The following is a 57,671-nucleotide window of genomic DNA, read 5'->3' on the forward strand; positions in this document are numbered from 1 at the left end:
GGAAGAGTAGGTCGCCGCCTTTTTTGAAAACCCTTACTAGTTAATAGTAAGGGTTTTTTTGTTGTTTATTATTTCTTATTAACCAATACCTTTAAGTTACTCTTTAACTATTAAATGGTTATTTTTACCATCAATGAATAATAATAAAGAGTTACAATTAGCTTGGGATTTCGTAAATAAAAGTCAACGAAATATTTTTTTAACAGGTAAAGCTGGAACAGGAAAGACTACGTTTCTTCATAGATTAAAATTAAATTCACTTAAAAGAATGGTTATTGTTGCACCTACAGGTGTAGCAGCAATTAATGCTAAAGGCGTTACTATTCATTCATTCTTTCAATTACCTTTTGGACCTATACTACCTGATGATATGCTTTCTGGTAATAATGGATTTAAAAATAAGTTCAGTAAAACAAAAATTAATATCATTAAATCGTTGGACTTATTGGTGATTGATGAAATTAGTATGGTTAGAGCAGATTTATTAGATGCTATTGATAAAATTCTAAGACGCTATAAAAATAGAAATCAAGTTTTTGGTGGTGTTCAAGTTCTTATGATTGGTGATTTACAACAGTTGTCACCTGTTGTAAGAGATAATGAATGGGAACTTCTCAAACCATTCTACAATAACGCTTATTTTTTTAGTAGCCATGCGTATCAATATTGTAACCCTATAACGGTTGAATTAAAGCACATATACAGACAAGATAATCCTAAGTTTATTCATATTTTAAATGAAATAAGATCTAATAATTTATCTAAAAATTCAATAGAAGAACTTAATAAACGATTTGATTCAAATTTTTCACCTTCAGAAAACGAAGGCTATATATTTTTAACTACTCACAACCAAAAAGCCGATCAAGTTAATAAATCAGAATTAGATAAACTGTCAACAAAATTAGTTAGCTATTCAGCTAAAGTTGAAGGTAAGTTTCCTGAACATTCTTATCCGAACGAGGATAAATTAGTATTAAAAGTAGGTGCACAAGTCATGTTTATTAAAAACGATAGCTCACTAGAAAAGCGTTATTTTAATGGTAAAATAGGAAAAGTTATTCATTTAGATAAAGATGAAGTTGTTGTAAAATGTCCTGATGATGATTTTACAATTATTACAAAACCTGAAACTTGGGAAAACATTACCTACAAAGTAGATAAAGAAACAGACGCTATAACTGAGGACAAAATTGGTAGTTACAAGCAGATACCTTTACGCTTAGCTTGGTCAATTACAATCCATAAAAGTCAAGGATTAACTTTTGAAAAAGCTGTTATTGATGCGGAAGGTGCTTTCGCACATGGTCAAACTTATGTTGCCTTAAGCAGATGTAAATCTTTAGAAGGTTTAGTCTTAAAAAGTAAGATTGATTCCAGTCATATTATAAGTGATACCAATGTTTTAAACTTTACCAAACGAGCTGAAGAAAACCAACCTGATGAAAAAGAATTGGAACAATCAAAATCAATCTTTCAGCTTCAATTAATTTCAGAAGTTTTTGATTTTTTTCAATTTATATATCCCTTAAATAGAGTTTTAGATATTTATTATAAAAATAGAGGAAGTATTGAAGGTAACCTAGAGCAACCTTTAACCAGTATAAAGGATTGTGCTACAAACTTATTGAAAATAGCAAATTCATTTAAAATTCAATTAAAAGAATTAGCGCAAAATAAGTTGCCAGAAAACGATTCTGTTATCCAAGAGCGTTTTAAAAAGGCTATAAGTTATTTTACTGAAGAAACTAAAACTAAGATTATTGACGTATATAAAAACTTTAGTTTTAGTACAGATAACAAAGCTTTAGATAAAGATATTAGCAAACAATTAGATACTATTGAAGAACTTATAGCGACTAAAAAACTCTATTTTTCTGAGTTGAAAGAAGGATTTGAAGTCAATAAGTTTTTAGGTTTAAGAGCTAAATCGGTCTTTCTAACTAAAGACAAACCAAAAAAACTAAGAAAAACTGTTATTGATGGTACAACAAATATCGAGTTATTTGAACTGTTAAGAGAGTTAAGAAATACACTAGCGCAAGAACACGATTTAATTCACTATCAAATATTCACTCAAAAAGCACTTTACGAAATTTGCGAAACTTTACCAACGACAAAACAAGAACTTCTTCAAGTCAATGGTTTTGGTAAAGTGCGAGTTGAAAAGTATGGAAATGATATTTTAACCGTAATTAGAGGGTATTGTGAAGAGAATGATATTGACACTTCAGATGCTAATCAATTTGCGTTTGTAGAAGAAAAAAAGCCAAAACGTAAAAAAGGCGACACACAAAAAGAGTCTTTAGTACTTTTTAAAGAAGGAAAAACCATAGAAGAAATTGGTCACCTTAGAGAATTAAATGAAAATACAATTTTTGGTCATTTAGCTAAATTCATTAAAACAGGTGAAATTAAAATTTCCGATTTAATGCCAAAAGCGCATTATCAAGAATTAAAAGAGTTAATACCAAAACAAACGTTTGATACACTTTCAGATTTAAAACATCAACTGGATAATAAATATAGTTACGGTGAAATTAGATTGGTTTTAAATGAGTTAACTAATTAAAAAAGCTCATTAGAAATAATGAGCTTCAATGTTTAAAAAACTAACTAATTGTAATGGTTTTATTCCTTAATTATTTTACGAGAAGTATATGTGTTGTTATAATATATCTTTGAAAGATATACACCACTAGCTAAATCTTCTATGTCTATTGTCCTTGTGTTTTTTACACTTAGAACCATTTTTCCTGTTAAATCAAATAGTTCAACTAAATCAATATCTAAATCTGTGATTACATTAAAATAACTTGTTGATGGGTTAGGATGAATAGTTAATTCTTCTAAATCAACATAAGTATTATCTTCAATGCTTAATGTTGCAAAGGAAAAATTTTCTTGACCACTAACAAGGCCTAGAAAATAATCTTGTGTAACAGTATTATCAATATTACTATTATAAAAACTGTCAACAGTACCACCTAAGCCCATTGCTATACTATCTGTATTAGATAAAATTTCTAAGAAACCCGAAGTAGGGCTGTTACTAACATCAAAATTTACTAGCTCAATCTGTTCGCTAGTTGTATGTGATAAAAGTGTTTGTCCTGGAGGTAAATTAAATACAAATGCATCTCTAGTTCCATCTCCTAGCCCAAAACTACTTAATGTTGAAGCAGGAACTTCAGTAACACTCCATGTTCTTGTATTGAATTGACTAACTGTAATAATATCGTTATTGCCAGTAGGTAGCATTAAAGCAAAGCCGATATCTGATATGTCAGTATTTCCAGAGGATGTAAAATCGGGTATAGCTACAATTGAAAAGTTATAATTTGAATTGTGTACAATCCCAAATTCATAACCTTGGCTGTATCCAAAAATGGATATAATTGCAAATAAAATTAGTGTGTAAATTTTCTTCATTTTGTGTTTTTTTAAGTTTAGTTTTCTTCAGGAACTGTTTCTTGTATAGTAAATGTTGCTAGATTTAAAATATTAAGTGGGAATGATAAAACGTTATCTTTAATGATGTTACTATCATTATTGACTCCTGAAAATTTCGTGTTTCCGTCCATGTTAATATCATCATTAAAATAGCCAGGTGATGAGAATGTTAGTAAATTGAGAATATTTAGCGGATCCATTAATACTAAATCTTTAATAACATTAGCATCGTTATCACTACCAGAAAAACGAATATTATTATCTCCATTTGCATCTCCTGCCCACATAGCCATACTACCATTATTAAGTAGAACTTGGGCATTATTTCCAAAAGTTGGTGTAGTATTATTAGTGAAATTCAATGTTGTCAATGAACTAGATAAACCTATAGGATTATTAGTCATTATTCCTAAATGATTTCTATGATTTACAACAACAAAATAATTATCCGTTAATCCTTCTATTATAATGTTTGATAGCCCGTCTAAATCAACAATATCACCATCACGTTGTAATAAGGCTGAACGAGAATTTATAACATTGGTGTTATCAGTATTGCTTCGTATTTCTAACCAAACCCAATCTACAATGTCATCTTCTGGGTTTCCATTACCAGTAGCTCCACCAGTATTAAAAACGTTTGGGTTGATTGCTAATAAATCTGAATAAGGACTTATCGAAGGAATGTAAGCATTACTCCTCAAGTCATCATTCATTAAATTTGGTGTTATCGGTGATAATGAAGGACCTTGGAGTATGACTTTGATGTTAAGTAATAAATCAACTAGTTGATTAGGATCTAGATAGACAATCTCTTGGTTTAATGAAAAGCCGTCACCATTTCCGCCTGCGTATAAAATTGCTAGTGTTGTATTTTCTAAAGTTGTTGCATTTAATGCCTTTATATCAAACCCATCACCATTACCTCCTTCGTATAATACCACTAAAGAGGTATTGTCTAATGTAGTAGCCAATAGTATTTTTATATCAAAACCATCACCATTGCCACCATTGTATAAAGCCGAAAGAGATGTGTTGTCTAAAGTGGTAGCTGATAATATTCTGTTTGAAAAACCATCACCATTACTACCCTCGTATAATACAATAAGTTGAGTATTATCTAATGTAGTTGCTGATAATATTTTTTTATCAAACCCATCACTATTACCTCCTTCGTATAATATAGTTAAAGGTGTATTATTTAAAGTAATTGCAGGCAGTAGTTTACTCGAAAACCCATCGCCATTACTTCCTTCATATAAAATATCGAGAGAAAGATTTGTGAGTGTAATGGATGATATTAATCTATCGGTATATCCATCACCATTAGAGCCTTCATACAACTGTGCATCAACTTGTATACTATACATTAGGGAAATAGTAAATAATAAAAAGAGAATTCTTTTTTTCATCTTATGGTGCAGTTCTAACAGCTCTAAACCCTAAACGATTGTTTCCAGTTCCAATCACTGATGCTCCGTCAAATCTGTCAGAAACTCTAATAAAGTCAGATCCATTTAACCAACTTCCACCTCTATAACTATATCCATCACCGGTAGAGTTGTTTGGCCAGTTAACGGCAGTTCCGTTTCCGGTAGAGCTTATAATTCCATTTCCATGTACACCTGTAAAGTTTCTTCCTTGGGAAGTTCCTACAGAAACACAACGCTCATATAAGTTACCAGACATTTCCATTATTCCGTAATATGTGCCACCAGTTTCTTCACGATTGTTGTTTACAGCACTTGCAGCAAAGACTCCATTACGTAAGGGACCACTGATGGTTCCGTTTGTGTCTGAATAAATTGCATTACCTGTATTGGTTTCTGGATTTGAGACTCGTTCACTTGAAAAACCTGAGTTTACTAGTGTGTATGCATTGGAAGCAATATTGGAACTTCCCCAAGCAAACTCACCTGGTTTTGGAAGAACGGGGCCACGACATGCTTTTTCATATTCTAACTCTGTCATTGGGCGCATTCCTGTCCAATCCATATATGCGTTCATATCTCCTGGGCTAATGTAGCTACAAGCTCTGTCTGGTGCAGAAGTGGTAGCACTTGCCGAACCGCCTGTCCAAGAAATAGTATTTCGACTTATAACACCATCACTATTTTTGTGACTGGCATCGGTTAAATCTCGATTTGTTTTTTGAGTTTCGGTCAAACTATTGAAGAACCCTAGCCATTGAGACTCTGTTACTTCATATTTCATACAATAAAAGGCGCCAAATCCTTTAGGGTACTGAGCGCCTAAAGTTCCGGATTGATCTCCACCACTCGCATTGTCTCCAGTATAATACAAGTTTCCAGAAGTATTGGCAATAGTGATGGCATTTTCAGAAGTAACCTGATAGGATGAACTTGTTGAAAAACCTCCAGCATGAAACTTATTAGATTCATTACCTGTAGTTCCTCCTAAGTAAAAAGCACCTTCAGGAACATATACCATTTCTATAGCAAATACTTGAATGTCAATAATATCGTCGGTGTCTGTGGAACCAAAATTCCAACGTAATTGGATGTCTTGAAAGTTTACATCACCACTACCATTAGCGTCTCTATATATAAACGCACCCATACCATCAGATGTTACATCCATTGTAGCACCAACAGGAGCAACAGAATTTGCTTGACTTACAATACCGTGAGTCCATGCTCCGTTATTTACTCTATACTTTACAAAAACCCAAGCAGCATCCCAATTAGAAGGGCCAGAACTAATACGCCAGGAGTTTTCCCAAGCTAGATCAAACTCTACGTGTACCCAATTAGAGACTTCATTTAAATTCTCTAGAGATATATTGTTAACTTGAATATTATTAGCATTAGAAAAATAAAAACACAACAAGAAGGGGATAAGTAATAAACGTAGTTTCATGATTTAATTTATTGGTTAATTAAGGATAAATTTATAGCCTATTTAAATCACCTAACCATGTGCTTGTGTAGTTGGTTATAAAAATTGTATGAATGGTAATTTGATTAAATCTATACGAGAGTTTTAATCTCAGAATTTAACCAAAGGCACATTTTTTTATACCAGTTATAATATATCTTCCATATAACAGTCATTAAAACTGTATATTTATATTACATTTTTTAAAGTGAACAGAAATGTTAAAAACTATACTTATTGATGATGAGTCTAAAGCACTAGATAGTTTAGCTTGGGAATTAGAAAATTTTTGTGATCAGATAGAGGTTTTGGATAAATTTACAGAGCCCAATAAAGCGTTAGACTTTATAAAGCATAATCACATAGATTGTATATTTCTTGATATAGAAATGCCTACCATGGATGGTTTTCAATTTTTAAATAAGATTGAATCAAAAGATTTTGCTGTTATTATTACTACTGCATATGATGAGTATGCCATAAAAGCAATAAAAGCACAAGCTATAGATTATCTTTTAAAACCAGTTGATATAGATGACCTTACAATAGCTATAGAAAAAGTTAGAAATCAAATTGAAAATAATAATCTTATTTCAGATAAATTAGAACGCATTTTAGAGAATTATAGTAAACAAGTAAGTGATAAAAAAATTACTGTCAATACTGACGGAAAACTAATATTTCTCAATATATCTGACATAGTGTTTGCGGAGTCAGACGGAAATTATAGTACATTTTATCTTAGCAATTCTAAGAAAATATTACTTACTAAGAAGTTAAAAGAGGTTAACCAAATACTTCCCGACAACCATTTTTTTAGAATTCATAACTCTTATATTGTTAATCTTGATAAGATAAATGAGTATGTTAAGTCTGATGGATATGTTGTTTTAGAGGGCAACCATAAGATTCCCATCTCAAGAATGAAAAGAAAAGAGTTTTTAAATAAAATATGACACTTAAAAACCATCCCTCAACTTTTTTGTGTGGTTTGTTAATCACAATACTTACTTTGAGTCATGTAAAGGCGCAAGAGAAAGTTATAGATAGCTTAATAAATGCTAAAGTACAGAATTATGAAGCTGTAAATAATTTATTAAAGCCATTCTCAAATGATTCTCTTGTAATTGATTCTTTCTACAAGAAATCACAGAAGAGAAATTACACTTTCGGTCAAGCCTATGCTGCAAATTTAATGGGTATATATTGCAGAAACACCTCACAATACGATAAGGCAATTAATTACCACAACGAGTCTGTTAATTTAGCAAGAGCAAATAACTATACAGATCTAGATATTATTGGTCTTAATATGCTTGGTGTTGTATACCGTAGAACAGATGCCATACGTACAGCGTTAGACTATCATCAAGAAGCGCTTGCAATTGCAGAGAAAGTTGATCCAAGGACAGGGTCAATAAAGAAAAGTATTGCAGTTTCTTTGAACAGTATGGGTAATATTTATTTAGCTCTAGATCAATTTGAAATTGCTATTGAACGTTTTTCTAAATCTCTTAAGATTGAAAAAGAAGTAGATAACAAATTGGGCTTGGCCATAAACTATCATAATATTGGCTATGCAAAAGAAGGTCTAGGTAAGTTAGACGAAGCCTTAGAGTATTACCAAAAATCTCTAGAGTATAATACTGAGATAAATTCTAAATTAGGAAAGGTTATTTGTAATAGTAGTATAGGTGGCATTTTCATTAAAAAAAATAAGGATGAAGAAGCAATAGAGCTTATGACTTCGATTTTAAAAGAAGCCAATGATTTACGAGATAAATTTCATTTAACAGGAGTTTATTCTAGTCTGGGATGGGCTTATTTAAAAACGGAGAATTACAAAAAGGCTAAATATTATTTAAATAAAAGTGAAGAGTTAGCAACAGAATATAGCTTTAAAAGCAGTTTAGAAGAGAATTATAGATATTTAGCGTTGTTGGCAGAAAAGGAGGGAGATTACGAAAAAGCCTATGAATATGAACAATTATCTCGTGATTTTTCGGATGAATTAAGAAAAGAGAAAAACTTTCAATATGTAAATGACATTATAATAAAATATGATACTGAGAAGATAAGTGACAAGCTAAAGTCTATTGAGCAAGAAAGAGAAATTGAAAAATTACGTTATCGCAAAAATAAAAACATACTTGTGGCTAGTTGTCTAGTGCTTTTTCTTATTATAATAATATCATACATTCTATACAGACAGAGGTTTCTTCAAAACGAAAAACACATTTTAACTTTAGAGCAAGATATTTTAAGAAGTCAAATGAATCCTCATTTTGTATTTAATTCTTTAAACTCAATCAAGCAGTATATTATAACTAATGAGCAAAAGCAAGCTGTTTTCTATCTAAACAAATTCGCAAAATTAATTCGAAAGATATTAGAAGCTTCAAAAACAAAAGAAGTCTCATTAGCAGAAGAAATTGAAACTATAGAATTATATTTTAGTATAGAGAATATTCGTTTTTCTAATGAGATAGTTTTAAATACTTATATTGATGACGATATAGATTTGCACTCTATAAGATTGCCGTCATTAGTTCTGCAGCCATTTATAGAAAACTCTATTTGGCACGGACTGTCTTCTAAAAAAGGGAAGAAGCAAATTGATATAGAGGTAACAAAAGAATCTAGCGATTTTGTCTTAATTAAAATTATAGACAATGGAATTGGCAGAGAGCAATCTGCACATATAAAAGAGAATAAAGTTATTAAGCGGAAATCCCTAGGTTTAAATCTTACAAAAGAAAGATTAACCAATTTTGTAAAGGACTTTAAAAATAAATTTACGTTACGTTTTGTAGATTTAAAAGATTCTAACAATAAACCAAAAGGCACTAAGGTAATTCTAGAATTGCCAATAAAATAGTTTTTAGATTATGACAATAAAAAAGGCTTCAACATTATATGCGAAGCCTTTTCAATTTTATATAATTGAAATATTATTCTTTAATAACACCTCTAGAAATTACAATCTTTTGGATTTCAGAAGTACCTTCATAAATCTGAGTGATTTTTGCATCACGCATTAAACGCTCTACGTGGTATTCTTTTACAAAACCATTTCCACCATGTATTTGTACAGCTTCAACCGTTTGTTCCATTGCAACTTTACTAGCGTATAATTTTGCCATAGCACTAGACATATCGTAATTATTCCCTTGGTCTTTATCCCAAGCAGCTTTCATTACTAACATACGTGCGGCTTCAATTTCAGTATACATATCTGCAAGTTTAAAAGCAATAGCTTGGTGGTTACAAATTTCGGTACCAAAAGCTTTACGCTCTTTACTGTATTTTAAAGCTAACTCGTAAGCTCCAGAAGCAATACCTAAAGCTTGTGCAGCAATACCAATACGTCCACCAGAAAGTGTTTTCATTGCAAATTTAAAACCAAATCCGTCTTCACCAATTCTGTTTTCTTTTGGTACTTTAACATCGTTAAATTGAAGTGTATGTGTATCACTTCCTCTAATACCAAGCTTATCTTCTTTAGGACCAATATCAAAACCAGGAGTGCCTTTTTCAACAATAAATGCATTGATTCCTCTGTGACCTTTTTCTCTGTCTGTTTGCGCAATTACCAAGTAAACATCAGAACGACCACCATTGGTAATCCAGTTTTTTGTACCATTAATTACATAATGATCACCCATATCAATTGCAGTTGTTCTTTGCGATGTTGCGTCACTACCTGCTTCAGGTTCACTTAAACAAAAAGCGCCAATTTGCTCTCCAGTAGCTAGTTTTGTGAGGTATTTTTGTTTTTGCTCTTCAGTACCAAATGCCTCAAGACCATAACAAACCAAAGAATTATTTACAGATACCATTACCGAAGCAGAAGCATCGATTTTAGATAACTCTTCCATAATTAATACATAGGAAATAGCGTCCATACCACTACCACCATACTTTGGGTCTACCATAATTCCCATAAATCCTAATTCGCCCATTTTACGAACTAATTCGTCCGGAAAAGTTTGTGTATTATCACGTTCTATAACACCAGGAAGTAATTCTGTTTGAGCAAAATCTCTGGCAGCATCACGAATCATTAAATGTTCTTCAGTTAAGCTAAAATCCATATAGTAAATTAATTATTGATTTGTTAAAAAATTCATGCAAAGATAACGCTTTCTTGCTGTATTTTCAATAAGTAATATTATTTTTACTAATATGATAAAAACTGAATATAAAGTTGTAGCTGTAATGTCTGGTACCTCATTAGATGGTATAGATATTATTTATGCAGTTTATAATTTTCATAAGGATTGGAGCTTCAAAATTCATCATGCGGAAACTCTAAAATACTCAACCAAATGGAAAACTGATTTAAGCAATCTTGTAAACAAATCTCTTGAAGAATTAAGAGAATTAGATATCGCTTATTCCAAGTATTTGGCGAACGTAATAAAGACTTTCATAGCTAAGTACAACCTTAATGAGATAGACTTTGTGTCTTCCCATGGACATACAGCACTTCATCAACCCGAAAACAAGCTTACTTATCAAATAGGAAATAGAACGGTTTTAGCAGATAAATTACAACAAAAAGTTATTTGCGATTTTAGAGTACAAGATGTTGAATTCGGTGGACAAGGCGCTCCGTTAGTGCCAATAGGTGATAGGTTGCTTTTTTATAACTATGATTATTGTTTGAATTTAGGTGGGTTTGCCAATGTCTCATTTGAAGAAAATGAAAAACGAATAGCTTTCGATATTTGCCCAGTTAATATTGTGATTAATCATTTTGTTTCAAAAATTAACTTAGAATATGATGATCGCGGAAAAATTGCGTCGTGCGGAAAAGTACACGAAGGCTTGTTAAACCAATTAAATCAACTCGAATTTTATAAACAATCTGCGCCAAAATCGTTAGGCTTAGAATGGGTGAAAACACATGTCTTTCCTATTATTGATAGATTAGAGCTTAAGACCGAAGATATACTAAGAACTTTTACTGAACATATTTCGATACAAATAGCTTTAGTTTTAAAAGATGAAGCAAAAAGTATACTCATTACAGGCGGAGGAGCTTACAATGATTTTTTAATAGAACGACTTAAATTAAAAACGAAGTCTAAAATTATAATTCCTGATAGCCAAATAATTGAATTTAAGGAGGCTCTAGTATTTGGCCTATTGGGTATTCTTAGAGTTAGAAATGAAGTTAACTGCCTTAAAAGCGTTACAGGAGCAAAGCAAGATCATTCTTCAGGAAAAATTTTAAATCCTAAATCTTAAAATTAATATTTAATTCACTTTTTAGGGTTTTTAGTTTTTTATATTTGTTACAAATAAAAACTTACTAAAATTGATAAAAGAGTTACTTCAGAAGTACGAAGATAAATCCCCAGAAATAGTGTTCCATTGGAACGATCCAGAAACCGAGGCAGAAGGCTGGACGGTTATAAATTCATTAAGAGGAGGTGCTGCTGGAGGCGGAACCAGAATGCGTAAAGGCTTAGATATGAATGAGGTTCTATCTTTAGCTAAAACTATGGAAGTTAAATTTACAGTATCTGGTCCGGCAATTGGAGGAGCAAAATCTGGAATAAACTTTGACCCGCAAGATCCTAGAAAAAAAGGTGTTTTAGAACGTTGGTATGCAGCGGTTTCACCTTTGTTAAAAAGTTACTACGGAACAGGTGGAGATCTTAATGTAGATGAAATACACGAAGTTATTCCTATTACAGAAGAAAGTGGTGTATGGCATCCACAAGAAGGTGTTTTTGAAGGCCATTTTAAGCCAACCCAAGCAGATAAAATCAACAGAATAGGTCAGTTAAGACAAGGGGTAATAAAGGTTATTGAAAATCCTGAATATTCTCCAGATGTGTCTAGAAAATATACAGTAGCAGACATGATTACTGGATATGGTGTTGCCGTTGCTGCCAAACATTTTTATGATATAGATGGAAACTCTATAAAAGGAAAACGTGTGGTAGTTCAAGGGTTTGGTAATGTTGGTGCTGCTGCTGCATTTTATTTTGCGCAAATGGGAGCTAAAGTTGTTGGTATTATAGATAGAGTAGGTGGTCTTATTAGAGAAGAAGGTTTCTCTTTTGAAGAAATTACCAATCTTTATCTTAACAAAAATGGTAATACACTTGTGGCTGATAGCCTTATTCCATTTGATGAAATCAATCAAAAAATATGGTCATTAGAGACTGAAATATTTGCACCATGTGCTGCATCTAGATTGGTAACAAAAGAGCAGATTGACAAGATGATAGATACTGGTCTTGAAGTTATAACCTGTGGCGCAAATGTACCTTTTGCTGACAAAGAGATTTTCTTTGGTCCAATAATGGAACATACAGACCAAAAAGTAAGCTTAATTCCTGATTTTATTTCTAATTGTGGAATGGCAAGGGTATTTGCTTATTTTATGGAACGCAAGGTTTTAATGACAGACGAAGCAATTTTTAATGACACTTCAGATGTTATTAAAAAAGCCCTTAAAGAAGTTAAAGATAACAACCCTACTGGAGTCGGAATTAGTGAAACCGCATTTGAAATTGCACTAAGACAATTAATATAAACATATCCCTTAATATATGGAAACCGTAATAATTCTCGTATTTGTATTTGGTTACTTAGCCATTACGTTAGAGCATAATATTAAAATAGATAAACTAATCCCAGCCCTTGTAATGATGGCTATAAGTTGGGCATTAATATCTCTTGGAATTGATGATTTTACGCAGTGGTTTGATTCTGCCAAACATAGTCTAATGGAAAATTTTGGTCTCTTAAATCATGAAGATAAAATGCATCTTATGGAAGAGACTTTACTTCATCATTTAGGCAAAACAGCTGAGATTTTGGTGTTCCTTCTAGGAGCAATGACCATAGTTGAAATCATAGATTATTTTGATGGTTTCTCAACGATTAAGTCAGCAGTAAACTTCAACAGTAGAAAGAAGTTACTATGGATGTTTTCAATTTTAGCTTTTATCTTATCAGCTATTATAGATAACCTAACAGCTACAATTGTTTTAATTTCAATATTACAAAAAATTGTAAAAGACAGAGACGTAAGAATTTGGTTTGCAGGTTTAATTATTATTGCCGCAAATGCAGGTGGTGCATGGTCACCTATCGGAGATGTTACAACAACAATGCTTTGGATAGGAGATAAGGTATCTACAGGTAAGTTATTCTCATATTTGTTTATACCTTCTGTATTATGTATGGCAGTGCCAACTTTTATAGCGTCCTTACTTCCTGCATTTAAGGGTACAGTAGAATTACAAGAAGAGGATAATAAACCAAAGAATAAGTTTAGTTCTACTATGTTATTCTTAGGCCTAGGTGCAATTATATTTGTTCCAGTTTTTAAAGTAATTACGCATTTACCTCCATATGTAGGTATGATGCTTTCGCTTGGTGTGGTGGCTATTTTTGCAGAAGTATACAGTAATTCTAAGTTTGCAATTTCATCAGCAGAAACATCGGAACATGATTCGCACGCAAGCCATAGTCCTGTGCATTACTCACTTTCTAAAATAGAATTGCCAAGTATCTTATTCTTCTTAGGAATATTAATGGCAGTTGCAGCTTTAGAGTCGCTAGGAATTTTATTTGGTTTTGCAGATAGTTTACAGAACTCTATGCCAATGCTAGGTACAGAATATCATGGAGAGGGAGTGTCAGACTTAGTAGTATTATTACTAGGTGTTGGCTCGGCAGTAATCGACAACGTACCTTTAGTTGCAGCTAGTTTAGGAATGTTTTCTGAACCAATGGATAACGAATTATGGCACTTTATAGCATATTCTGCAGGTACTGGTGGTAGTATGTTAATTATTGGTTCTGCGGCTGGTGTTGTAGCAATGGGTATGGAAAAGATTGACTTTTTCTGGTATTTAAAGAAAATTTCTTGGTTAGCACTTATTGGATTTTTAGCAGGTGCCGCAGCCTTTATGGTAACAAGAGTAGTTTTTTAATATACTTAAGTTAAAAACTTAGCGTTATATTTAACAACAACTTAAATAACTTAAAATTTATTATATGATATTACTAAGTAATATTCAAGATGGTGTAGAAGTTTTAGCTGATGGAACCTCAGGCGAACAAGTAGAAAAAACGCTTTCTATTATAGAGCTAATTACAAGTGGAGGACCTTCAGGAATTGTAATTATCCTTGTGTTATTTATACTTCTTATTGCTGCAACATATATTTATTTTGAAAGAATTTTTGCCATCAAAGCAGCTTCAAAAGTAGATTCAAACTTTATGAATCAAATTAAAGACCATGTGAGTAATGGTAAGATAGACTCTGCTCAGATGTTGTGTGCGCAGCAAAATTCACCAGTATCTCGATTAATAGGTAAGGGTATTACCAGAATTGGTAAGCCTTTAGAAGATATAAATACAGCCATTGAGAACGCTGGTAGATTAGAGATTTATAGCCTAGAAAAGCATGTTAGTATACTAGCAACAATTTCTGGAGTGGCACCTATGATAGGGTTTTTAGGAACTGTAATAGGTATGATTTTATCAATTTTTGAAATTGCCAACTCAGGTGGTTCAATAGATATTAAATCTTTAGCAGATGGACTATATACAGCAATGACAACTACAGTAGGTGGATTAATAGTTGGTATTGTTGCTTATGTAGCGTACAATCACTTGGTGGTAAGAACCAACAAAGTTGTGTACCAAATGGAAGCTAACTCTGTAGAGTTTTTAGATCACTTAAACGAACCAATCTAATTATGAATATTAGAGGAAGAAATAAAGTAACACCAGAATTCAATATGTCGTCTATGACAGATATTGTATTCTTGTTGTTAATATTCTTTATGATAGCATCGACATTGGTTTCTGCTGAAGCAATAGATTTGTTATTACCGAGTTCAACTAGTAAAACAACTCAAACTAAAAACGTATCTGTAAGTGTAAACAAAGATCTTCAGTATTTTGTAGATATGAAGCAAGTGCCTAAAAGTCAGTTAGAGACTGAAGTGTTATCTAAATTAGGAAATTCAGATTCTAGAACTATAACAATACGTTCAGACGAAAATGTTGATCTAAAGCATGTTGTTTACATTATGGATATTGCTAATAGAAATAAGATAAAATCTACTTTAGCAGTAAAATCTAATTAGCGGCATTATTTTTGAAATGCCATAATAGAATTGAAAGTACCAGAGTAAAGTGAAATATTTAGAGACCATACATCAACGTAATGCAGCTAGGATAACAGTTCTTATTGCTCTGTTGTTGTTTTTGTTGTTGTTTTTTGTTGGTCCGCAATATTTAGATCCACCAGAAGAATATGGTGTTGCTGTTAATTTTGGAACTACAGATGTTGGTAGTGGTAGCAAACCACTAAGTCAACCCAGAGAAGCTGTTACAGAAGAAGTTGTTGAAGAGTCTCAGCCACAAGAAGCTGAAGTAACACCTACTGAGCCAGCAGAATCTACACCAAAAGCAGAAGATGTTTTAACACAAGAAGAAGCCGAAGCTATTGCCATAAAAAAACAAAAGGAAGCTGAGGCTAAAGCTAAAGCAGATGCAGAAGCAAAGGCCAAAGCCGAAGCAGAACGAATCGCAAAAGAAAAACGTGAAGCTGAAGAACGCAAAAAACGTGAAGAAGCGGAGAAAGTAAAAAATCTTGATAATCTTATTGGAGGTGTAAAAAACTCAAAAGGTAATGACGATGGAGGTGAAGGAGATGATAACGTAGGAGGAAATAAAGGACAGTTAGATGGCGACCCTTATGCACCTAGTTATTTTGGTGGTTCAGGACCAGGAAAAGGAGGAGTTGGTTATGGACTTGGTGGTCGAGGAAAACCTTCTCGTCAAATTTACAAGCAAGATTGTAACGAATATGGTTTAGTTGTCGTAAGAATAGAAGTTAACAGACAAGGAAAAGTTGTTAAAGCTACTCCAGGAATTAGAGGTACGACTAATACAGCACCATGTTTGTTAGAACCAGCTAAAAAAATCGCAATGTCTCACAAATGGCCAGCAGATTCAAACGCACCTGCTACTCAGGTAGGTTTTGTGAGTATTAACTTTGATATCGGTCAATAAATAATCAATGAAATATACTGATACAGTTAATTGGATGTTTCAACAACTGCCAATGTATCAAAACAAGGGTAACTCTGCTTTTAAAAAAGATTTATCTAATACGCTAAAACTTTCAGCACACCTAAATCATCCAGAACAACATTTTAAATCTATTCATGTTGGTGGTACTAACGGAAAAGGCTCTACAAGCCATATGTTGGCGTCCATACTTCAGGAAGCAGGTTATAACGTTGGGCTTTATACATCACCTCATTTAAAAGATTTTAGAGAACGAATTAAGATAAATGGACAAGTCGTTTCTAAGCAATTTGTTATTGGTTTTATAAAGCGAAATAAAACTTTTTTAGAATCTAATAATTTGTCTTTTTTTGAAATGACTGTTGGTATGGCTTTCGATTATTTTGCAAAGCAAAAGGTTGATGTCGCCATTATCGAAGTTGGTTTAGGCGGTCGATTAGATTCAACAAATATCATTACTCCAGAGCTCTCTGTAATTACCAACATTGGTTTTGATCATATGCAGTTTTTAGGAGATACACTCGAAAAAATTGCAGGTGAAAAAGCAGGAATTATAAAACAGAATATACCTGTTGTAATTGGCCAAACACAAGATGAAACCAAAGAGGTGTTTTCATCTAAGGCAAAGTCTACAAACTCCGAAATATATTTTGCAGATCAATTGGTTGAAGAAGTTTTAGAAAGTGATTTAAAAGGTTCTTACCAAGAACACAACAAAAAAACGGTTATACAATCTGTTACAGTGCTCAGGCAATTGGGTTACGATATTTCAAATTTAAACTTAAAAAAAGGATTGCTTAACGTCGTTAAAAATTCCGGATTACAAGGACGTTGGCAAATTCTTCAGCGACGACCTAAAATTGTTTGCGATACAGCTCATAATAAGGAAGGTTTAAGTTACACAATGCAACAATTGCAAGCTGAATCCTACAATAAGCTACATATTGTTTTTGGAGTGGTAAGCGATAAAGACTTAGACGGAATTATATCCTTATTGCCAAAACAAGCTTCATATTACTTTTGTAAACCAAATGTGCAGCGTGGACAAGATGAAGAATTCCTGAAGGAGTATTTTCTTAACAAAGGGTTTACAGGTAATTCTTATTCTTCTGTAAATGAAGCACTACATACTGCAAAGCTAAATGCAAATACGGACGATTTAATTTACGTCGGCGGAAGTACTTTTGTAGTGGCAGAAATAATTTGATTTTTTTTAAAAAAATATTTTGAGATATTAAAAACTAGTCTATCTTTGCAGTCCTAATAATTAGGGCGCGTAGCTCAGTTGGTTCAGAGCACTTGGTTTACACCCAAGGGGTCAGGGGTTCGAATCCCTTCGCGCCCACAAAAGTTCACTGAAATGTGAACTTTTTTTGTTTATATAAGGGTCATTAACTCAGTTGGTTCAGAGTGTTACCTTGACAGGGTAGAAGTCACTGGTTCGAATCCAGTATGACCCACTTAAATTGAGTAAATCCAAGATCTTGACTTGGATTTTTAAATTTTATAGGAATTCTAAGATCCGTTCTAAAGCCATTCCTCTAGACCCTTTAATTAAAATCGTAGAATTGCTTAAATCTAAACTTTTTAAAAGAGGCTTTAAATCTTCAAAACTTTTGAATTTTTTAGTTGATGATTTGGTTGTGGTTTTATAGAAATTTTCACCAACCAGAAAGATGTTTTCGTCAAAATTGTCTTCTGTAAGATTGGCGATAGCTTGATGCTCTTTTTCAGCTTCTTTACCTAGCTCAAACATATCACCAAGAAAAAGGTATTTATGTTCTGCATTGAGCTGTTTTAGATTTTTAAGAGCAGCCAACATACTTGTTGGGTTGGCATTGTATGCGTCTAAAATAATTTTTGTAGAGCCTCTATGAATAATTTCAGAGCGATTGTTATTTGGTTGGTAACTTTCTATTGCGTTTTTAATATTTTCAGATGGTACATTAAAATGTTGACCAATTGCTACTGCCACAGCAATATTACCATAATTATAATCTCCTATAAGTTGACTTTCAATTTCAATATTTTTATAGTTTAAGTTTACAAATGGATCAGCACTTTTAAACTCAACAGTACAGTCGTTTTCTTTAGCTTTCCCAAATGTTATGATATTCTGATAATTACTAATCTGCTTTACTTGTTTGGTGTCATCCGAGTTTATAAAAGCGATTTTTTTATTTACTTTTATATAATCATACAATTCAGATTTACCTTTAATAACGCCTTCTTCCCCACCAAATCCTTCAAGGTGTGCTTTTCCAAAATTTGTGATTAATCCAAAATCGGGTTCCGCAATGTTACACAAAAATTCAATTTCTTTTTGATGGTTGGCACCCATTTCAACAATGCCAAAATCTAAGTCCTTTGTAAATGATAACAAGGTAAGGGGAACACCTATGTGGTTGTTGAGGTTGCCTTTGGTGGCATTAACCTTGAATGTTGTTGAAAGTACTGCTCTAATCAATTCTTTCGTTGTTGTTTTTCCATTGCTACCTGTGAGAGATATAATAGGTGTGTTAATTGTTTTTCTGTGGTAATTGGCCAAACTTTGAAGTGTCGATAAAACGTCATCTACTAATATGCAGCTGTCATTTATTACAGCATTTTTATCATCAACCACACAGTATTTTGCACCACTTTCAAATGCTTTATTTACAAACTTATTGCCGTCAAAATTAGCGCCTTTTAAGGCGAAGTACATATCGTTTTTATTAATCTTTCTGGTATCTGTAGATACAGAAGCACAGGCTTCAAACTTTTTATAAATTGATGCTATTTCCATAAGCCTAAAAATAAAAAAGTCCTGATAAATTTATCAGGACTTTTTTAATATTATTTAATGTCTAATTTAGTTACGTTTCTTTTGAGATTTTACAGATTTTGAACCTACTCGAGAAACTGCACATCTAAACCCAATATAGTCTGTTGCCATATCTTGTGGGAAGTAACGACGTTGAGCAGGATCTATCCAATATGCTCTATCTCTCCAAGAACCACCTTTATAAACTCTTACTTCATCATTGATTAAAGATGTTCTGCTGTTAGACTTATCGTATTGTCTAATAAGTCCGCCATTTGCTGAGTCTACTTCAACAGTATGTTTAGGTGAGTTATACATTTTTCCTGTAACATCAACTCTGTCATCACCTTCATCAAAACTATTTCTGTATAAACGCGAGGAGCGCTTGTCTCCATCTCTAAAGTTTCTGTTGTCACTCTTGTCAAACTGAGTTCTTAAGTATGTATCTTCATCATCAACAGGTACTTTTGCAATTTCTCCTGGAAGATTACGAGCTATTATTTTACCGTTACTTAATGTGTCGTAAACTATTTCATCTACTTCGACAATTTTTACGGTACCATCTTCATTCAAGGCATTCTTTGTGTAAACATTACCTCTATAGTAGTTAAAGTCATTAAACTCGTCATCTACGATAGGACGATAAACATCTGCTACCCATTCTGCAACGTTACCAGCCATATCATAAAGACCATAGTCGTTAGGCTCGTAAGACTTTACTTCAGCGGTAATATCAGCACCATCATCAGACCATCCTGCAATTCCACCATAGTCACCTTTACCTTGCTTAAAGTTTGCTAACTGATCACCACGATTTACTCGCTTACCAGATCTTGTATATTGTCCATCCCAAGGATATTTTTTACGTCCTCTATAAACGTTATAGCTTCTTAATTCACTCATACCTAAAGCGGCATATTCCCACTCTGCTTCAGTTGGAAGTCTGTATTTTACAGGAATTAATCCAGTTTCTCTATTTGCGTAAACGTTAATTGGGTTACCGTCAGCATCAGTTTGTTGTCTTCTTTTACCACCTTCTAAAACTTCAGAATTACCACCATATGTTTCAGTTGGTGCGTTGATATATGTATCTACATCAAAAGTACTTTCTGCATTTAAGTCTGTTAAATGAGCATCTCTTTTAATGTAACCAGCATCTTGTAATGACATTTCAGCTACACGGTTAGATCTCCAGTTTGCATATTCAACAGCTTGAATCCAGCTAACACCAACAACAGGATAATTAGCATAACCAGGATGACGTAAATAGTTTTCTGTCATCATTTCGTTATAACCTAAACGATTTCTCCATACCAAAGTATCAGGAAGTGCTCCTTTATATATAAGAGCATAGTTAGGATCGTCTGGTGGATATACACTTTTTAGATAGTATAGGTAATAAAGATAATTTACGTTAGTAACCTCGGCTTCATCCATATAAAAAGATTGGATATGCTGTTGGTTTGGTGTGTTGTTCCAATCGTGCATTGGGTCGTCTTGTACTTTACCCATTGTAAAAGTTCCGCCTTCAATAAAAGCTGTACCAGGAGGTGTTTCTTGTTCTTTAAAGCTGGTGTTGTACTGAAAACCACCATTCTTATCGTTGATTTTCCATCCTGTAGCACTATCTACATTGCCTGAGTTAGAGTTACGTTTACAACTAACAATACTAGCGCAAAGCGTCAGTGCAATTAAAAATTTTAGGTTTGAGACATTTTTCATATCCATATGTTTAAGTAAGCTCGTTGAATTTTTAGTTCCGCAATATAACAATTAAAGGTAAACCAACAACTTTTTTTTGCTTGAAAATTCAAAAAAATATGCATTTCATCCTTTTTTTTGAACACAATAACGGATTTTTGGTCGATTTAACGATGTGTTTTGCTCTTTAATAACGATTACTAAAATAAATTATTGTTGTATTTTTGAAATAAAAATTGAAGTACCATAATAAGCCTATAAATTAACCGTTATTCAACTGTATTTTATACAATATCAGGTTAGTGGTATTTGCTTTTGAGAATATAAGGCTTTTAAATCATAAAAAATTTAAATGAAAAATTGCTCTGTTTTTGTTCTAATAATGTTCGGTTTGTTCGCTTTTGGGCAACAAAAACAATTTAATATTGAATGGAATGGTGATAAGGTTTTAGAAACAGAATATGGTAAGATAACTATCCCAGGATTTGATGAGAAACATTTTAGTTATGACGACAAAAATGGTTTGATGTTTTTTTCTCAATGGGATGCAGACAGAGGTTTTGTAGATGAAAATTCGGTAACCTTATCTAATGTTGTTTACGAAACGATTACTCAAAATAGTCTTAAAAATTTAAGTGCTAATCTTGTTCCAAATTCGGTAAAATTTAATTTTTACAACACCAATGCAAGAGACAAACGCGGCTATTATTTTCAAATAAGTCCTATTGTTAAGGATAGAGGTGTTTATAAAAAGATTAAATCCTTCACTATAAATTATAATACTACAGCTAATAGATCTCAGGTTGTAGCAAAATCAGACATTACAAATTCTGTACTAAGTTCTGGTGAGTGGTATAGGTTTTATATAGAAGAGTCTGGTGTTTTTCGGTTGTCAAAAGGATTTCTAAACAGTTTAGGAATAAATACAAATTCTGTAGATCCTCGAAATATTAAAATATATGGTAATGGAGGAAGGATGTTGCCATTATTAAATTCTGCTAATTATCCTTTTGATTTGGTAGAAAACGCTGTAAAATTTGTTGGTGAAGATGATGGAAGTTTTGATAATAATGATTACATCTTATTTTATGGTGAAGGTCCTAAAACATATAGCCAAGAGAGTCAAACAAACTTAAACTTATACACAGACAAGACCTATTATTATGTAAATATTAGTTCTGGTAACGGTAAAAGAATTCAGCAAATGCCAAGTATAGATGCAGCAGCAGATATACAAATCAATACCTTTCAAGATTATCAGTTTTATGAAGTAGATGAGCATAATTTAGCCAAATTAGGTAGACGTTGGTTTGGTGATGCTTTTGGTGTTGAAAATCAGCGTGTTTATGACTTTCAATTTCCGAATTTAGTAACTAGTGAGCCTGTACGATTCGATATCGCAGTAGGTTCAGTTTCAGAAACCGATGGTACTACAATGGGCATTACAATAAACGGAAACCTTATTTCTAGTCTTGGTTTGGGTGTTATTACTCCTGGATCTGTGTTGGGTACCGCAAATGCCTATGGAGGTGATTTAAATATGTCATCAGATGCAATAAGAGTAACCTTAGATTATAATAATAATGGTAATCCGTCTGCAAATGCCTATTTAGATTACATAAATATAGAAGCTACTAGAAATTTAGCCTATGTTGGTGACCAATTAGTATTTAAAAACAATGATGTAGTAACCACACCAGGTATTGTGCAGTATAATCTTTCAAATGCTTCAGGTGTTCATGAAATATGGGATATAACAGATAGGTTTAATGTTTCTAACACTTTAAATCCCGAAGGGTTAAGCAACTTAAGTTTTAAGGCTGTTTCAGGTGAAGAACGCACTTATATCGCTTTTTCTACTTCAAACGCATTACAACCAAAAAAAGAATCGAGATCTAGTGTAGCAAATCAGAATTTAAAAGGGACAATATTTCTCAATAACCAAGGTGCTTTTGAAGATGTGGATTACATTATACTAACACCTGCAGAACTTATGTCTCAAGCAGAACGTTTGGCTCAAATTAACAGAAATCAATATAACCTTAATGTTAAGGTTGTAGATCTTCAAACTATTTATAATGAGTTTAGTTCTGGGAGTCAAGACATAGCAGCCTTAAGAAATTTTATAAAATATGTTTACGACAATGCTAGTGTGCCGAGCAATAGGTTAAAATATGTATGCTTATTTGGTGAGGGTTCCTATGATTATAAAGACAGAGTGAATAATAATACCAATTTGGTGCCTTCTTGGTATTCTACATCGAGCTTTAATCTAACAAGCTCTTTTGTGTCTGATGATTTTTATGCCATGTTAGATAACGATGAAGGTTCAATGAGCAATAGTGATAGAATGGATATCGCAGTTGGGCGAATTTTAGCTGAAGACCTGCAACGCGCCAAGGAGATGGTAGATAAAATAGAAGCCTATTATCAACCTGAAGCTTATGGAAATTGGAGAAATAATGTATTGCTTATTTCTGATGATGTCGATGCGCAATGGGAAAGAATTCTGCAAGAAACAACCGATGGCATTGGAGAGGAAATAAAAGCAGAAAATCCTTTTATGAATGTTATAAAAATTCATGCCGATGCTTTTGAACAAGAATCTTCTGCCGCAGGTAATCGTTACCCTAAGGTAAACAAAGCCATTAAAGACGTCATTGAAGTTGGAGCTTTAGTGGTTAATTATTTTGGGCATGGTGGTGAGGATGGTTTAGCAAAGGAGCGTATTTTCGATAAGTTCGACGCTCAGGAAGTTAACAATATCTGTAAGTTTAATTTATTTGTAACAATAACTTGCGAATATACCAAGTTTGATGATCCAAACAGAGATACAGCAGGTGAGTTTACTTTTTGGAATAAAAATGGTGGTGCAATAGGACTTGTTACTTCTACACGGCAAATTTTTGTTACTGTTGGAGTATCTTATAATGAAGTGTTTAATGATTATTTATTTGCTTTTAACAACAATGAATACCCTTCGGTAGCTGAAGTATTAAGAAGAACAAAAATAGACAATAGTATTGCTGGGATTACTCAGAAACGATTAATATTTCTGATAGGCGATCCTGCAATGAAACTGGCATTTCCAAAACCAGATATTAAATTAACTAAAGTTAACGATGTAGATATTACACAGCCTATTGACACGTTAAAGGCTCTAAGTTACACAAAGATGGCTGGTGAAGTTGTAGATATTAACGGTAATCTATTATCAAATTATAATGGTACACTAACGGCTACTATTTTTGATAAACAAATAGATAGACAGACCTTAGCTAATGATGGTGTTACAGATAATAATGGTCCAATAATTTTAGATTTTATCACATTAGGTGAAGTCATTTTTAAAGGTCAAGCAACGGTAGAAAATGGACAGTTTGAGTTCGATTTTGTCGTGCCAAGAGATATTGGTATTCCAGTAGGTAATGGAAAAGTTAGCTTTTATGCTCAAACAGATAACGGATTATCTGATCAAACAGGTGCAAATTTTGATATCAAAGTTGGTGGCATTAATGAAGATGCACCAGAAGATAATATTGGTCCAGTAATCAATTTATATATGAATGACGAAAATTTTGTTTCAGGAGGAGTTACAAATGAGTCTCCAAGTTTACTGGCAAAACTTCAAGATGATAATGGTATTAATACAGCAAGTGGTATAGGTCACGATATTACGGCAATTATTGATGGAGATGAGACAAATCCTATAGTGTTAAATGATTATTATCAGGCAGATGTTGATGACTATACAAACGGCACAGTTACATACCCATTCAGAGATTTAGAACCAGGCTTACATACGCTAACGTTAAAAGCTTGGGATGTTTATAATAACTCTTCATCAACTGAAATTCAGTTTACTGTCTTTGATAAGGATGAGGAATTAGTTGTTAAAAATGTACTTAATTATCCAAACCCATTTGTTAATTATACAGAGTTTTGGTTTAATCATAATAGTTCTGAGCCTTTAGATGTTTCTGTTCAAATATTCACAGTATCAGGAAAACTAGTAAGAACCATAAATGGTCAAACAAGTGCAGATGAGTGCTGTGGTAGTGGTTCATCATCATTATCACGTAGTATTGTATGGGATGGAAGAGACGATTTTGGCGATAAAATCGGAAAAGGAGTCTATGTCTATAAACTAAAAGTGAAATCTAGCCGTTTAAATAAGCAAGTTGAAAAAATTCAAAAACTTGTCATACTATAATAATAAATTATATTTGCTAACGAATTAGTGCTAAGTAATTAGTACTAATAACCTAATTATGAACATGAAGAAATACACAATAACCCTTATCGCTTTTGTAACATTAAGTCTAGCATTTGCACAAGATGCAGTACAAATAATACCCAATGATACTGATAGTAGAGTAATAACAACAGGACTACCTTTTATGCTTATAGCTCCTGATGCAAGATCTGCCGCTATGGGAGATATCGGTGTGGCAACGTCTGTAGATGCATATTCGCAACAATGGAATCCTGCAAAATATGCGTTTTCAGAGGCTAAATCAGGAATAAGTTTAAGTTATACTCCTTATTTGAGTAAGCTTGTTAATGACATTTCTTTAGGATATGTTACTTACTTTAATAGACTAAATGAATATAGTGCTTTCTCAGCGAGTTTTAAATATTTTAGCTATGGAGATATTCTCTTAACTCAAAGTGAAAATGATCCTGGGTTTAATGTAAAGCCTAATGAATTTACAGCTGATGTGGCTTATACTTTAAGACTTGCTGATCAATTTTCTATGGCTGTTGCTGTAAGATACATGAGGTCAGATTTAAGAATTGCTCAAGTAGACCCTAATGCTGATTCTGCAAGTACTTTTGGAGCAGATATCACTGGGTATTATCAGAGTGAGGAAGAGGCTTATAATGATTTCAACGGTCGTTGGAGAGCAGGTTTTGCAATTCAAAACTTAGGACCTAAATTCAAATATGATGATGGTGGTAGAGAAAATTTTCAGCCGACTAATTTAAGATTAGGTGCTGGTTTCGATTTTATTTTCGATGAGTACAGTAAATTAGGAGTAACGGCAGAAGTTTCTAAATTATTAGTGCCAACACCTCCAAAATTAGGTGATAGAATAGTTTTTACAGATGCAAATGGAGACGGCATTTTTAATGAGGCTGATGGCGATTTTCAAACTGAAGAGCAAGAAGCGGCATCGCAAGAGGATGTTATAATTGAAGGACAAGATAATGATGTTAGTTTCTTAAATGGAGTTTTTCAATCCTTTGGTGATGCACCAGGAGGTTTTAGTGAAGAGCTTAGAGAATTTACTTGGGCATTAGGTGCTGAGTATACGTATCAAGAAAATTTTGCCTTAAGAGCAGGTTATTTTAATGAAGCAGAAGATAAAGGTGCTCGTAAGTTTTTTGCATTAGGTGCTGGTTTTAAATACACTACAATAAATATCGATTTATCATATTTATTTTCAGCATCAAGGATACAGAGTCCGTTAGAAAATACATTGCGTTTTTCACTGACATTTAATTTTGGTGCTGGTGAGTATGACGAATATTAGAATATATAAGTAAAAAGATTTTCAAAAACTATTGTTTCAAAAGCAATAGTTTTTTTGTCTACAAAAGATTTTGAGTATGAAGGAAGTTAAGATTGAATCAATGTTTACAGTTTACGAAGACTTGAGTGAACTTCCAGATGATATTCAGCAATTAATGCAATCTGCTATTCAAACTAGAGAAAAAGCATATGCTCCTTACTCAAAATTTAAAGTTGGTGCTGCAATCCTTTTAGATAATAAAGAAGTGATAATAGGAAGTAATCAAGAGAATGCTTCTTACCCTTCAGGGTTGTGTGCAGAACGTACAGCTATTTATTATGCTGGCGCAAAGCACCCTGCCTCTAAGATTTTAAAAATGGCAATAACGGCATCATCTCAAAATCAAATTACAGATTCTCCGATTCCACCATGTGGAGCTTGTAGACAGGCTATTTCAGAATATGAGATTAAACAAGAGCAGCCAATAGAAATTTACTTTATGGGCGCTACAGGGAAGGTTATAAAATCTAACTCGCTGTCAAATTTATTACCTCTTGCATTCGATAGAGGTTTCCTATAACGATTTCGTAACAAATTTTACAATTTTCAGTTTTTTGGTTACTAACTAATATGTTATTTTTGTTATTCGGATTAAATAGAACGAATCAAAAAATGCAAAAAATCACCAAAGAAGTTTACCTTAAATGGTACGAGGATATGTTATTTTGGCGAAAGTTTGAGGATAAACTTGCCGCAGTATATATTCAACAAAAAGTAAGAGGATTTCTTCACTTATACAATGGTCAAGAGGCTGTATTAGCAGGAGCACTTCATGCAATGGATTTAACTAAAGACAAAATGATTACTGCTTATCGTAATCATGTTCAGCCAATAGGAATGGGAGTAGATCCAAAACGTGTTATGGCTGAGTTGTATGGTAAAGCTACAGGAACATCACAAGGTTTAGGTGGTTCTATGCATATTTTCTCTAAAGAACACCGTTTTTATGGAGGTCATGGTATTGTTGGTGGCCAAATTCCATTAGGAGCTGGTATTGCATTTGGAGATAAATATCATGGTAGTGATGCTGTGACTATTTGTTGTTTTGGTGATGGTGCTGCAAGACAAGGATCTTTGCACGAAACATTCAACCTAGCAATGTTATGGAATTTGCCTGTAGTATTCGTTTGTGAAAACAATGGTTATGCCATGGGAACTTCTGTAGAACGCACAGCAAACCATACAGACATTTGGAAGCTGGGTCTAGGTTATGAAATGCCATCAGGTCCAGTAGACGGAATGAATCCTATTAAAGTGGCCGAAGCTTTTGATGAAGCAATTCAACGAGCAAGAAAAGGAGGTGGACCATCATTCTTAGAAGTAAAAACATATAGATATAGAGGTCACTCAATGTCTGATGCTCAGCACTACAGAACAAAAGATGAAGTAGAAGAGTATAAAAAGATAGATCCTATTACTCAGGTAAAAGATATTATACTAGAAGAAAAATACGCTACAGAAGAAGAGATTAAGGTAATTGATAAGCGTGTAAAAAGTCTAGTGTCTGAGTGTGAGAAATTCGCTGAAGAATCTCCATATCCAGATAAAAATGTAATGTACGACGCAGTGTACGAACAAGAAGATTACCCATTTATTCAACACAAATTATAAGCTATGGCAGAAGTAATAAATATGCCGCGTTTAAGCGATACAATGGAAGAAGGAACAGTTGCAACTTGGTTAAAGCAAGTAGGCGACAAGGTTGAAGAAGGAGATATTTTAGCTGAAATTGAAACTGATAAGGCTACAATGGAGTTTGAGTCTTTTAATGAAGGAACATTACTTCATATTGGTATTCAAGAAGGTGAAACGGCTAAAGTAGATTCGCTTTTAGCTATTATTGGTGAAGAAGGAGAAGATATTTCGGATTTATTAAATGGAAGTTCTTCAGCCAAAGAAGAAACTAAGTCTGAAGAAAACACTGAAGATAAAAAAGAAGACACAGCAGAAGCTGAAAGTTCAGAAGAATTGCCGGAAGGCGTTACTGTTGTAACGATGCCTCGTTTAAGTGATACAATGGAAGAAGGAACCGTGGCAACATGGTTAAAGAAAGTTGGTGATGAGGTAGAAGAAGGTGACATCCTTGCTGAAATTGAAACTGATAAAGCTACTATGGAGTTTGAATCTTTTCAATCAGGAACCCTTTTACATATTGGTTTAGAAGAAGGTGAATCTGCAAAAGTAGATGCTTTATTAGCTATTATTGGTCCTGCTGGAACTGATGTGTCTGGTGTGGCAAAAAACTTTAAAGTTGGTGGATCAGGATCTAAATCAGAGCCTAAGACCGAAACTAAAGCAGCTCCTAAAGAAGAAAAGAAAGAAGAGCCTAAGAAAGTAGAAGCAAAGACAACAGCTACTAGTACACCAGCAGCAAGTGTTTCTGCATCAGGTGGAAGAATTTTTGCTTCACCTTTAGCTAAAAAAATGGCTGAAGAGAAAGGTATTAATCTATCTCAGGTAAAAGGATCAGGTGAAAATGGCAGAATTGTAAAAAGAGATATTGAGAACTTTACACCATCGCAAGCTTCGGCTTCGGTTGGAAAATTTGTACCGACTGGTACAGAAGATTTTGATGAAGTACCAAACTCTAACATGCGTAAGGCTATTGCTAAGAATTTAGCGAAGTCTAAGTTTACGGCACCACATTACTATTTAAATGTGGAGTTTGATATGGAAAATGCAATTGCGTTTAGAGCTCAGTACAATTCTTTACCAGATACAAAGATATCTTATAACGATATGATTGTAAAAGCTTGTGCGTTAGCATTAAAGCAGCATCCACAAGTAAATTCTCAATGGTTTGATGATAGAATGAAGTTAAACAACCATGTACATATTGGTGTGGCTGTAGCAGTACCGGACGGTTTGGTGGTGCCTGTTGTGAAATTTGCTAACGAGCAAAGCTTAACTCAAATTGGTGCTGCGGTAAAAGAGTATGCTGGTAAAGCAAGAAATAAGAAGCTGACTTTAGATGAGATGGAAGGCAGTACCTTTACGATTTCTAACTTAGGTATGTTTGGTATTGAGAGTTTTACATCTATTATCAACCAGCCAAACTCAGCTATATTATCTGTTGGATCAATTGTTTCAAAACCAGTTGTTAAAAACGGACAAGTTGTACCAGGTAACACAATGAAGTTAACTATGGCATGTGATCATAGAACCGTAGATGGTGCTACTGGCGCACAATTCCTGCAAACATTAAAAGGATACATAGAAAACCCGGTAACAATGCTGGTATAATCAATAGGAAATCAGATATGAAAAAAATAACATTTGTTATTGCGTTTTTATCATTGTTTATGATAAGTAATGCGCAAAAAAAGAAAGTTGCGATTGTAACATTTTATGCTGATAAAACTATAGATTTAAGTGAAGTAGATGCTTCTGCAGATTTTATAGCTAAAAACACAAACTTGAGTAATGATCCAAATTTTAACTTAAGTAAACCATTAGAAGATTTTCATAAGGCTTTTTTTAATGATTATGTTGGGGAGTTTGATTTTGAATTAGTATCAGAAGAAACTGTGCTAGCACTTCCAGAATATAAAGAATTTGAAGCTGAGTATGGTGATTATAAGAATCTAGGAAATCAAGAAGCTTTTGAAGCTGTAGAAGGCTACAAAGTAATTCAAAGTTTTGGCAGTAGGCTAGAAGTAAAAAACTTAGAACCAATAGCAGATGCCCTTGGTGTTGATGCTGTAATGTTTGTAAGATTAAGTTATAAATTTAATAAAACCGGAATCGGTAAATTGGGTTATTACAGTGTTCAGGCAAGAGTAAGTTTAGATTTATTTTCAAAAGATAATAAGAGTATTTTTCAGTTTAGCGAAATTGCAGGCTCAAAAAAGAAAGCTGTAATGGTTGGTGGTATTCCGGTAATGACACCAGAAAAAATTCAACCTATGTGCGAGAGTGCTACAGAAGAGCTCATAACGGATATGAATAAGAAAATCGATAGATTATCTAAAAAAGCCAATAAAAAGTTGAACTAGTTCTTAATCATATTTATAATATTAAAAAACCTGTTTCGAATTTTTTTTGGGATAGGTTTTTTTATCTTTAAACTCAAATCAAAATTAGTATGAAATATGTATTATCTGTACTTGGTTTGTTGTTAGTAACAGCATGTGGTACAAAGCAAAACACCTCTGTGGGTAAAGAAGATGCTGTGGAGAAAATTACCATAACGTCGCAAGATGTAAAAGTGAGCATGGATTATTTGGCTTCAGATGAATTAGGAGGTAGAGCAACAGGAAGTAAGGGTATTGAAAAAGCCGCTGTTTATATTGAAAACTACTTTAAAAAGAATGGAATAAAACCATATTTTGAAACCTATAGAGATAGCTTTAAATTAGGTGAAATAGATGGTTATAATATTGTCGGCGTGATTGAAGGTACTGATGATCAACTAAAAAATGAATTTATAATACTTGGAGGTCATTACGATCATATAGGAAAAGGAAAAACTGTAGAAGGAGACAGTATTGCAAATGGTGCTAATGATGATGCCTCAGGTACTATTGCGGCAATGGAGTTTGGAAGATATTTTTCTAAGTCTAAAAGTAATAAGCGAAGTATTTTAATCACGTTATATGATGCTGAAGAAATGGGGCTTAAAGGTTCTGCACATCTAGCATCAAAACTTAAGGAGGCAGGTTTAAATGCATATACCATGATAAACTTTGAGATGATTGGAGTGCCAAGAGCACAAGATAAGGCAATGGCTTATATGAGTGGTTATGATCGCTCTAATTTTGCACCTACACTTAATAAATATGCTGGTGAAGAAATCATTGGTTTTTTTCCAAAGGCAAAAGACTTTCAGTTGTTTTATAGATCAGATAATTTTCCGTTTTTCAAAGAATTGAATATTCCTGCGCATGCGATCTCAACATTCGATTTTACGAATTTTGAATACTACCATCACGTAGATGATGAAGCTGATAAAATGGATTATGAGCATATGGCCAATTTTATCAATAAAATGATACCTGCTTTAGAAGGTATGATGAATTCTAATACAAAAGAAGTTGTATTAAATGAAGAGTAAAAATATAATTATAACAGGAACGAGTAGAGGTATAGGCTTTGAAATGGTACATCTTTTTGCCAATCAAGGACATAATGTATTGGCTTTGTCAAGGAATGCACAACCCGTTAATAATTTACATTTTGAAAATATAACATCTTTGGCATTTGATCTATGTAATGGTGAAGACTATATAAAAGTTGAAGAATTCATAAAATCAGAGTGGAAGCATGTAGATATCCTGATTAATAATGCAGGTACTCTACTAAATAAACCTTTTTCTGAAACTACTTTTCAAGATTTTGAAAACGTATATAGAACAAATGTATTTGGTGTGTCAGAAATGACTCGAATTGTACTGCCTTTTATGAAACAAGATGGACATGTTGTTACTATCAGTAGCATGGGAGGCATACAAGGAAGTATGAAATTCCCTGGGCTTTCAGCTTATAGCTCTAGTAAAGGAGCAGTAATAACATTAACAGAGTTACTCGCTGAAGAGTATAAAGAAACTGGTCCTCAATTTAATGTTCTGGCTTTGGGAGCTGTGCAAACAGAAATGCTTAAAGAGGCTTTTCCAGATTATCAAGCGCCAATAACAGCTATAGAAATGGCAGAGTATATTTCTGATTTTTCTTTAAAAGGGAACAAATACTACAATGGCAAAGTGCTTCAGGTTTCTAACTCTACACCTTAATGAATAAATACAAATGCATTATTTTTGATTGTGATGGTGTCCTTGTAGATAGTGAGCCAATAAGCAATCAAGTTATGGTGGATTTGGCAAATGCATATGGTGCAAGTATAGATTTAAATTATGCTTATCAGTATTTTAAAGGCAACAGTTTTAACGCATGTACTGATAAAATTTCTAAGTTAACTTCCCTAGAATTACCAGATAATTTTGAAGAACAATATCGGTTAGAGTCATTTAAAAGATTCAGAAAAGAGATTAAACCTGTTGAAGGTGTAAAAAATGTTCTTCAAAATTTAAGAATTCCCTTCTGTGTTGCTTCAAGTGGTCCTGTAGATAAAATAAAACTCAATTTAGAGCTTACAGGTCTATCATCTTTTTTTCAGGAAAAAACAATATTTAGTTGTTATACTATTAAAAAATGGAAACCCGATCCTTCCGTGTTTTTATGGGCAAGTGAAACAATGGGCTTTAAAATAGAAGAGTGTTTGGTTATCGAAGATAGTCTTGTAGGAATCGAAGCAGCATTAAGAGGTGGTTTCGATGTTTTTGGCTTTACTGCTCACGATTATAAGGATGAATTGCATAAAAAGGCGACCAAAACATTTAATAGTATGAAAAATCTAAAAGAATTGTTAAAATATTAAGGTAATTTCTATATTTAGAAAAAAAACATATGAATAAAAAACTACCTGGTTCTAAGTTACCTAAACTTGGCATTGTATTCATCTTATTTTTTAATTTTTTACTGGGCGCTCAAAACTTTGAGCGTGTTGAAACTATAGTGGGTTTGGATGGTCTTGCAAACAATAATGGTGTTGCTATTGCAGACTTTGATGGTGATAACGATTTAGATATTTTTGTTGTAGCCAATGCAGTAGAGAATTCTGAAGATGACACAAGCTATAGTCGTTTATATAAGAATAACAATGATGGTTCATTTACTGATGTTACAGAAACCTCAGGTTTGGTAGATTTGCTTACTGCAGAAGAAAATGTACAAGCTTCATTAGTGCAAAATGGCTACAAATACAGTGCGTCTTGGGGAGATTATAATAATGATGGTTTTCCAGATTTGTTTCTAACCTATTCTTTAAAGGTACAATTATGGAGAAACCTTGGTAATGGAACTTTTGCTAATGTTACCGAAATTTCTGGTTTTGGTGCAACCAATGATTGTATAAATGCTGGGGCAACTTGGTTTGACTATGATAATGACGGACTATTAGATATCTACATATCAGATTGGGGTTATTGTGGTTCTAACTCCTTATATAAAAATAATGGAAATAATACATTTACAGATGTTACTGCAACATTAGGTCTTACAGAGACAACATCTAGCAATAGTTATACCTCAGTACCTTTTGACATAAATAATGATGGTTGGATGGATTTAATCGTTACCAATTATCCCAATGATGTAAATTATTTATATATCAATCAAAATGGTACTTCGTTTACTGAAGAAGCCGTTACCTATGGGTTATCTAATATGATTGACGGTAAAGGTATTGCTATAAGCGATTTTGATAATGATGGAGATTTTGATGTTTTTAATACAGGAATAGATGAAAATTTACTGTTTCAAAATAATGGGTCTAATAGTTATTCTGAAGTTTCAACTGGCTATGGAATTTCTGGTACTGGTTGGTCTTGGGGAGCACAATTCTCGGACTTTGATTTAGATGGTGACGAAGATTTGTTTATCGCTAATAGTAATGCAGTGAGTGGTGCAGCACAAAACGTATATTACAGAAACCTTCATAGTCAAGGGCAAGCAATGTTTGAGAATGCTTCAGTAGAGTTAGGTGTAAATGACACTACAGAAAGTGTAGCAGTGGTAAGTTTTGATTATGATAATGATGGTGATTCAGATTTATTAATTACAAATAGTGATGGTTCAGTCATATTCTATGAAAATAAACTTTTAAACTATGATGATACAGAAATCACTTCAAATTGGTTTAAGGTTTACTTAGAGGGAACAACATCTAATAGAAACGCTATTGGTGCAACACTGACGGTAACAACCACCAATGGTGTATTAAAACGCTATTATACAGGTGTTGGCTTTTTTAGCCAAAGTCAGCAGGCCTTACACTTTGGTTTAGATGATGCTACCGAAGTACTTAGCTTAGAAGTAGAATGGCCTTCAGGATTAGTTGAAAATTATACTAACATATCTTCAAATACAACAGTAAAGTTAACTGAAGGTAGTGGACTAGAAATTTTGAATATTTCACCTAGCCAAAAAGTGTATGGATGTACAGATCCTGTTTCTTGTAATTACAATCCAAATGCTACTTTAAATGATGGTTCTTGTGTGTATTTACCTTCCCAAACTATAGTTGGTAATACGAGTTCCTCTTTTTTAAGAACAGAGACTTATACCTACAATATTGCCGCAGGTTCAACAGCAAATTGGGTTATTTCAGGTGGTGAATTAATAAGTGGGCAAGGCACAAATTCCATTACTGTAAGATGGCATTTAGAGGAATCTGGGAGGGTGGCCATCACAGAAGCAGACGATCAATGCTCTAGTCAAGAAGTAGTAATAGATATTGCATTGGGTGTTGATAATCTTCCAGCAAATGTCTCTATAGCAAGATTGTGGAACGAAGCTTTACTTGAAGCGATTAGAGATGATTTTGCCAGACCAACTGTACATGCAAGAAATTTGTTTCATACGAGTGTTGCAATGTATGATGCTTGGGCAATTTATGACGATACTGCAGTACCATACTTTGTAGGAAACACAGTTCATGGTTTTACCACAGTTTTAGAAGATTTCACACCAAATGAAGACTTAGATACATCTGTAAGTAAGGCTATTAGTTATGCTATGTATCGTTTGATGACACATCGTTTTCAAAATTCACCAGGACTAGAAGAAACTCAAGCAAGATTTGACTTGTTAATGGATAGATTAGGTTACGATATTAATAATACATCTCTAATGTACGAAGATGGTGATGCTGCGGCTTTAGGTAATTTTATTGCTCAGTCTATTATAGATTATGGATTACAAGACGGGTCTAGAGAAGCAACAGGTTACGACAATGCCTATTACCAACCGGCAAATCAGGCTTATGCATTAGATGATAATAATAATCCACCTATTCAAGACCCTAATCGTTGGCAGCCTTTAGGTTTAGATTCGTTTATTGATCAGGGTGGAAATATAATAGATAGTAATGTACCTCCATTTTTAAGTCCAGAATGGGGAAATGTTTATGGTTTTGCATTAAGTGACGCAGATATGGTTACTTATCAAAGAGAAGGAGATAACTATCAAGTGTTTCATGATCCTTCGGATCCTCCTTACATAAGTCTAACAGAAGAGAATGAAGCGAGTGACGCCTATAAATGGGGATTTTCTATGGTGTCTGTATGGCAATCTCATCTAGATCAAAACGATGGAGTTATGTGGGATATTTCACCAAATTCCATAGGAAATGTTGATATAAGTACTTTTCCAACCAGTTATACAGAATATCCAAACTTTTATAACTTCTTCGATGGTGGTTTTAATAGTAGTGGATATACAATAAACCCAATAACGGGTAGCCCTTACGAAGTTAATATGGTACCTAGAGGAGATTACACCAGAGTACTTGCTGAGTTTTGGGCAGACGGTCCAGATTCCGAGACTCCGCCAGGACATTGGTTTTCTATACTAAATTATGTAAATGACCATCCTATGTTCGAAAGACGATTTGAAGGCCAGGGAGATGTTTTAGACCCTACAGAATGGGATGTTAAAGCCTATTTTATATTAGGAGGAGGTATGCATGATGCTGCTGTTTCTGCATGGAGTGTAAAAGGTTGGTATGATTATATAAGACCAATTTCTGCAATACGTTCTATGGCAGAGCGTGGACAAAGCACAGATAACACTTTAGATAATTATCACGTTGGTGGAATAGAATTGATAGATGGTTATATAGAAGTGGTTGAAGCAGGTGATCCTTTAGCTGGTTTTGCTAATCAACATGTTGGAAAGATAAAATTATACACGTGGAAAGGCCATGATTTTATAGGAGATACAGAAACGGATCAGGCAGGAGTTGGCTGGATATTAGCGGAAGATTGGTACCCATACCAAAGACCAACTTTTGTAACACCACCTTTTGCTGGTTACGTGTCTGGTCATTCTACATTTTCCAGAACAGCCTCAGAATTAATGACTATGATGACAGGAAGTGAATATTTTCCAGGAGGATTAGGTGAGTTTGTTGCGAAAGCAAATGAGTTTTTAGAGTTTGAAGAAGGGCCTTCAGTTGATGTGGTACTGCAATGGGCAACCTATAAAGATGCATCAGATCAAACAAGTTTAAGTAGAATTTGGGGAGGTATACATCCACCTGCTGATGATATTCCAGGAAGATTTATGGGGCATGAGATAGCAGACGATACTTTTAATTTTGCCGTGCCGTATTTTAATGGTTCGTTGGGTATTGATGATTATGATGTTTCATTAAGCATATATCCAAACCCTGTTACCGATGGTGAAGTTTTTATTGCTAATACTGATGGTACAGAATCTATAGAAATTTATGACATTACTGGCAGAAGGATAGAGGTTCTGAATAGTACTTTTAGTGCGTTCGAACGAACTACGTCTATTAAATTTAATGTTAACGCTACAGGTTTTTATCTATTAAAAGTGAATAGCAGGTCTAAAATGATAATGGTTAAAAATTAGATTAGAGATTTTCTATTCTTTAGAAAATTGAATCTTATTAGAAATTAAAGTTTCATCATCTACCTTAATCTGTTTTTTAGTTATAATCGCATTAATGGTATCCGTACTTTTAGTTTTGTCGGATACCTTGTCATAAGAAAGCTTTATTTTCTGAACGCTATCATTAACAAAAACAACAACATCTATTTGTTTGATGTTTTTTATGATGAAGAAATCATCATTTTTAAATTTGTTGATGGAGTCATTAGTGAAGTTTTTTAATTGCTCAGCTACTTCCTTGTTAAATTCAGGATGCTCGCTTTGTAAGGCTAACAGATCATAAAAGTCTTGTAACTTTTGGTTTAGAAGCTGATTATTAAACTCATATTCGACATCAGTAACATATTCTTCTAAAGTTTCTACTTCTTCAGTTGCAATGATGTCATAGCTTTCGCTTGTTGCTTTTTTTGTTTCCATGGCACAACCAGAAAAAAGTATACTTGTTATAAATAATATGATATGTTTTAGCTTTAAATTCATGTTTAATTAATTATAAATTTTAGCTTAACAATCTTTCCATCTATTTCCTTTTTCTCTAATATCTTCATCCCTTTTAAGCTTCGGGTTGGTATAGTTAATTTCTGAATAAACTCTTGTTTAGAATAAATTTCTACAAAATCACTATTCTCAAAAAACTGATATATTTCGGCATTATCACTAAAAATAGTATTTAGTTTTTCTCTGTGCTTTTTCCATTCTTTAATGTTTTTATTGGTGTAGTAATTCAGCATTAAAGCATAGTCATCAGTCTTTAGTTTTATAATTTTGTTTTTACCAGAATTATGTTTTCTTACAATAGTATCCGTTTTGTAATAAGGCGATTCTACAATAAACTTTATTTCTTTTTCATCAGCTTCATAATTAAAACAACCCAAAGAATCTGTATGTTGATGTATTGGAGATTGTCCATTTTTTAAAACTTTAATATTTAAAATTATACTTTTTATAGGTTCATTTTTTATTGAATCGTGAAAACAAAATTCATAATTGTAGCTCGTGTTAATAATAGAAAAAGCAAGCAATGCACATGGCGCTATTAAAAGTAACCACAGATATTTTGAGAAAGCTTTTTTATGAGTCTTAGTTTGCGAAGCGGTTTTATGATTTGCTTTAAAATCATTCCAGTTTTGATAGCCAACATAATTGCTAAGTAGGTTGAGCATGTCAATTCTGGGTAATTTTTTGGCTTCATTCTTTATATAAGTATAAAACCATTTTTCGCTAACTCTTGCTTTTACTTTACTAAATAAATCTTCCTGAAAAGCTACAATATCATCTCCTTTCCAGTCTTCAATTGTTTTAGAAGCACTATTGTTTTCTAAAAACTTTGAAGCTATGGCTAGTTTTAGCTGAGAGAAAATATGTTGTTCTTCTAAATTCAAAATTAATTTAAGAGATTAAAAACCAGTTGTATATAGGTTGTAAACTGTTTACAAAAGATATACAAGTGTTTTTCAAAAGATAGGTGTTAATGAATTATAGGTTTGCTCTTATAACGATTAAAAATATAAAATTATGAAGGCAAAATCATCTAAATTTCTAATTAAATTATCAGTAGTATTGTCAATACTATTGCTAAACAACGCATGCGAAGTACATTCAGGAAAAGCAAAAAATGACCTATACGAAATTGAAGCAGTAGAATTATACGAAGCAACTGAGGAAGAAGTTGTTCTAGAACACAACACAGAGGAATATGATCGTATTTACGAAAACGACTTTAAAAATGCAATTCAGAATCCTTTATCCACATTTTCTATAGATGTAGATAATGCATCTTATAGTAACGTGAGACGTTTTTTATCGAACAATCAATTACCACCAAAAGATGCAGTGAGGATTGAGGAGATGATAAATTATTTTAATTACGATTATCCACAACCTAAAGATGAGCATCCCTTTTCCTTTTCTAATGAAGTTGCAGATTGTCCATGGAATACTAAGCATAAGTTAGTGCATATAGGATTGCAAGGAAAATCATTAGACTACAACGATTTAAAACCAAGCAATTTGGTATTTTTAATAGATGCCTCTGGTTCCATGAGCGACAACAATAAATTGCCATTGCTAAAGAAAGCTTTAAAGTTGCTAATTAATGAACTAAATGCTAACGATAGAATTGCTATTGTTGCTTATGCAGGTTCGGCAGGTGTTGTTTTGCCTTCTACCAAAGTTTCTAACAAAGAAGAAATAGTTGAAGCCTTAGACAGGATTGAGTCTGGTGGTTCTACCGCAGGAGGTCAAGGTATTCAGTTGGCTTATAAAATTGCAAAAGAGAATTTATTTGAAGATGGAAATAACAGAGTCATCTTAGCAACAGATGGAGATTTTAATGTTGGAGTTTCCTCAAGTTCAGAATTGGTGAGATTGATAGAGGATAAGCGCAAAGAAGATATTTTTTTAACGATATGTGGTTTCGGAATGGGAAATTATAAAGATGGTAGAATGGAGCAGATTAGTAATGCAGGAAACGGAAATTACTTTTACATAGACAATATCAAGGAAGCCAAAAAGGTGTTTTCTACAGAGATGAGAGCCAATATGTTTACGATAGCTAAAGATGTAAAAATTCAAATTGAATTTAATCCTAATCAAATAAAAGCATATCGACTAATTGGTTACGAAAACAGAGTAATGAATAATGAAGACTTTAACGATGATAAAAAGGATGCAGGTGAGTTAGGTGCAGGTCATACAGTAACAGCATTGTACGAAGTTGTACCGGTAAATTCAGAAGAATCTGTAAGGAAACATGATGATTTAAAATATCAAAGAACAGAAATAGTAAATTCTTCAGAAAATGATGAAATACTAACCATTAAATTCAGGTATAAGAAACCAAAAGAGGATAAGAGTTTATTAATAACAAAAACTATTACAGATGAAGGCTTGACGCTGGAATCAACATCAGATAATTTTAGATTTTCTTCAGCTGTTGCAGGTTTAGGACTTTTGCTAAGAGATTCAAAATATAAAGGAGAAATGACGTATGAACTCGCTAAAAAATTAGCAATTAATTCAAAAGGAAAGGATGCAAACGGTTATAGAAGTGAATTTGTAAGCATGATAGAAACCGCAGAATTACTCTCAGAAAAACTGTAAGAATAAAACCAAGAAAATATCATTCTATAAAAATAGAAAAAGCACTTCTCTAAAATGGAGTGCTTTTTATTTTATTGATTTTATAAAAACATTAAATCCACTACTTTTGTTTTAATGCAAGATCAACTTTTAGAGTTTATTCCAGAGCAAGCCCAAGCTCAGGTTAAAGCCTTACTGGCAAAGGATAATTTGGTGGTTAAAGTAAAACAAGAACGTAAGACCAAACATGGTGATTACAGGCAATTGCCGAATGGTAAGCATCAGATTACTGTAAATGCGAATTTAAATGCTTATCGTTTTTTAATTACACTCGTTCATGAAATTGCTCACTTCGAAGCATTCACCAAATTTGGACGATTCATAAAACCACATGGTAAAGAATGGAAGCTGACCTTTCAGCATTTAATGTTGCCATTTTTAAGACCAGAAGTCTTTCCTGTAGAGTTATTACCTTTACTTGCTAAGCACTTTAGAAACCCAAAAGCATCTAGCGACACAGATACGCAACTCGCCTTAGCATTGAAGCGATTCGACGAAGGTGAAGATAAAACCTACGTTTTTGAAGTACCTTTGGGCACAACTTTTAAACTCTATAATGGTAGAGTATTTAAAAAAGGAAATACAAGAAGAAAACGAATAGAATGTGTTGAGGTAAAAACAGGTAAACTATATTTGTTTAATCCAAATGCAGAAGTAGAAATACTAGACAAATGAAAAACAAAAATTATTACGCCATTTTAATGGCAGGTGGAGTAGGCTCAAGATTTTGGCCAGTAAGTACACAGAACTTTCCTAAACAATTTCATGATATGTTAGGAACAGGTGATACCTTAATCCAAAAAACCTTTAATCGCCTCGCAAAACTTATTCCCGAAGAAAATATTTTTATTCTTACCAATGAGCGTTATAATGATTTGGTTTTTGAACAATTACCAAGTGTTACAAAACGTCAGGTTGTATTAGAGCCAGCAATGCGAAACACAGCTCCTTGTATATTATATGCATCTCTAAAAATTCAAAAAGAAAATGAAAATGCAGTAATGATTGTGGCACCAAGTGACCACTGGATAGAGGATGAAGATGCATTTTCAAACAATGTACAAACAGCCTTTGATTATTGTGAGTCTAACGATGCTTTGATGACGTTAGGTATAACACCAACCTTCCCAAATACAGGTTACGGTTACATAGAGTTTGATAAAGAACGGTCACTGAGCGTAGCCGAAGTGAAGTCAGTTGATCAATTCCGCGAAAAACCAGATTACGAAACTGCTAAATCTTTTTTAGCACAAGGTAATTTTCTTTGGAATGCAGGAATTTTTATGTGGAGCGTAAAATCTGTAGTCGCTGCGTTTCAAAGAAATCAACCAGAATTATATCAACTTTTTGAAAGTGGTTATAATGTGTATAACACAGAATTTGAAGATGATTTTATAAAAGACAACTATCCAAAAGCAGAAAACATATCTGTAGATTACGCTTTAATGGAGAAAAGTAACAATGTCTATGTAATTCCGGCAACTTTCGATTGGAACGACCTTGGTACTTGGGGAAGTCTTTACGATAAATTAGATAAAGATACCAATGATAATGCAGTTGTAAACGCTAAGGTATTAGCCGAAGATGCATCTGGAAATATGATTAGATCTAAAAAAGATAAAATCGTTGTTGTTGACGGATTAAAAGATTATATCATTGTAGATAAAGACGAAGTTTTGCTTATCTTTCCTAAAGCAAAAGAACAAGACATTAAAAAAGTACTCCAAAATGTAAAAGCCAACTTTGGAGAAGAATATGGTTAACATATGAGTAACGAAAATAAATTCAATTTTTCTGAGGAAGAAAACTCGAGAGTAACAAACGAAATGAATAAGGAGGCTGCCGTTGAAGAAAAAAAGGAAGCCGTAAAGAAGGATGCGCAAGGTTTGTTTGCGAGTATCAAAAACTTTCTCAGTGAGCTTTTAGACTTTAGAGACGATACAGATAGAGATGCTACAATTGAAGCCATAAAGGCAGATATATCTTTTAAAGGAGCAACAGCTTGGATTTTGGTGTGTTCTATAATGGTTGCTTCTGTAGGATTGAACGCAGATTCTACAGCAGTGGTTATTGGTGCCATGTTAATTTCACCATTAATGGGACCAATTCTTGGTGTTGGTATGTCTATTGCTATTAATGATATAGATACCCTTAAAAAGTCATTAATAAATTTAGCCACCATGATTGTACTGAGTTTATTAACAGCTTGGTTGTTTTTTAAATTCTTTCCATTAAGTGAAGATACTAGTGAATTACTTGGTCGCGTAAAACCAGATATTAGAGATGTGCTTATTGCCTTTTTTGGTGGTTTGGCTTTAATTATTGCAAGAACCAAAAAAGGAACTATAGCATCGGTAATTTTTGGTGTTGCGATTGCAACAGCATTAATGCCACCTTTGTGTACAGCAGGATATGGGTTGGCAAAGTCTAATTGGACTTATTTTTTAGGCGCAATGAATTTGTTTACAATCAATACCATATTCATTGCCTTAGCAACATTTATAGTGCTCAAAGTGTTGCGTTTTCCAATGCTTAAATATGCAAATTCTTTAAAGCGAAAGCGTATAGCAAGATTTGCAGCTCTAGTTGCAATAATTGTGATGGTGTATCCTACAATTACATTTTTAAAAGTATTAAAGCAGAGTGGTTATGATAACGATTATAGTAAGTTCATCAAAAATGAAATAGAGACCAATAACGAACTTTGGTTTCAAAAAGGCATACCGCATTATACCGATAAAAAAATCACACTTTATTTTAATGGAGAAATTTCTGAAGCGACAGAAACTGACCTTAAAAACGAACTTAAGCAATATGAAAATCTAAAAGACTTTCAATTAGAGATTTTCGGAAATAAAAATCGTAGCTTCGATAAACTCTCTGATGCTTACGATAGAGCTATTGATGAGTTAGATAAAAAAGATCTTATTATCTCTGGATTACAGAGGCAAATTACAGAGCTGCAAGGAACTGTTTCAGGGTTAAATCAGCAGATAGAAGCCAAAAATACTTCTGGAGAAGTAGCATTTTCCAGCTTAGCTAAGGACGCCAAAATAAGATTTTCTGATTTAGAGTATTTTGGTTATGCCAAGATGTTAGAGTCTAAAGATTTTATTAAAGTAGATACACTTTCTGTAGCAAACGTAAAGTGGAAAGAGTCACTTAACGATAGTTTGGTTTTAGTAAAAGAAGGCGAACTTTTAATTTGGTTGAAACAGGCTTTAAAAACAGATAAAGTGAGTATTAAAAGAGATTAGTTATTGATTCTCTTCTATATACATTCTACGGACTTTTTTAAATAATTCAGATGAGTAAACAAAACTGGTTACAGCCTCGTTATCTGTTCTAAAAATAGTGTCTTTAGAGCCTTCCCATTCTTTGAGACCATATTGAAGAAAAACAATTTTTTCACCAATTTCCATAACAGAATTCATGTCATGTGAATTGATGACTGTTGTAATTTGGTATTCATCCGTAATTTCCTGAATAAGGTTATCTATTACTATAGAAGTTCTTGGGTCTAGTCCAGAATTTGGTTCATCACAAAATAAATATTTTGGGTTATTTACAATCGCTCTGGCAATGGCAACACGTTTTTGCATACCACCAGAAGCTTCACTTGGCATTTTATTATGAGCATCAGGTAAGTTAACACGTTTTAAAACAAAATCAGCTCTATCTTCCATTTCACTCTTACTTTGTTTAGTAAACATTCGTAACGGAAACATCACGTTTTCTGCAATAGTCATTGAATCAAAAAGCGCACTACCTTGAAATACCATGCCAATTTCAGAACGAAGCTCGGTTCTCTCATCTCTACTCAACTTGCTAAAAATTTTACCATCATAAGCAATACTACCTTTTTCATAATCAAACAACCCAAGTAAACATTTTAAAAAAACAGTTTTTCCAGAGCCACTTTGACCGATAATAAGATTGGTTTTGCCTTTATCAAAAGTAGTAGAGATACCTTTTAAAATGTGGGCATCACCAAACGATTTATGTAAGTTTTTAACTTCTATCATTAGCCTAAAAGTAAACTGGTTAATAAAAAGTTTAGCAGAATAATAACAACACTTGTCCACACAAAAGAAGTGGTACTGGCTTTACCAACTTCCAGAGCTCCGCCTTTCATAAAATAACCATAAAAGGAAGGTATGGTTGCTAAAATAAATGCAAAAACCATTGTTTTTATAAATGCATATGCCATATGAAATGGTATAAAATCATTTTGTATACCTGTAACATAATCTTCTAATGTCCCATAGCCACCGTAAACACAAGCAGCTAAACCACCTAATATTCCTAAGAACATGGCAATTGAAATTACAAAAGGGTATAGCGTTAACGCAATAAACTTTGGGAAAACTAAATAGTTAATAGCATTAATTCCCATTACTTCTAAGGCATCAATTTGCTCTGTAACGCGCATTGTACCTATGCTAGAAGTAATAAATGAGCCTACTTTACCAGCCATAATTATAGAGATAAATGTAGGTGCAAATTCAAGTATTATAGATTGTCTTGTTGCAAAACCAACAAGGTACTTTGGTATTAATGGGTTACTAATATTTAATGAGGTTTGTATAGCAACAACTCCACCAACAAAAAAACCAATGAAAGCAACAATACCAAGAGAACCAATGATGAGGTCGTCAATGTCTTTAAGAATTAAAGTTTTCATCACAGACCATTTAGTTGGTTTGCGAAAAATATCTTTAATCATTATAAAATAAGCGCCAATATTATGAAGGTACTTCATGCAAGAATTTCTTACTGCTAAAGTATGAAAAAAGATGAGTTTATTAATGTTAATTTAAATTAAGATGTCTTAAAAACTGTATTTTTGAAGTTCAAAAAATGCACTTTTTAATTATGAAAAATATCTTCACTTTAATTGTTTTATTATCCTTGTTTTGTTCATGTGGAGCACAAGAGAAAACACAGGTTAGTATTGTTGAAAATACAAATAAAGAAACCAGCTCAAAACCTAAATTAGTTGTAGGTATCGTTGTGGACCAAATGCGTTACGACTACTTAACACGTTTTGAGTCTAAATTTGGTAATGGCGGTTTTATGCGTATGATTAACGAAGGTTTTAATTGTAAAAATAACCACTTTAATTATGTACCAACTTATACAGGACCTGGACACACTTCAGTTTATACAGGTACTACGCCAAAATATCATGGTATTATTTCTAACAATTGGTACGATAAAGATATTAAAGAATCTGTTTACTGTGCGCAAGATGATTCTGTAGCTTCTGTAGGAACCGAACATTCGGCAGGTAAAATGTCTCCACACAGAATGTTAACCACAAGCGTTGCAGATGAGAATAGACTATTTACGCAAATGCGTGGAAAAACTATAGGTATAGCTATAAAAGATAGAGGTGCTATTTTACCAGCAGGTCATACAGCAAATGCAGCATATTGGTTTCATGGAAAGAATGAAGGAGTATGGATTACCAGTACCTTTTATAGAAATGATTTACCAAAATGGGTAGAAGATTTTAATGACTCTGATGCTGTCGAATCTTACCTTAAAGTTTGGGATACCTACCAACCAATAGAGACTTATGTAGAAAGTGGTAGCGATCTTAATAATTACGAAAAGGGATTTAGAGGTAAAGAAACAGCAACATTTCCTTACGATTTAGCAGCACTAAAAGATACTAATGGAGGTTACGATGTGTTAAAAGCGACGGCTTATGGTAATAGTTTAACCTTAGACTTTGCTTTAGCAGCAATTGAAGGAGAAGCTTTAGGGCAGGATAATGACACCGATGTATTAACGGTAAGTTTTTCTTCAACAGATTATGTAGGTCATAATTTTGGTGTAAACTCAAAAGAAGTAGAAGATACATACATTCGATTAGATAAAGATTTAGAAAGATTCTTTAATTATTTAGACGAGAATGTTGGCGAAGGTGAATACACTGTTTTTCTTACGGCAGATCATGGCGCTGTAGATGTGCCAGCATATTTACAGTCCGTAAAAATTCCAGCAGGCTATTTAGACTACAATTCTAGAAAAGAAAAATTCAATAAGTTTTTAACCGATACTTATGGTACAACAGAGATTGTAGAAAACATAAGTAATAACCAAGTGTTTTTAAATAAGGCAAAGCTTAAAGAGTTAAACTTAAATCTTCATGATGTAGAACAAGCCTTGGTAGATGAGCAAATCAGTTATTCAAACATCGCAAAGGTGTATACAGCAACAACTATGAATAGCACTAATTTTACAACAGGAATTGAAGCGTTGTTACAAAATGGATTTAACCAAAAGCGTTCAGGTGATGTTATTATTGTAGATGATATAGCACACATTGCTTACAGCAAAACAGGCTCTACACATGGTAGCGGACTTAATTATGACACACATGTGCCATTACTGTTTTTCGGAAAAGGAATTAAACATGGCGAAACGGTAAATAAAACTGTTATACCAGATATAGCACCAACAATTTCTGCGCTTTTAGGGATTAGTTTTCCTAATGGAGCTACAGGTCAACCTTTAGGTTTTGTAATAGATTAGGCTTTATTTTGAACAAAAAACGACTATATTCCATAATAGCTATCATAATTTTGATAGCTATTTATGTTTTTGAGCATTACCTTAATTCAGAAGCAAAATCGGCTATTGTAGAAGAAGGTAAACAACCAAAAACGGAAACCAACGAATACTTTTTACCGACTAGTACTACAGGACAAATTGTACATCATCAAAACTATTCATTATCGTATAGTGAGCCACACGAACAAGCAGAGTGGGTAGCATATGAACTTAAGTCCTCACATCTGAGTTCTACAAATCACAAACGACCATATTTTGAAATTGATAATGCTGTAAAAAGTGGAGCAGCGCATTGGAGAAATTATAAGCAATCGGGTTACGATCGAGGCCATCTTTGTCCTGCAGGAGATCGTAGGTTTAGTAAATCAGCACACGATGAAACCTTTTTAACCAGTAATATTAGTCCGCAAGAACATCAATTTAATGCTGGTGTATGGAACAGATTAGAACAGAAAGTAAGGTATTGGGCTAAAAAGTACGATGGTGTTTTTGTGGTTACAGGAGGAATTTTAAAAGACGGTCTAAAAACAATAGGCGAAGAGCGTGTTGCTGTGCCAAATCAGTTTTATAAAATTGTTTTAGATAATACCAACGGAAAGCCGAAAGTATTAGCTTTTCTGATGAATCATAATGACTCAGATATGCCATTATATAAGTTTGTGGTATCTGTAGATGAGGTTGAAAAATTAACAGGAATAGATTTCTTCCCAGAACTAGATGATGCTATTGAAAACAAAATAGAAGCATCAAGCAGTTATAAAAAATGGAGTTTTTAATAAGTTTCATCATGCTGAACTTGTTTCGGAATCCTTAGACTTATTTTAGTTTTTCATAAACTCTATAACTAAATTCGTTAATGGTGTTTTCAATCATTTTTTCTGCATTTGCGTTAATTCCGTCTTTTACAATAATACCAGAAATAGTATATGATTCTCGAGGATCTGTATTGTGTTCTTTTTTTACTGCAATTTCTTCTTCCAGTCGTTTTGATTTTATGGATCCAACTATTTTGAATTTAAAGAAATCTTGCTCCGAATCATTTAAGTATTCCAATCCGTCGTTGGAGTAAACAGATTTTGATTCAGAATATTCTTGAAAAACCAAAGAGTCTACTGATAATATAATTTCGTCCTTTTCTGTTAAATAAATATTTCTTTTTTTGAGTTTTTTAACTAAAGTGCTTTTAATTCGATATTTTATATCTAGACTTAAAGAGTCATTTAAGTCAAAGAATATGGGTTCTTTAGATATTATCTTATTAATTATTGTAGGTTTATAATCGAGCTTTAATTCAAATTTATTATCAAATTTTTTATTCTTCCATTTGAAATCATTTGAAGTATTTTGAATACTTACAGCATTACAACTTATTAATAGAAAAGTTAAAATTGAAAAAATTAAAAAAGTTAATTTTTCTTTCATAATAGAATTCGTGAGCTTTATTCAAATTTTAAAAAACTTAGTTAATGAAGCTTGGATTTTATCCCTTTCCAACGCAAGTCTCTAATAAACTTACCTTCATCTTTAGAAACCAGAAATTCAGTTTTTGAGGACTTCGCTTTAAAATAACCAGCCATATAATATCTAAACAACCTAAAGCTGCCTTTCTTAGACGCTAATTTTATAGCAGAAATTAAAGTAATCCAAAAACCATAGCGCATTTTATACATCGCTTCACCTTGCAGGTATTTAGAAGCCTTGTTGTAAGATTGTCCTGTAGGTTTCAGGTGTTTTACATGAAGTGATTCGTCTGTTAGAATGTCCCAACCATGAAATTTTGCTAATAACTCATCTACAGTATCCCAGCCCATAGAAGGTTTTAGTTGCCCAATTTGATTAAAACAGGTTTTACGATAAGCTTTCAAGGCACCTCTAATATGATCTTTATTAGTAAGGTTTTCAAGAATCCATTGGTTGTCTTTTTCGATATAACAAAAACCAGAAGCCATACCAAGTTTAGGATTTTTATTATAATGATTAGCCAGCGTTTCTAAATAATTATCCGGAAAAATAAGGTCTGCATCAAACTTACAAATCACATCATAGTTGTCATCTAAAGTTTCAAAGCCCTTGTAAAAGGCATTTATGATTTTAGAACCAGGTAAATGCTGATCTGATGATTTTGAAATCACCTGAGAAATCCAAGGATGCATTTTTGAAAAACCATCAACTACAGCTTCTGTATTATCGGTAGAATTATCATTAACCACAACCAACTTTTTAGGCAAAAGTGTTTGCTTTGCTAAAGACTCTAGTGTTTTACTAATAAAAGCCTCTTCGTTATGAGCTGGTATGATGATGTAAATGTTCAAATTTCAAATTCTAAATTCCAAAACTAAATATAAGCAATTGGAATTTAGGAATTGTTATTTGGAATTTTTAATAGCATAAACAATATAATACCGATTTGTAAAGTGTCTTAAAAGCGGTCTAATACCGATTTTTTTTACAGGATTTGTCCATTGTTGTCGGTCTATAATTTTCCAGCCTGTTTTTTCTAATAACCAATCGAGTTGCCAATCTTCAAACTCATGGTAATGTCTGTCCCATTTATCAGTCTTACTTCTGTACGCTGAAGCAAACCATAATCTTAGAGGAACGCTAATGACAAGTTTTTCGGTTTTAATAGATTTTAAAACCTCGTAAGGAGAGAGTAAGTGTTCAAAAATTTCAAAAGCAGTAACAACATCGGCAGAAGAATTTTCTATTGTAGAACGGTCTTCGTCAAGGTCTTCGCCTTTGGTGTTTTCAACAGTATAACCTTCAGAAAGCATAATTTCTGAAAATGGATTTTTAACACCTAAATCTAAAATTGTTTCAGAGGTAGAAATGTGTTTTTGTAAAAACTGAAGAGTGAGTTTAAATCGCTTGTTAGGATATGTTTTTTCGTACATTACATTTCCGCAACAGCGGTAAAGTTTTATTAATATCTGTAAACAATAGCGTTGATATGCATACCAGCGCCAACACTTGCAAATATAATAACATCTCCTTTATTGATTTGGTGATCTTCGAGTTTATTGTTTCGTATTAAGTCGAAAAGGGTAGGGACAGTAGCTACAGAACTGTTTCCTAATTTATGAATGCTCATTGGCATAATACCTTCAGGAGCTTTCGCTTTAAAAAGTCTGTAGAAACGTTTTATAATAGCCTCATCCATTTTTTCGTTAGCCTGATGGATGAGTACTTTCTTTACTTCAGAAATGTCTACACCACTTTTTTCTAAGCAATCTTTCATAGCTTGAGCTACGTTAGTCAATGCAAATTCATAAATTTTACGACCATGCATTTTTATGTAGCGCGTGTCAGGACATAAGTCTTTATTATTAGAATTACCAAAGAATAGATAATATGCTTCATCATAAGTGAATGAAGCGGATTCATGTGCTAAAATACCATCATTACCATCTGTTGCTTCAACAATACTTGCGCCAGCACCATCAGAATATATCATTGAATCTCTATCGTGTTTATCTACAACGCGAGATAAAGTTTCTGCACCAATCACAAGACAGCGTTTTGCCATACCAGCTTTAATGTAAGCCTGCGCTTGTATAACACCTTCTACCCAACCAGGACAACCAAATAAAATGTCGTAAGCAACACATTTAGGATTCTTGATGCGAAGTCTGTGTTTAATTCGTGAAGCCAAACATGGTAAAATATCACTCTGAATAGTATTGGCTTTTACATCGCCAAAATTATGAGCACAGATAATATAATCTATTGTTTCAGGATCGATATTGGCATCGTCAATAGCTTTTTGTGCGGCAAGAAAACCAATGTCTGAAGCGACTAACTGATCGTCTGCATAACGACGTTCAACAATGCCAGTAATGGCTTTGAATTTTTCTACAATGACTTCATTTGGATAGTCTATAGTAGAACCATCTGCATTTAAAAATTGATGCTGGTGAAAATCTTCATTCTTTTCTACACTTTTTGGAATGTAACTACCAGTTCCTGTGATCTTAATTCCCATACCTCAAAATTTGCTATTAATTTACTAAACTAGTTAAACTCTAATACATGAGAATAAATTTATCTTGTAAAAGAGATATTTTTTTTAAATTCTCAATTATTATGAATTCTATTAAAAATAACATAAAAAAAGTGTCCAAATTGGACACTTTTTTTATTTATATTAAATATTAAGCTTCTATATAATCTTCAATAGGCGCACAGCTACAAATTAAATTTCTGTCTCCATATGCATCATCTACACGTCGTACACTTGGCCAAAATTTATTATCTCTAATATAGTCTAGTGGGAAAGCTGCAGCTTCTCGACTGTAAGGTAATAACCATTCATCTGAAGTAAGCATTTCTAGTGTATGTGGTGCATTTTTTAGTACGTTATTTGGTTCGTCTTTAGAGGCACTGTCTATTTCTTTTCTTATAGAAATCATTGCGTCACAAAAACGATCCATTTCTGCTTTACTTTCACTCTCTGTAGGTTCTATCATCATAGTACCTGCAACTGGGAATGATACGGTTGGTGCATGGAAACCATAATCCATCAAACGCTTTGCAATATCTGTGACCTCAATACCTTTGGCTTTAAAATCACGGCAATCTATTATCATTTCGTGAGCAGCTCTTCCGTTTTCACCTGTATATAGTGTTGGATAGTAGTCTTCTAAACGTTCCTTAATGTAGTTGGCATTAAGAATTGCGGCTTCGGTAGCTTCTTTCAGACCTTTAGCACCTAACATTGAGATGTAGCCATAAGAAATTAGACACACTAATGCAGAACCAAAAGGTGCTGCTGAAATTGCAGAAATAGACTGATGACCACCTGTTTTTATAATCGGGTTGCCTGGTAAAAAAGGCACCAATTGTTCTGCAACACAAATAGGGCCAACTCCAGGTCCACCTCCTCCATGAGGAATAGCAAAGGTTTTGTGTAAGTTAAGGTGACAAACATCTGCACCAATATTTCCAGGATTGGTTAAACCAACTTGTGCATTCATGTTGGCACCATCCATATAAACTTGTCCTCCATTATCGTGGATGATCTGTGTAATCTCTTTAATTGCAGATTCGTAAACCCCATGCGTAGATGGGTAAGTTACCATTAATGCAGAAAGGTTATCCTTATGTAATTCTGCTTTTTCTCTTAAATCTTCTACGTCAATGTTTCCATCCTCAGACGCTTTTGTTACAACTACTTTCATACCTGCCATAACTGCACTTGCAGGATTTGTTCCGTGTGCAGATGATGGAATTAAGCAAATATTTCTGTGGTGATCTCCACGAGATTCGTGATAGGCTTTAATAACCATAAGTCCAGCAAATTCACCTTGCGCTCCAGAGTTTGGTTGTAAAGATGTTGCGGCAAAGCCAGTAATTTCTGTAAGTTGATTTTCTAATGTGTTTAGCATTAATTGGTAACCAGCAGCTTGCTCTTTTGGTGCAAATGGATGCATATTGCCCCAACTTGGCCAACTAAGTGGTAACATTTCTGAAGCAGCATTGAGCTTCATAGTACAAGATCCTAAAGAAATCATAGAGTGGTTCAATGCCAAATCTTTACGCTCTAATTTTTTAATATAGCGCATTAATTCTGTTTCAGAATGGTAAGCATTAAAAACATCAAAAGTTAAAAATTCTGTTTGACGCTTTAAGTGATCTGGAATTGTATTAGCTTCAGAAATTGATGTAATCTCATCTGTAGTTGTTTCTGTTACAGCTTCAAAAATTGAAATAATTTCATTTAAGTCTGAAACTGTAGTAGTTTCATTTATAGCTATAGTAACAGTATTGTTGTCTGGATAATAGAAGTTAACTTCTTTCTTTTCTGCTTCGTATTTTACTTTAACAGGATCTGCTTTTATTTGGATAGTGTCAAAATAATGTGAGTTAACTTGCTCTAAACCTAATTTTTCTAAAGCAGTGGCTAAGGTTGCTGTGGTATTCTGAACTTTATTAGCAATAAACTCTAAACCTTTTGGTCCGTGATATACAGCGTACATTCCTGCCATAACAGCTAATAAGACCTGTGCTGTACAAATGTTGGAAGTTGCTTTGTCTCTTTTAATGTGTTGTTCTCTGGTTTGTAAAGCCATACGTAAGGCTCTGTTGCCATTAGTATCTTTTGTAACACCAATAATACGACCAGGAACGTCTCTTTTATAGGCTTCCTTTGTAGCAAAATAAGCTGCATGAGGACCACCATAACCCATTGGTATACCAAATCGTTGTGTTGTACCAACAACCACATCAGCACCAAATTTACCAGGTGCCTCAAGTTTTACTAAGCTTAAAATATCTGCAGCTACAGCTACTTTGATGTTTTGAGCATTGGCTTTCTCTATAAAAGATTTTATGTCTGTAATTTGTCCGTTTTTACCAGGATATTGTAAAAGCGCTCCAAAATAATCTTCAGATAGGTTGTATTCTGCTTCATTACCAATTTCTAATTCAATACCAATTGGTGTTGCTCTGGTTTCTAAAAGGGCAATAGTTTGTGGTAATACTAAATCTGAAACAAAAAATTTGTTGACACCTGCTTTTTTCTGAGCACGATCTCTAACCGCAAATAATAAGCTCATAGCTTCTGCAGCTGCAGTACTTTCATCTAAAAGTGATGCATTTGCAATTTCCATACCTGTTAAATCAATAATCATAGTTTGGAAATTTAATAGTGCTTCTAAACGACCTTGAGCAATTTCTGCTTGGTAAGGTGTGTAAGCTGTATACCAGCCTGGATTTTCTAAAATATTTCGTTGAATAACAGCCGGAAGATTAGAAGGATGGTATCCTAAACCGATGTAAGATTTGAATACTTTATTGAGCTGAGATAGTTTATTTATATGTTGTAAATATTCTTGTTCGCTCATTGCAGGTTCTAGATCTAAGTCTTTTTTTAGTCTAATACCTGCTGGTATGGTTTCTGAAACTAGTTGCTCTATGCTAGAAGCACCAATGGTGTCTAACATTGCGTTTTTTTGTGCTTGGTTTGGGCCAATGTGTCTAAGTGCAAAAGAGGTTGTATCCATTCTTTATTCTGCGATTTTTTTTGATATGCAAAAATACAGAAAACCACTATTTTATTGAGTAATGAGAACTAAAGTTTTTAACCGAAACTAAGGGTTATTAACACATTGATTATTTTTGTTTAATGACTATGTTAAGGCAAATATTTAATTTTTACATTAATAGTAGTATTCATGTGGCTTTGGCTGTGGTGGCTATGACTTGGGTATCATTAGTTCAGTTTGAAATAGGGTATGATAAAAATGTATTAGTTTTTGTTTTCTTTGCCACCATTACTGGTTACAATTTTGTGAAGTATTTTGGTGTAGCTAAGTTTCATCATAGAAGTTTAGCAGCTTGGCTAAAAGCAATTCAGATATTTTCCTTTTTTGCCTTTTTAGGTATGTGCTATTATACGCTAAAGTTAAATTTAAACTCACTTATTTATCTTGCTGTTTTTGGAGTTATAACTTTTTTGTATGCGATACCTTTATTACCAATGCGATACTTTAGGGATAGTCAAAAAAACCTACGGCAGGTTAGTGGGTTAAAGGTTTATGTTATTGCCTTGGTTTGGGTATTTACAACAGTCTTTTTACCATTAATTGAAAATGGTTACCATATAAATATTGATGTTGTAATAACAGGAGTTCAACGTTTTATTTTTGTAATTGTATTAATGCTTCCTTTTGAAATTAGAGATCTTATTTACGACAGTATTAAACTAGCAACTATCCCTCAGCAAATTGGTGTAAGAAACACCAAAATTATAGGTATCTTGTTATTAGTTTTGTTTTTTCTTTTAGAGTTTTTTAAAGATGACATAGAGCGTGTTGATATAATATCAAATGTTGTAATGCTTATAACTACACTTTGTTTTGTGTTATTTGCTCACAAAAAGCAATTTCAGTATTACAGTGCGTTTTGGGTAGAAAGTCTCCCAATTTTATGGTTAATAGTTTTATTGATGCTTAGCTAATTCTTCTTCAAACTGGTGTTTTATTTTATCACGTTCATCAGTATTTAAACAATCAACTTTAGCATGTTCTATAGTGTCTGTTAACTTATTATTTTTATTAGAATATGCCTTGGTGACACGACACCATGAAAGCCTCAGAGCTAATTTTATGCGTTCCCAACCAGTAGCTTCACCATATTGCGATTTATCACAAATGTGTTTGGCCTCTTCGCAACTTATAAATAAAAAACTTTTTTTCATTTTGATTTTAAAACCAATTTTCTTCCATGCAATCAGCTAAAGCTGTTCTTGCTCTGTGTATTAGTACCCAAAGGTTAGACGGAGTAATATTTAATTCATTACAAATCGTTTCGGTGTCATAACCTAAAATTGTCTTCATCTTAAAAACTTCAGCTTGTTTTTCAGGAAGTTTAGATAAACAATCATATATAGCATTGCCTAATTCGGTGTTTTCTAATTTGTCTTCTGCGGTTTTATCAAAAGGATCGGCTACACGTTCTTCTAGCCAATCGCCTTCAGATTCAGAATCATTGTTGTAGGTCATTCTAACTTCAGCTTTTCCTTTGTTAGAATTTATTTTTCTGTAATAATCTATGATTTTCCGCTTAAGAATAGAGACTAGCCAAGTGCGCTCACTGGCTTCGCCTTTAAAATTGTTCATGGATTTTAGACCAGCCAAAAAAGTTTCAGATACCAAGTCTTGAGCCATTGCTCTATCGTTAACTCTAGAGATGGTATAATTGAATAGGTAATCTGAATACAAATCAATCCAGTTGTTAGGATTTAATTGATGGTTAGCCATTTTTCATTCTCATTGCTTATTCAAAAATAGGTTAAAAAATTAAGACCTAAAATACGTGTTCACATTTTCCTAACGTTTTGTTGCACTTATAATGTAATACCCAAAACTTTTAAGATGCAAACCAGATAAAAGAGCGTAGAAAGATCCTTTTAAATTATGAAGACTTTCTCTTTTTAGATTCTTGAAACCAAAAATTTTCTTGAAAATAAACCCTAAAATGGCAAAAGGCACATGCAGAACAGAAGGAGCTACTCTCATCGAGACATCTTCAACCTTTATGTTGGTAAATCCTAGTTCTTTTAAATTTTCCGTTATGCGCTGGTGTGTCTCTAGTTTTTCTAAACTCCAATGGTTACATAATTTATTGTAGGCAAATTTGCCGCCTTTGCATAGTCGAGATCTGTCTTTTTTTAGAAAAGCATCAGCCATAACAAAGCGACCTCCAGGTTTTAGTAGTCTGTGCATTTCTTTGAGGGAATTAAAATTATGACCCGAATGACAAAAGCTTTCAATAGCTACAGCAGAGTCAAATGAGTCGGATTGAAATGAGGTGTTGTTATAATTTTCTTTTAAAATGATACCGTTTTTACCTTCTAGTAATTCGTTGCCTTTTTTTACCTGAAAATCGGATAATGTTACTCCGTAAGCTACGACGTTTTTGTAATGTTCTAATGTATATCGCATTGTGGCTCCCATACCACAACCTAGGTCGATAAGTCTGTTTTTGGTTTTACCTATGTTTAGTCTTTTTGTGACTTGATTGTTCATTTCATTTAGCATAGAATCGCGTTTAAAAGGATTTGTTTTAAACGGAATGAAATAACCAAAATGCATGTTGTAATCAGAACTCCAAAACTCATAATCTTCGGTAGCTTCGTTATAGAAATCTACCATTTCTATTCGGTTTTGTTCTGCAAAATCGCTGTAAGGTATGGATTGTGTTTTCATGGTGTTATAGTTTTGGTAATTTCCAATTTGTAGAATTGTAAGCTATTGCGGTTGATTTTAAATTTCCTTTCTGTGTTTTTACAGCAGAAATGATTCTTAACTTTTTTAATAAATATGCAATCATCCATCCAAAATCTATTTCATACCATTTTGAAGAAAATTTAGCTGAAGTAGGATAAGAGTGATGGTTGTTGTGAAAACCTTCTCCAAATGATAGTAATCCAAGTAATATGTCGTTGTAGCCACTCTCATCTGCGCCATTTATTTTATGTCTAGAGTAACCGTATTTATGTGATGCGTAGCCAATATACCAGTGGCCAAGAATTATGATTGACGTACGTAAACATGTTGCAATAAGCATGCTGTTAAAACCAACAAGAAAATATAGTAGGAGCATAAAGATGATATAATGTAATTGCCATGTTTTATGTAGCCAAAGTATAGTTGAATCGTTTAAATCCTCTTCTGGAATTTGATAACGTACTAAATCTGTTGGAATAAAAGTAAGATGAAGATTCCAGTAGTAATCTGTGAATAAAGAATGTTTATATTGAAAGTATCTAGGGCAATCATTTCTGTTTTGCCAATAGTCTCTAAAGTAATGTTGTTTTAACCAATTCAATGGACTTCCCAATCCAGTCAGTGCAAAAAGATAGAGGCTGATTTTTCTAAATGTTTTACTTGTTTTGTAGGATTTATGAATGATGCCTCTATGTAAACCGACAGAGTGACCTATACCTACAGTTAAGAACAAGAGTAAAATATTTAAAGCTAAATCTTGCCATTGAATTGATGAGAAATCAATAAATAAGATTGGAAATATCATTGTGTATAACCAAAGGGTTTTTCTCCATGAAAAATCAATTTTTCCAAAAGGGGTCTTAAGATTTTTATTCATTATTTCTGAGTTTTGTAAGTGATGAATAAATTATAAAACGCAAGGCAAATTGATGTCACAAAACACAAGGTTATAAGTTGTTGTCCGGAATCTAAAAAACCTTTACTAATAAGGAGGAATGTGCAAAGTACAGATGCAACTAAAAATATATAAATAAGGAAGTTTGTTTTAGTTGTAGCCGACATTTCTTTAAAATGAAACCCAATTATTATTGCAAATAAAATCTGAAATGCACCTAATACCATTAAGAAAAGTAGTGCGTAGAAAGGTATAAGAATGAGTATTAGGTTAAAGACAATTAATGTGATATTAAGCAGGTAAATAACTTTTGTTGTTTTCATAATTCTATTATTTTAAAACTTTCA

At 33.2% G+C, this 57,671-nt stretch carries 46 protein-coding genes and 2 tRNA genes; 29 read left to right on the plus strand and 19 right to left on the minus strand.

Annotated features, from left to right (window positions below; genetic code table 11):
• Nucleotides 1–133 precede the first annotated feature (133 nt).
• The gene (locus V1468_RS13970) at nt 134–2,572 is read left to right on the plus strand and encodes a helix-turn-helix domain-containing protein (RefSeq protein WP_331810842.1); all 2,439 of its coding nucleotides are present in this window, start codon (nt 134–136) and stop codon (nt 2,570–2,572) included.
• Between the two features lie 59 nt (nt 2,573–2,631).
• On the opposite strand, the gene V1468_RS13975 is transcribed toward V1468_RS13970, so the two are convergent.
• The 3 genes from V1468_RS13975 to V1468_RS13985 are packed head-to-tail and all read right to left on the minus strand — an operon-like array spanning nt 2,632 to nt 6,333.
• Nucleotides 2,632–3,432: a T9SS type A sorting domain-containing protein gene (locus tag V1468_RS13975; protein ID WP_331810843.1), complete on the minus strand. Its 801-nt coding sequence runs from the start codon at nt 3,430–3,432 to the stop codon at nt 2,632–2,634.
• Between the two features lie 17 nt (nt 3,433–3,449).
• Complete coding sequence (locus V1468_RS13980; RefSeq protein WP_331810844.1) at nt 3,450–4,865, minus strand: hypothetical protein; 1,416 nt, start codon at nt 4,863–4,865, stop codon at nt 3,450–3,452.
• 1 nt (nt 4,866) lies between these two features.
• On the minus strand, nt 4,867–6,333 hold the full coding sequence (locus V1468_RS13985; RefSeq protein ID WP_331810845.1) for an SUMF1/EgtB/PvdO family nonheme iron enzyme: 1,467 nt from the start codon (nt 6,331–6,333) through the stop codon (nt 4,867–4,869).
• A gap of 236 nt (nt 6,334–6,569) precedes the next feature.
• On the opposite strand from V1468_RS13985, the gene V1468_RS13990 reads away from it, so the two are divergent.
• Nucleotides 6,570–7,307, plus strand: coding sequence for a LytR/AlgR family response regulator transcription factor (locus tag V1468_RS13990; RefSeq protein ID WP_331810846.1), 738 nt, complete (start codon nt 6,570–6,572; stop codon nt 7,305–7,307).
• Nucleotides 7,304–9,229: a tetratricopeptide repeat-containing sensor histidine kinase gene (locus tag V1468_RS13995; protein WP_331810847.1), complete on the plus strand. Its 1,926-nt coding sequence runs from the start codon at nt 7,304–7,306 to the stop codon at nt 9,227–9,229. The genes V1468_RS13990 and V1468_RS13995 overlap by 4 nt, the downstream gene beginning before the upstream one ends.
• Nucleotides 9,230–9,302: 73 nt before the next feature.
• On the opposite strand, the gene V1468_RS14000 is transcribed toward V1468_RS13995, so the two are convergent.
• Entirely contained in the window at nt 9,303–10,445 is a 1,143-nt protein-coding gene (locus V1468_RS14000; protein ID WP_331810848.1) for an acyl-CoA dehydrogenase, read from the minus strand.
• A gap of 91 nt (nt 10,446–10,536) precedes the next feature.
• Here V1468_RS14000 and V1468_RS14005 point away from each other — a divergent pair, with 91 nt between their 5' ends.
• The 9 genes from V1468_RS14005 (at nt 10,537) to V1468_RS14045 (ending at nt 17,885) form a co-directional block, all read left to right on the plus strand.
• On the plus strand, nt 10,537–11,604 hold the full coding sequence (locus V1468_RS14005; protein WP_331810849.1) for an anhydro-N-acetylmuramic acid kinase: 1,068 nt from the start codon (nt 10,537–10,539) through the stop codon (nt 11,602–11,604).
• Between the two features lie 73 nt (nt 11,605–11,677).
• Nucleotides 11,678–12,904, plus strand: coding sequence for a Glu/Leu/Phe/Val dehydrogenase dimerization domain-containing protein (locus V1468_RS14010; RefSeq protein ID WP_331810991.1), 1,227 nt, complete (start codon nt 11,678–11,680; stop codon nt 12,902–12,904).
• A gap of 16 nt (nt 12,905–12,920) precedes the next feature.
• Complete coding sequence (gene nhaD / locus V1468_RS14015; RefSeq protein WP_331810850.1) at nt 12,921–14,312, plus strand: sodium:proton antiporter NhaD; 1,392 nt, start codon at nt 12,921–12,923, stop codon at nt 14,310–14,312.
• A gap of 64 nt (nt 14,313–14,376) precedes the next feature.
• Nucleotides 14,377–15,081: a MotA/TolQ/ExbB proton channel family protein gene (locus tag V1468_RS14020; protein ID WP_331810851.1), complete on the plus strand. Its 705-nt coding sequence runs from the start codon at nt 14,377–14,379 to the stop codon at nt 15,079–15,081.
• A 2-nt stretch (nt 15,082–15,083) separates the two neighbouring features.
• Complete coding sequence (locus V1468_RS14025; RefSeq protein ID WP_331810852.1) at nt 15,084–15,476, plus strand: ExbD/TolR family protein; 393 nt, start codon at nt 15,084–15,086, stop codon at nt 15,474–15,476.
• A 49-nt stretch (nt 15,477–15,525) separates the two neighbouring features.
• Nucleotides 15,526–16,407, plus strand: a complete 882-nt coding sequence (locus V1468_RS14030) for an energy transducer TonB (protein WP_331810853.1) — start codon at nt 15,526–15,528, stop codon at nt 16,405–16,407.
• 7 nt (nt 16,408–16,414) lie between these two features.
• On the plus strand, nt 16,415–17,632 hold the full coding sequence (locus V1468_RS14035) for a bifunctional folylpolyglutamate synthase/dihydrofolate synthase (protein ID WP_331810854.1): 1,218 nt from the start codon (nt 16,415–16,417) through the stop codon (nt 17,630–17,632).
• Between the two features lie 63 nt (nt 17,633–17,695).
• Nucleotides 17,696–17,770 (plus strand) — tRNA-Val (locus V1468_RS14040).
• Nucleotides 17,771–17,810: 40 nt separating this feature from the next.
• Nucleotides 17,811–17,885 (plus strand) — tRNA-Val (locus V1468_RS14045).
• A gap of 44 nt (nt 17,886–17,929) precedes the next feature.
• On the opposite strand, the gene V1468_RS14050 is transcribed toward V1468_RS14045, so the two are convergent.
• Together V1468_RS14050 and gldJ are read right to left on the minus strand one after the other, a co-directional pair.
• Nucleotides 17,930–19,210 (minus strand): UDP-N-acetylmuramoyl-tripeptide--D-alanyl-D-alanine ligase, encoded by a 1,281-nt coding sequence (locus V1468_RS14050; RefSeq protein WP_331810855.1) that lies wholly within the window; start codon nt 19,208–19,210, stop codon nt 17,930–17,932.
• Between the two features lie 66 nt (nt 19,211–19,276).
• The gene (gene gldJ / locus V1468_RS14055) at nt 19,277–20,956 is read right to left on the minus strand and encodes a gliding motility lipoprotein GldJ (protein ID WP_331810856.1); all 1,680 of its coding nucleotides are present in this window, start codon (nt 20,954–20,956) and stop codon (nt 19,277–19,279) included.
• Between the two features lie 325 nt (nt 20,957–21,281).
• Between gldJ and porU the strand changes: the two genes are divergently transcribed.
• The 10 genes from porU (at nt 21,282) to V1468_RS14105 (ending at nt 36,939) form a co-directional block, all read left to right on the plus strand.
• A complete protein-coding gene (gene porU / locus V1468_RS14060) occupies nt 21,282–25,142 on the plus strand; it encodes a type IX secretion system sortase PorU (RefSeq protein ID WP_331810857.1) in 3,861 nt (1,286 codons plus the stop codon).
• A gap of 64 nt (nt 25,143–25,206) precedes the next feature.
• The gene (gene porV, locus V1468_RS14065) at nt 25,207–26,466 is read left to right on the plus strand and encodes a type IX secretion system outer membrane channel protein PorV (protein ID WP_331810858.1); all 1,260 of its coding nucleotides are present in this window, start codon (nt 25,207–25,209) and stop codon (nt 26,464–26,466) included.
• Between the two features lie 76 nt (nt 26,467–26,542).
• Nucleotides 26,543–27,025, plus strand: coding sequence for a cytidine deaminase (cdd, locus tag V1468_RS14070; RefSeq protein WP_331810859.1), 483 nt, complete (start codon nt 26,543–26,545; stop codon nt 27,023–27,025).
• A 92-nt stretch (nt 27,026–27,117) separates the two neighbouring features.
• Entirely contained in the window at nt 27,118–28,116 is a 999-nt protein-coding gene (pdhA, locus tag V1468_RS14075) for a pyruvate dehydrogenase (acetyl-transferring) E1 component subunit alpha (RefSeq protein ID WP_331810860.1), read from the plus strand.
• A 3-nt stretch (nt 28,117–28,119) separates the two neighbouring features.
• Complete coding sequence (locus V1468_RS14080; RefSeq protein ID WP_331810861.1) at nt 28,120–29,748, plus strand: pyruvate dehydrogenase complex dihydrolipoamide acetyltransferase; 1,629 nt, start codon at nt 28,120–28,122, stop codon at nt 29,746–29,748.
• A gap of 17 nt (nt 29,749–29,765) precedes the next feature.
• Nucleotides 29,766–30,500, plus strand: a complete 735-nt coding sequence (locus V1468_RS14085; protein ID WP_331810862.1) for a hypothetical protein — start codon at nt 29,766–29,768, stop codon at nt 30,498–30,500.
• An 89-nt stretch (nt 30,501–30,589) separates the two neighbouring features.
• The gene (locus V1468_RS14090) at nt 30,590–31,558 is read left to right on the plus strand and encodes a M28 family metallopeptidase (RefSeq protein WP_331810863.1); all 969 of its coding nucleotides are present in this window, start codon (nt 30,590–30,592) and stop codon (nt 31,556–31,558) included.
• Nucleotides 31,548–32,234 carry an SDR family NAD(P)-dependent oxidoreductase gene (locus V1468_RS14095; RefSeq protein ID WP_331810864.1) on the plus strand — a complete coding sequence of 229 codons (687 nt, stop codon included), beginning with the start codon at nt 31,548–31,550 and terminating at the stop codon, nt 32,232–32,234. The genes V1468_RS14090 and V1468_RS14095 overlap by 11 nt, the downstream gene beginning before the upstream one ends.
• Complete coding sequence (locus tag V1468_RS14100) at nt 32,234–32,878, plus strand: HAD family hydrolase (RefSeq protein WP_331810865.1); 645 nt, start codon at nt 32,234–32,236, stop codon at nt 32,876–32,878. Before V1468_RS14095 ends, V1468_RS14100 begins: the two co-directional genes overlap by 1 nt.
• Before the next feature lie 29 nt (nt 32,879–32,907).
• A complete protein-coding gene (locus tag V1468_RS14105; protein ID WP_331810866.1) occupies nt 32,908–36,939 on the plus strand; it encodes an FG-GAP-like repeat-containing protein in 4,032 nt (1,343 codons plus the stop codon).
• Between the two features lie 12 nt (nt 36,940–36,951).
• On the opposite strand, the gene V1468_RS14110 is transcribed toward V1468_RS14105, so the two are convergent.
• Entirely contained in the window at nt 36,952–37,458 is a 507-nt protein-coding gene (locus V1468_RS14110) for a hypothetical protein (protein ID WP_331810867.1), read from the minus strand.
• Between the two features lie 2 nt (nt 37,459–37,460).
• Nucleotides 37,461–38,360, minus strand: a complete 900-nt coding sequence (locus V1468_RS14115) for a hypothetical protein (RefSeq protein WP_331810868.1) — start codon at nt 38,358–38,360, stop codon at nt 37,461–37,463.
• 133 nt (nt 38,361–38,493) lie between these two features.
• Between V1468_RS14115 and V1468_RS14120 the strand changes: the two genes are divergently transcribed.
• The 4 genes from V1468_RS14120 to V1468_RS14135 all read left to right on the plus strand — a co-directional run bounded on the left by V1468_RS14120 (nt 38,494) and on the right by V1468_RS14135 (nt 43,376).
• Nucleotides 38,494–40,080 (plus strand): vWA domain-containing protein, encoded by a 1,587-nt coding sequence (locus V1468_RS14120; protein WP_331810869.1) that lies wholly within the window; start codon nt 38,494–38,496, stop codon nt 40,078–40,080.
• Nucleotides 40,081–40,194: 114 nt separating this feature from the next.
• Nucleotides 40,195–40,794 (plus strand): SprT-like domain-containing protein, encoded by a 600-nt coding sequence (locus tag V1468_RS14125; RefSeq protein ID WP_331810870.1) that lies wholly within the window; start codon nt 40,195–40,197, stop codon nt 40,792–40,794.
• Complete coding sequence (locus V1468_RS14130) at nt 40,791–41,882, plus strand: mannose-1-phosphate guanylyltransferase (RefSeq protein ID WP_331810871.1); 1,092 nt, start codon at nt 40,791–40,793, stop codon at nt 41,880–41,882. The genes V1468_RS14125 and V1468_RS14130 overlap by 4 nt, the downstream gene beginning before the upstream one ends.
• A 3-nt stretch (nt 41,883–41,885) precedes the next feature.
• Nucleotides 41,886–43,376 (plus strand): DUF389 domain-containing protein, encoded by a 1,491-nt coding sequence (locus V1468_RS14135; protein ID WP_331810872.1) that lies wholly within the window; start codon nt 41,886–41,888, stop codon nt 43,374–43,376.
• On the opposite strand, the gene V1468_RS14140 is transcribed toward V1468_RS14135, so the two are convergent.
• Together V1468_RS14140 and V1468_RS14145 are read right to left on the minus strand one after the other, a co-directional pair.
• Nucleotides 43,377–44,144, minus strand: a complete 768-nt coding sequence (locus V1468_RS14140) for an ABC transporter ATP-binding protein (protein WP_331810873.1) — start codon at nt 44,142–44,144, stop codon at nt 43,377–43,379. It lies immediately after the preceding gene.
• A complete protein-coding gene (locus V1468_RS14145) occupies nt 44,144–44,881 on the minus strand; it encodes an MlaE family ABC transporter permease (RefSeq protein ID WP_331810874.1) in 738 nt (245 codons plus the stop codon). The genes V1468_RS14140 and V1468_RS14145 overlap by 1 nt, the downstream gene beginning before the upstream one ends.
• 113 nt (nt 44,882–44,994) lie before the next feature.
• On the opposite strand from V1468_RS14145, the gene pafA reads away from it, so the two are divergent.
• Together pafA and V1468_RS14155 are read left to right on the plus strand one after the other, a co-directional pair.
• Entirely contained in the window at nt 44,995–46,662 is a 1,668-nt protein-coding gene (gene pafA, locus V1468_RS14150) for an alkaline phosphatase PafA (protein WP_331810875.1), read from the plus strand.
• An 8-nt stretch (nt 46,663–46,670) separates the two neighbouring features.
• Nucleotides 46,671–47,477 (plus strand): DNA/RNA non-specific endonuclease, encoded by an 807-nt coding sequence (locus V1468_RS14155; protein ID WP_331810876.1) that lies wholly within the window; start codon nt 46,671–46,673, stop codon nt 47,475–47,477.
• Between the two features lie 40 nt (nt 47,478–47,517).
• On the opposite strand, the gene V1468_RS14160 is transcribed toward V1468_RS14155, so the two are convergent.
• The 5 genes from V1468_RS14160 to gcvP all read right to left on the minus strand — a co-directional run bounded on the left by V1468_RS14160 (nt 47,518) and on the right by gcvP (nt 53,702).
• Nucleotides 47,518–48,123: a hypothetical protein gene (locus V1468_RS14160; protein WP_331810877.1), complete on the minus strand. Its 606-nt coding sequence runs from the start codon at nt 48,121–48,123 to the stop codon at nt 47,518–47,520.
• Between the two features lie 41 nt (nt 48,124–48,164).
• A complete protein-coding gene (locus tag V1468_RS14165) occupies nt 48,165–49,013 on the minus strand; it encodes a glycosyltransferase family 2 protein (RefSeq protein WP_331810878.1) in 849 nt (282 codons plus the stop codon).
• Nucleotides 49,014–49,067: 54 nt separating this feature from the next.
• Nucleotides 49,068–49,595 carry a class I SAM-dependent methyltransferase gene (locus V1468_RS14170; RefSeq protein WP_331810879.1) on the minus strand — a complete coding sequence of 176 codons (528 nt, stop codon included), beginning with the start codon at nt 49,593–49,595 and terminating at the stop codon, nt 49,068–49,070.
• Between the two features lie 29 nt (nt 49,596–49,624).
• Nucleotides 49,625–50,683: a 3-oxoacyl-ACP synthase III family protein gene (locus V1468_RS14175; RefSeq protein WP_331810880.1), complete on the minus strand. Its 1,059-nt coding sequence runs from the start codon at nt 50,681–50,683 to the stop codon at nt 49,625–49,627.
• 169 nt (nt 50,684–50,852) lie between these two features.
• Nucleotides 50,853–53,702 carry an aminomethyl-transferring glycine dehydrogenase gene (gene gcvP / locus V1468_RS14180; protein ID WP_331810881.1) on the minus strand — a complete coding sequence of 950 codons (2,850 nt, stop codon included), beginning with the start codon at nt 53,700–53,702 and terminating at the stop codon, nt 50,853–50,855.
• Between the two features lie 128 nt (nt 53,703–53,830).
• Here gcvP and V1468_RS14185 point away from each other — a divergent pair, with 128 nt between their 5' ends.
• Entirely contained in the window at nt 53,831–54,658 is an 828-nt protein-coding gene (locus tag V1468_RS14185) for a UbiA prenyltransferase family protein (protein WP_331810882.1), read from the plus strand.
• Here the strand turns inward: V1468_RS14185 and V1468_RS14190 are convergent.
• The 4 genes from V1468_RS14190 to V1468_RS14205 form a co-directional block, all read right to left on the minus strand.
• Complete coding sequence (locus V1468_RS14190) at nt 54,641–54,898, minus strand: hypothetical protein (protein ID WP_331810883.1); 258 nt, start codon at nt 54,896–54,898, stop codon at nt 54,641–54,643. The genes V1468_RS14185 and V1468_RS14190 overlap by 18 nt on opposite strands.
• A gap of 7 nt (nt 54,899–54,905) precedes the next feature.
• Nucleotides 54,906–55,460, minus strand: a complete 555-nt coding sequence (locus tag V1468_RS14195; RefSeq protein ID WP_331810884.1) for a sigma-70 family RNA polymerase sigma factor — start codon at nt 55,458–55,460, stop codon at nt 54,906–54,908.
• A 69-nt stretch (nt 55,461–55,529) separates the two neighbouring features.
• Nucleotides 55,530–56,408: an SAM-dependent methyltransferase gene (locus V1468_RS14200; protein ID WP_331810885.1), complete on the minus strand. Its 879-nt coding sequence runs from the start codon at nt 56,406–56,408 to the stop codon at nt 55,530–55,532.
• Nucleotides 56,409–56,412: 4 nt separating this feature from the next.
• Nucleotides 56,413–57,306: a fatty acid desaturase gene (locus V1468_RS14205; protein ID WP_331810886.1), complete on the minus strand. Its 894-nt coding sequence runs from the start codon at nt 57,304–57,306 to the stop codon at nt 56,413–56,415.
• Nucleotides 57,307–57,671 lie beyond the last annotated feature (365 nt).

The sequence above is a fragment of the Winogradskyella poriferorum genome, assembly GCF_036553625.1.
Lineage (GTDB): Bacteria > Bacteroidota > Bacteroidia > Flavobacteriales > Flavobacteriaceae > Winogradskyella > Winogradskyella poriferorum.

Excerpts from the sequence above, each read along its gene's own strand:
- V1468_RS13970 (WP_331810842.1), top strand. The coding sequence starts at position 134 with ATGAATAATAATAAAGAGTTACAATTAGCTTGGGATTTCGTAAATAAA.
- V1468_RS13975 (WP_331810843.1), bottom strand. The coding sequence starts at position 3,432 with ATGAAGAAAATTTACACACTAATTTTATTTGCAATTATATCCATTTTT.
- V1468_RS13980 (WP_331810844.1), bottom strand. The coding sequence starts at position 4,865 with ATGAAAAAAAGAATTCTCTTTTTATTATTTACTATTTCCCTAATGTAT.
- V1468_RS13985 (WP_331810845.1), bottom strand. The coding sequence starts at position 6,333 with ATGAAACTACGTTTATTACTTATCCCCTTCTTGTTGTGTTTTTATTTT.
- V1468_RS13990 (WP_331810846.1), top strand. The coding sequence starts at position 6,570 with ATGTTAAAAACTATACTTATTGATGATGAGTCTAAAGCACTAGATAGT.
- V1468_RS13995 (WP_331810847.1), top strand. The coding sequence starts at position 7,304 with ATGACACTTAAAAACCATCCCTCAACTTTTTTGTGTGGTTTGTTAATC.
- V1468_RS14000 (WP_331810848.1), bottom strand. The coding sequence starts at position 10,445 with ATGGATTTTAGCTTAACTGAAGAACATTTAATGATTCGTGATGCTGCC.
- V1468_RS14005 (WP_331810849.1), top strand. The coding sequence starts at position 10,537 with ATGATAAAAACTGAATATAAAGTTGTAGCTGTAATGTCTGGTACCTCA.
- nhaD (WP_331810850.1), top strand. The coding sequence starts at position 12,921 with ATGGAAACCGTAATAATTCTCGTATTTGTATTTGGTTACTTAGCCATT.
- V1468_RS14020 (WP_331810851.1), top strand. The coding sequence starts at position 14,377 with ATGATATTACTAAGTAATATTCAAGATGGTGTAGAAGTTTTAGCTGAT.
- V1468_RS14025 (WP_331810852.1), top strand. The coding sequence starts at position 15,084 with ATGAATATTAGAGGAAGAAATAAAGTAACACCAGAATTCAATATGTCG.
- V1468_RS14035 (WP_331810854.1), top strand. The coding sequence starts at position 16,415 with ATGAAATATACTGATACAGTTAATTGGATGTTTCAACAACTGCCAATG.
- V1468_RS14050 (WP_331810855.1), bottom strand. The coding sequence starts at position 19,210 with ATGGAAATAGCATCAATTTATAAAAAGTTTGAAGCCTGTGCTTCTGTA.
- gldJ (WP_331810856.1), bottom strand. The coding sequence starts at position 20,956 with ATGGATATGAAAAATGTCTCAAACCTAAAATTTTTAATTGCACTGACG.
- porU (WP_331810857.1), top strand. The coding sequence starts at position 21,282 with ATGAAAAATTGCTCTGTTTTTGTTCTAATAATGTTCGGTTTGTTCGCT.
- porV (WP_331810858.1), top strand. The coding sequence starts at position 25,207 with ATGAAGAAATACACAATAACCCTTATCGCTTTTGTAACATTAAGTCTA.
- cdd (WP_331810859.1), top strand. The coding sequence starts at position 26,543 with ATGAAGGAAGTTAAGATTGAATCAATGTTTACAGTTTACGAAGACTTG.
- pdhA (WP_331810860.1), top strand. The coding sequence starts at position 27,118 with ATGCAAAAAATCACCAAAGAAGTTTACCTTAAATGGTACGAGGATATG.
- V1468_RS14080 (WP_331810861.1), top strand. The coding sequence starts at position 28,120 with ATGGCAGAAGTAATAAATATGCCGCGTTTAAGCGATACAATGGAAGAA.
- V1468_RS14085 (WP_331810862.1), top strand. The coding sequence starts at position 29,766 with ATGAAAAAAATAACATTTGTTATTGCGTTTTTATCATTGTTTATGATA.
- V1468_RS14090 (WP_331810863.1), top strand. The coding sequence starts at position 30,590 with ATGAAATATGTATTATCTGTACTTGGTTTGTTGTTAGTAACAGCATGT.
- V1468_RS14095 (WP_331810864.1), top strand. The coding sequence starts at position 31,548 with ATGAAGAGTAAAAATATAATTATAACAGGAACGAGTAGAGGTATAGGC.
- V1468_RS14100 (WP_331810865.1), top strand. The coding sequence starts at position 32,234 with ATGAATAAATACAAATGCATTATTTTTGATTGTGATGGTGTCCTTGTA.
- V1468_RS14105 (WP_331810866.1), top strand. The coding sequence starts at position 32,908 with ATGAATAAAAAACTACCTGGTTCTAAGTTACCTAAACTTGGCATTGTA.
- V1468_RS14110 (WP_331810867.1), bottom strand. The coding sequence starts at position 37,458 with ATGAATTTAAAGCTAAAACATATCATATTATTTATAACAAGTATACTT.
- V1468_RS14120 (WP_331810869.1), top strand. The coding sequence starts at position 38,494 with ATGAAGGCAAAATCATCTAAATTTCTAATTAAATTATCAGTAGTATTG.
- V1468_RS14125 (WP_331810870.1), top strand. The coding sequence starts at position 40,195 with ATGCAAGATCAACTTTTAGAGTTTATTCCAGAGCAAGCCCAAGCTCAG.
- V1468_RS14130 (WP_331810871.1), top strand. The coding sequence starts at position 40,791 with ATGAAAAACAAAAATTATTACGCCATTTTAATGGCAGGTGGAGTAGGC.
- V1468_RS14135 (WP_331810872.1), top strand. The coding sequence starts at position 41,886 with ATGAGTAACGAAAATAAATTCAATTTTTCTGAGGAAGAAAACTCGAGA.
- V1468_RS14140 (WP_331810873.1), bottom strand. The coding sequence starts at position 44,144 with ATGATAGAAGTTAAAAACTTACATAAATCGTTTGGTGATGCCCACATT.
- V1468_RS14145 (WP_331810874.1), bottom strand. The coding sequence starts at position 44,881 with ATGAAGTACCTTCATAATATTGGCGCTTATTTTATAATGATTAAAGAT.
- pafA (WP_331810875.1), top strand. The coding sequence starts at position 44,995 with ATGAAAAATATCTTCACTTTAATTGTTTTATTATCCTTGTTTTGTTCA.
- V1468_RS14160 (WP_331810877.1), bottom strand. The coding sequence starts at position 48,123 with ATGAAAGAAAAATTAACTTTTTTAATTTTTTCAATTTTAACTTTTCTA.
- V1468_RS14170 (WP_331810879.1), bottom strand. The coding sequence starts at position 49,595 with ATGTACGAAAAAACATATCCTAACAAGCGATTTAAACTCACTCTTCAG.
- V1468_RS14175 (WP_331810880.1), bottom strand. The coding sequence starts at position 50,683 with ATGGGAATTAAGATCACAGGAACTGGTAGTTACATTCCAAAAAGTGTA.
- gcvP (WP_331810881.1), bottom strand. The coding sequence starts at position 53,702 with ATGGATACAACCTCTTTTGCACTTAGACACATTGGCCCAAACCAAGCA.
- V1468_RS14185 (WP_331810882.1), top strand. The coding sequence starts at position 53,831 with ATGTTAAGGCAAATATTTAATTTTTACATTAATAGTAGTATTCATGTG.
- V1468_RS14190 (WP_331810883.1), bottom strand. The coding sequence starts at position 54,898 with ATGAAAAAAAGTTTTTTATTTATAAGTTGCGAAGAGGCCAAACACATT.
- V1468_RS14195 (WP_331810884.1), bottom strand. The coding sequence starts at position 55,460 with ATGGCTAACCATCAATTAAATCCTAACAACTGGATTGATTTGTATTCA.
- V1468_RS14200 (WP_331810885.1), bottom strand. The coding sequence starts at position 56,408 with ATGAAAACACAATCCATACCTTACAGCGATTTTGCAGAACAAAACCGA.
- V1468_RS14205 (WP_331810886.1), bottom strand. The coding sequence starts at position 57,306 with ATGAATAAAAATCTTAAGACCCCTTTTGGAAAAATTGATTTTTCATGG.